The sequence below is a fragment of the Cognataquiflexum aquatile genome, from assembly GCF_003316845.1.
Lineage (GTDB): Bacteria > Bacteroidota > Bacteroidia > Cytophagales > Cyclobacteriaceae > Cognataquiflexum > Cognataquiflexum aquatile.
In genome coordinates, this window is the sequence record NZ_QMIK01000001.1 from 288,358 (window position 1) to 346,028 (window position 57,671).

Genomic DNA, 57,671 nt, shown 5'->3' on the forward strand with positions numbered 1-57,671 from the left:
GTCTCCATTTGATATTGTCCCATTCGCTGGTGATGACAAGATGAAGCCCCACATCGATTCCGGTATGTTTTCTGAGCATTTGGGCAGCTTCCGGAAACCATGGAGTGACAACCATCAGCTCTATGGAAGTCTCAATGCCATTTTCATAAGTTTCAATACTCGCCAGGTTGGCCGATCGAGACGAACCCATGTCATCTCCCCTCACAATCAACTTTGTTCCCTGGATTTGCTGTGCTGAAATGGATAGGGAAAAAAGCAGCAGCAGGCCTAGGGCCGAGAGTTTTTTGAAAGTATTCATATCTGAAATCTGTTTTTGGGTAAAATAGATTAATTGCTTGTTAATTCTTGGTTCAACTTTTTTGAACACATTCTATATAGAATTCGAAAATAAAGCCAAAAGCAATTAGTATTACTACCGCTCAAAGCATTTGCAAGAACAAGCTTATCCTGAAGAGGCAGTCAGGAATCTAGTGGTTGAACTTTCCAAATCTGAAGTAAGAATCATAAAAAACTGATCTATTAATAAATCCACAACAGATTTTCTTCATATTTTAATAATTAAGTTTTCTTTTCAACTTCAAACTAATATATTTAAGAATCCATTTACTCATTTATTTTTTTCCCAATGCATAAAAAAAGCTTTACTGAACGCGACATATGTACCAAATTTATCACTCCTGCACTTATTAAAGCAGGTTGGGATATTCAAAAGCAGGTCCGCGAAGAAGTGTTTTTTACTGATGGTAGAATCATCGTTCAAGGCTCTCTCCACACCCGAGGAAAAAGAAAGCGTGCCGACTACATCCTTTACTATAAAAATAACATTCCCATTGCCATCATAGAGGCGAAGGATAATAATAAAGGCGTGGGATCCGGAATGCAACAAGCCCTGGAATATTCCGAAATACTTCAGCTTCCATTTGTCTTTACCTCAAATGGGGATTCATTTGTCTTTCATGACAAAACCAATCATGAAATAAGGGAGAATGAAATTCCTATGGATGAGTTCCCCTCTCCTATTACTCTTTGGGAAAAGTATCTTGATTTTAAAGAAATAACCTCTCCAAAAGAGAGGGAAATTGTAGCGCAAGACTATTATACTGACGACTCCGGCATGAACCTGAGATATTACCAGGCAAATGCAGTGAATAGGACGATTGAGGCCATCGCCAAAGGACAAAATAGAATCCTGTTGGTCATGGCTACAGGAACAGGAAAAACATACACTGCCTTTAACCTGATCTGGAGACTTTGGAAAACAGGGATCAAAAAGCGGATTCTTTTTCTAGCAGACAGAAATGCACTTCTCACCCAGACGAAAAATGGAGACTTCTCCCCTTTTGGAAATGATATCATGCATATCATCAAAAACCGCAAAATTGACAAATCTTACCAAATCTACTTTGCACTGTACCAAGGGTTGACAAGCAATGAAGAGGAAAAAAATGCCTACAAGGAATTCAGCAGGGACTTTTTTGATTTGATTGTAGTGGATGAGTGTCACCGAGGTTCTGCCTCTGAAGCCTCAGCTTGGCGGGAAATTTTGGACTATTTTCAGGGAGCCACACAAGTCGGAATGACTGCCACTCCGAAGGAAACCAAAGACATCTCCAATATGGACTATTATGGAGAACCAGTCTATACTTATTCCCTCAAACAGGGAATTATGGATGGTTTTTTGGCTCCCTACAAGGTAGTAAGAATCACCACCAATCTTGACGAAGGTTGGAGGCCTGCCTATGGTATGTTGGATAAATTTGGCAATGAAATCAAAGACAGGATCTATAACCTGAAAGATTATGACCGCAAAATGGTCATCGACCAGCGAACCCAGCTAATTGCTGAAAAAATCACAGAGTTTTTAAAAGCAACCGATAGGTTTGCCAAAACAATTGTCTTTTGTATTGATATAGAACACGCCCAGCGAATGCGACAGGCACTGATCAATGCGAATGCAGATCTTGTTTCCCAACACCCCTACTATGTTGTCAAAATCACCGGTGACGATGAAGTAGGCAAACGGGAGTTAGACAACTTTACAGACGTAGAAGAACGCTTTCCCGTCATTGCTACCACATCCAAAATGCTGACTACAGGTATTGACACCAAAATGGTCAAACTGATTGTACTTGAAGCCAACATTGCTTCGATGACTGAATTCAAGCAGATTGTAGGAAGAGGCACGCGAATTCGGGAAGCCGAAGGAAAGCTTTATTTTACTATTATGGATTTCCGAAAAGCCACCAATCTCTTTGCGGATCCGGATTTTGATGGGGAACCTGTTCAGATCTACGAACCTGAACTGGATGAATCTCCAGTACCTCCGACTTATCCAGAAATGGGAGATGATGAAAATGACAATCAGGTCAGGGAATCTGATCCCCCTGAATATGAAACTCCTCAAAATGATATCCTGATTCATGAACCCGATCCTGATCTCGAGCCCAAAAAATACTATGTCAATGATGTAGAAGTCAAAGTCATCAATCAACGAATCCAATACTTTGGAGCTGATGGCAGGTTGATCACGGAATCTTTGAAAGATTATACCCGAAAAAATATAGATCAGAATTTCGGTTCACTGGATTCATTTATTCTGCGATGGACCAAGGCTGATAAAAAAGAAGTCCTTTTGGCAGAATTGGCGGAGCAAGGGATTTTATTGGAAGCTCTTCGAGAGGAAGTGGGTAAAGAAATGGATGATTTTGATCTGATCTGTCATATTGCTTTTGACCAACCGGCACTCACCAGAAAAGAACGTGCCGACCAAGTGCGCAAACGGAATTACTTTGCCAAATACAGTGAAAAAGCACAGGCGGTACTCAATGCGCTCTTAGACAAATATGAAAAAGAAGGAATCACGACCATTGAACAAGGTTCAATCCTTAAAATACAACCTATCAATCAATTGGGATCCCCTGTGGAATTGGTAAGGGCATTTGGAAAAGGGAAGGATTTTGAGAATGCAATAAAGGAATTGGAAAAGGAAATATATTTTAGCGCTTCATGAATGAATCTCCGACTGAAAAAGATTTCCTGAATCTTTTGAATGATGCTTCTTTTGAACGGATTGAATTGGAACTTCAATCAGCAAACTTCTTTGATATATTAAATGCTACCAAAAGTGAGGTAAGGCACTCTAATTTTTTGGCTTGGATATTAGACCCAAATGCCAATCATGGATTAGGAGAAATGGTACTCTTGAGATTTCTAAGAGATATTTTCTCTAGTGAGCGTGTGGTTGGATTATACGGTCCTGAAGCAGATACCCTTGATTTTAGATCTGCGGAACTAAGACGGGAATGGCAAAATATTGATTTGTTAATTGTACTCGACAAGATTGTCGTCGTTGTGGAGAATAAATGGGATTCATCAGAACACTCTCTTCAATTAACCAAGTATAGAAAAGTAATTGAAACTCATTTTCCAAATCACAAAAAGGCATTTGTGCTTTTGACAAAAGAAGGAACTGAAGCTAAAAATGAAGAGGACAAAAATTATTATATCGAATACAACTATATCCAAATTGCCCAGATTCTGGAAAGAATCATGGCAGTTTACAAGCCCCAAATCAACAACCGCACCTTTTTGTATTTGGAAGATTACCTCAAAGTTTTAAAACGAAACATCATGCAAGAAGACCATCTGAATGAATTGGCTGTCAAACTTTATCAGACCCACAGAAGGGCATTGAACTTTATTTTTGAAAACAAACCTGATCTTCAAAAAGAAATTCAGAAGCTTTTAATTGAGGTTTTAAAGGACTTTTCATTTGTTCTTGGCAGTACAAGTAAATCTTATGTCCGTTTTCTAACAGAAGATCTTCGTAAAGTCATTCAATCACACAATCAATCTAATGGTTGGCTTAATCGGGAAGTTTTTCTTTTTGAATTAGTCATTAATGCAACTGATAAAGATGTCAGGATTGTCTTTAAACCGGTGATTTCTCCTGGTGATAATCCTATCCGAGATGAATTTGCCAAGAGCATCAGCATGGTAGAAGGCGCTTCCATACCTTATGGTAAACTATGGCTCGTCCATTTTATTCAGGACAAAAAGATTTCAAGAGCAAAATTTGACGAGTTGGGCGACGAGGAAAGAAAAGAAGAATTAAAAAAATTCATTGGGAATTGCATTCCCACCATCGAAAAAGTAGAAAAGGCATTATTAGCCAATCCAGAAATTAATAAACCTAAATGACAACAATCACAACCAATATCAAAGGCATCCGCGATATCATGCGGAAAGACACAGGAGTAGATGGAGATGCACAGCGCATCTCGCAGATGGTCTGGATGCTCTTTATGAAGATTTTTGCAGATAAGGAAGAAGAATGGGAAATCACCATTGAAGACTATAAAAGTCCCATCCCAGACCGATTCAAATGGCAAAATTGGGCCGGAAATGAAGAAGGTCTGACCGGAGATGCCCTGATGGAGTTTATCAACAATGAGTTGTTTCCTGCCTTGAAAGAACTTGATTTCACCATCAGTCCTCAGGCCAAGATTATCCGTTCGGTCTTCGAGGATACTTACAATTACATGAAAAACGGAACGCTCTTCCGTCAGGTCATCAATCAGATCAACAGGATCGACTTCAACAGTTCCAAAGACCGTCACTTATTCAATGACCTTTATGAAACGATTCTGAAGGAATTGCAGTCGGCGGGTTCATCGGGAGAGTATTACACTCCTCGGGCAGTGACACAGTTTATGGTGGACATCATCAATCCACAACTCAAAGAAACCGTTCTTGACCCTGCTTCCGGTACGGGGGGATTCCTGACCTGTACCATAGACCATAAAAAACAACTGGTCCAAAACGACCAAGACGAGCGGGACCTTCAGGCAACTATCAGAGGAATCGAGAAAAAGCCTCTACCCCATTTGCTTTGTACAACCAACCTGATGCTGCATGGCTTTGATGTGCCTGCGGTGCGGAGGGACAATCTGCTCAGTAAACCCTATGCAGACTGGGGAGCGGGTGACAAGGTGGATATCATCCTCACCAACCCGCCTTTTGGTGGTGTGGAAGAAGACGGAACTGAAACCAATTTCCCTCAGAAGTTCCGAACCAAGGAAACAGCCGATCTATTCTTGGCCTTGATTATCCGGTTGCTGAAAGATGGCGGTCGAAGTGCAGTGGTCTTGCCTGATGGGACGCTTTTTGGTGAAGGTGTGAAAACGCGGATCAAAGAAGAACTGATGGAGCGCTGCAACCTGCACACCATCGTGCGTCTTCCCAATGGCGTATTCAATCCCTATACAGGGATCAAGACCAATTTGCTGTTCTTCGAAAAAGGAACGCCAACCAAAGACATCTGGTATTTTGAGCATCCCTATCCGGATGGAGTGAAAAGCTACAACAAAGGCAAACCCATCCATATCAAGGAATTTGATCTGGAAAAAGCCTGGTGGAATAACAGGGAAAATGAAGCCTACAGCCAATTTGCTTGGAAGGTCTCTGCCGAGGAAATTAAAAACCGTGGATATAACCTGGATATCAAAAATCCCCATCAGGAGGCCGATAATCTGGCTAGCCCGGAAATCCTGCTGAAGAAATTTCAGGCAAGCGAAAAGATGATCGCAGAGATTCAGGACGAGATTATAAAAGTACTAACAGAAGCACTCCGATAGATGATGCAGTTATTAGAACATTTTAAGGAACTGACCCTTCATCCCAAAAACGCCCAAGAGCTGAAAGGATTGATTTTGCAATTGGCAGTACAAGGGAAACTGACAAAGAAATGGCGTGAGGAAAATCCTGGTGTGGAGCCTGCTTCGGTTTTGTTGGAAAGGATTAATGATGAAAAAGAAATACTTATAAAGGAAAAGAAAATCAAAAAGGAAAAACTTTTTCCTGAGATTTCTGAAGAAGATATTCCTTATAAATTACCTGAGGGGTGGATTTGGTCTAGATTAGAGGAAATTGTTACACTTAAAAGTGGTACTTCATTTAATAGTACATTAGAATTAACAAATGGAGATTTTATGTATGTAAAAGTAGGAGCAATGAATCTACCAGGAAATGAAATTGAAATAACTACCTCAAATTTGTATATTAATTCAGACCCAAAATTGAACAAGGCATTGATTCCAACTAGAAGTATCATCTTCCCTAAGCGAGGGGGTGCTATAGCTACAAATAAAAAACGCCTAGTATTTCAACCAATTCATGTAGATCTTAATACAATGGCAATTACCTGCCTAGAGAATTTTAATTTCATGTATTTGAAACATTGGTTTAACTCTATTGATTTATGGACTCTCAACAATGGGACTAGTGTTCCTCAAATAAATAATAAAGATATAGCTCCATTGTTAGTTTCAATCCCTCCCTTAGAAGAACAAAAAGCCATAGTAGAAGTAGTCAACCAACTCTTTGCCGAAGTCGAGCAATTGGAAGCCTTGACCCAGGAGCGGATTCAGTTGAAGTCAGATTTTGTGACTTCCGCCTTGAATCAGTTGACCCAAGCTGCAGAACAGGATACCGCTAGTCAGTGGGCATTTTTACAGGAATATTTTGGCACCTTCTTTAACGAAAAAGAAAACATCAAAAAACTTCGGGAAGGCATTTTGCAATTGGCTGTTCAGGGGAAGTTGACTAGGGATTGGCGAGTGATCCGACAAGCACTAGGAACCCCTACAGAACCTGTTTCTACCCTACTTGAAAATATTAAAAAAGAAAAATCAATTACAGAAATTTCAATTGATAAAATCCCTTATCAATTGCCCAAAAGTTGGGAATGGAGTAGGTTTTATGTGGTCGCTGCTTTAAAGCATGGACATCAATTTCGACAGTTTGATTTTGTAGAAAAAGGCATACCTGTCGTTAAAATCGGTCAGTGTAAACCTGATGGCACACTCGATTTATCTAAGGCTGATTATATTGATATTTCGAGAAAAAGCGAGTTTAAAGATGTATTAATTGAAAAAGGTGATCTATTAATGGCGCTAACCGGTGGAACGCTTGGAAAAGTAACAAGAGTTGATAAAGATTATGGTGTAATAGTTCAAAACTATCGAGTTGGTAATTTCTATGCAGATAGTCGAATATTAAGTCTTGATTTTTTAAATGTAATTCTTGAATCGGAGCTTTTCCAAGGATTGGTAAGAGATAGAATCAATCAAAATGCGCAGCCAAATATTGGTAAAGACAATATTGAAAAAATATTATTGCCTATTCCGCCCAAAGAAGAGCAAAAAGCCATTGTAGAAAAAGTCAATTCATTAATGGCTTTATGCGATAATCTTGAACAAGAAATAGAAACCCATCAAACCACCCTAGAACAATGGATGCAGAGTTGTTTGAGGGAGGTGGTAGGATTTTTTCCTTCGGAAGATAAATCTATTGAGAAGGAGGTCTTTAATGCTTGATAATTTAAGAATTCCAGATTTAAGTGGATTAACGCATATGGAAACACCTCAAATTGATTACTCAATTTTTGATAAGTATAAAGAAGTAAATAGGCTTATCATTATTGGAAATGGATTTGACCTAGCCCATGGGTTGAAGACTAGTTTTAAGGATTTTATAGAAGATTACACTCTTAAAATTTTGAATGAATTAAAAAGAAATTATCATTTTGAAGACGGATTATTATCAATTACCTCAAAAGCAAATTTTGAAGAATTAAGAAGTAATTTGAATACTCTTGATAAATCTGAGGTGTATAAAATCTTTATTTACTTATTAAAAGGAAATCAGAGGATCGAAATTGAGCATCAATCAGAATTCTTAAAAAACATTATATTGTCAATTCAAAATAAATCATGGGTTGATATTGAATTGGTGTTTTTCGAGCTATTGAAAGACGCAAGTAAGAATAACGATTCAAAAAATATTGAGCAAATTAACAATGATCTAAATTCCTTAAAACAACTATTAAAGGAGTATTTAAAGGAAGAGGTAAGTAAACAAAGGATTAAACCTTCCAGAAAGTTACTAAGCCAATTTTTAATGGAAATAGCAAAACATGAAACTATTCCAAATACAATTGAACATGACGAACAGCCAAATTCAATATGTGTTTTAAACTTTAATTACACGTCCCTTGCACTTGACTATTTGGAGCATATGAAATCTTTTCCAACCACATATATTCCAATTCATGGAGAATTAGAAGGAGACGATATAAACAAGCAAGGTTTAGTATTTGGTTATGGAGATGAATTAGATAAGGATTATTTAGAGTTTGAAAATATGAACAATGACTTATTATTTGAGCACATAAAATCTTTTAAATATTTACATTTTGATCATTATAGGAGTCTTTTAGAATTTATCAATAGTAAACCTTTTCAAGTTCATCTATATGGTCATTCTTGCGGTTTATCAGATCGGACATTACTTAATACAATTTTTGAAAATGAAAATTGTATTTCAATAAAGAACTTTTATTATTCCAATAGTGGTAAAGACGATTACGAGCAAAAAAGTTATGCAATAGCAAGACACTTCAAAAGTAAAGCAGATTTACGAGCGAAAGTCGTCAACAAAACGAAATGTGAACCGATGATACAACCTAAGGATGAAATCTAGTAAAATTAAATATATCTCTCCAACTCCACATCCGACATCTCATAGTATGTTTGCCCATTGAGTTCCCTACCAGCTTTTTTCTTGTTCTTACAACCCATCGTCTGATTTTTCATTTTTTCTGCCTCCATCTTCGTCATCAGCGGTAGTTTTCTTTGCGTTATTTGAGTTAATTATAAAGAACATTTAATATAGTTTAACCCCATTTCCCCTTGATTCAAAGTTATACCAGTCCTAAGTCTCTCCTAAACCATAGTAGACTCCCATCTGCCCATCAGTTACCTGTTGACCAATCATTGACCAATCCAACTCCAATCAAACACCAGTCCCTAAGCAATTTATTTTTGGTAAGTGGAGCATAAAGCATGTTGTGTTTAAGTAAAAATACTACCCCTTATTTGGTAGTTTCAATTAATTATTTATAAATTAAGTTTTAACTTTTAAACACCACCCAAATGGCAAGTGTAAATGATTCATCCGGAGGAACATTCAATGGTAAAGTTGGCGGATTGGTATATTACCAGGTTGGAGGAAAAACCTATGTCCGACAAGCACCACCCAAGCAGACAAAAGCAAAAAAGGAAAAGACATCTGAGCTCAAAATGCTATACCAGAGTAAAATGACTTTAACCCAAAGACATTTGAAATCGCTTAAAGGAGCCATAGCTTTTGGGTTTCAGAATGAGGCAGTTGGAGCCAGAAGGCCATTCCATGCCTGTGTTTCCTACACTTTAAACAATTCCTTCATTGCAGATGGCAAATACTTTGCCTTAGACCCTTCACTTCTTAAGATCAGCAGAGGGAATCTTTTACCACCCCAAAATCCAAAAGCAGAAAAAACAAACGATGGTATTTTGGTCACCTGGGATAACAATTCATATGTATCCAATTCAAAACCTTGGGACAAGGCTTTTATAGTCCTGCATAATCCTGAAAATATGATATCGGAACTTGTCATATTTGGCAATGACAGGTCATCTGAAAGTGAAATTTTTCCGCTATCAGTTAACAGGCTAAAAGACAAATGGCATGTATATCTTGCTTTTAGCCAGGAGCAGACCAAAAGTGCAGAAATGCTACTCTCCGATTCGGCTTATTTGGGGTGCTTATAGATGAATAAAATTATTATAACTCGGAACTCTTTGCGAATTCTCCGGCTACCAATGACGATTTGTCGGGGGACGTCACTCTGAGTCTCAAACATTTAGAAAATGTTGAGAATAGGAATGACGGTTGGTCTTGCGTCATCTTGAATACGAGGTCCGAGGATGAAAGATCTCAGAAAAATGAGACCCTTCGCTTCACTCAGGGTGACGACCAAGAGATTCACGTCATTGGTAGAGTAGCGAAGAGTCTCCCCTAAAATAAAGGGATCCTTCAGTCGTACCTCCTTCAGGATGACGCGACCCTAATAGTCATCACCTTTCTGAAAATAACATTTTTAAGGACTCTGGATGACAAATGCTTGAAACAGAATGATCTAGCATATCCATTGGATATTTGTCGACACCAAATCAATCAGCTGGCGAAAGGGCCGAATTGTTTTAAACTTTCTTCAATTAACCAACCGGCAAATTCAAAAACTCCAAAAACCTGTACTCCGCCCATGTAAATTCCTGACCGGGAACCAAAAATCCGGTGTGTCCTCCCCTATTTGGCATTTCAAGAAAAATATGGGGATGTGTTTCGGCAAGCTTGACGGGAAAGCAGCGGTCCATGATCAGCGGATCATTGAGTGCATTGATGATCAGAGTCGGGATCTGGATATGTTCCATCCAATTGTCGGCACTGACGCTTCGGTAAAAATCCTGCGCATCCCTGAATCCATGAACTTTGGCGGTAAAGTGGGTATCGAATGTGTCAAAGTCTTTGACTGATTTGAGCAAATCCAAATCTACCAACCCAGGAAACTGTTCCCCTTTCACCTGCATTTTAGCTTTCAGCTTGCTGAGAAACCTGTTTTTATAAAATGCATTTCTCTTTTCTCTCAATGTTGCTGCCGAATCAGGCAGGTTGCAGGGAGTGGAATAAACGGCGGCTCTTTTGATTTTTGAATTAAGGTCAAGGCCATTTTCTCCCAAATATTTCAAAGTCTGTGCCCCTCCCATACTGATTCCTGCCAGATAATAGGATTCGTAAGTATGGGATTTTTCGACATGGTCGATGACAGTTTTAAGATCGTAAGATGCACCATGATGGTACAAGATAGGTCCCTTGTTCATCTCTCCGCCACAGGACCTATTGTTCCAGGCCAAAGCATCAAAACCGTGTTGGTTGAATAATTTGGCCAATCCCATGGCATAGTGCCTGTCCGAACTTCCTTCGAGGCCATGTGAAATGATGAGTAGTTTTTTGCTTCCGATTATGGACCAATCAATGTTTAAAAAATCCCCATCAGGAGTATTGATCTTTTCCCTCGAATATTGGATCCCTTGAATTATTCTAAAAATACTGGGTATGATCGTTTCCAAATGCCCGTTGAAAAGGAATTTGGGAGGCTTACCATAGGTGGACTTTCCAATCAAAGGCATAAAAAAGGAGAAATCAGTTTGGCGAAAATAAAAACATATCCACAAAACAGGGAATTATTTGTTTTATTTGGTTTACAAAAATAAATCAATCACAATGAAATTGATCAAAAATACCTTATTCCTTCTGATTATGTCCTTCTTCATTACTGATATTTTGCCGGCACAGTCTGTTGATGCTTACATTGACGGGATCTATCCCGAACTCGATGGGCTTTATAAACACCTGCACCAAAACCCTGAACTTTCCCTTCAGGAAAAAGAAACTTCTGCACGCATTGCAAAGGAACTCAAAGCCATTGGCTATGAAGTAACCGAAAATATTGGCGGGTATGGCGTTGTCGGGGTGTTCAAGAACGGTCCCGGACCTGTATTGCTTATCCGTTCGGATATGGATGCTTTGCCTATGGAAGAAAAAACCGGGCTGCCTTATGCCTCGGTAAAAAAAGGGATCAGCAATGACGGAAAGGATACTTTCATCGCCCATTCCTGTGGACACGATATCCACATGACGGTATTTATCGGGACAGCCAAGATGATGATGGAATACAAAAACTCCTGGAGAGGAACCTTGCTGATGGTCGGGCAACCTTCAGAAGAAAACGGAATGGGTGCCTGGAATATGATGAATGACGGGCTCTACAAAAAATTTCCCCATCCCGATTTTGCCATCGCATTGCATGATGACCCATTTCTTCCCGCTGGAAAACTTGGCTATAAGGAAGGTGCGCTGATGGCAGGTGTCGACATGATGAATGTGACAGTAAACGGAGTCGGTGCACATGGGGCTGCGCCCCATACAGGAATTGATCCAATCGTATTGAGTGCGCAAATGATTCAGGCTTATCAAACCATCGTCAGCAGGAGAATCGCACCGATGGAACCTGCGGTGGTTACAGTAGGGTCTATTCATGGCGGTTCGGTCCATAACATTATTCCTGACCAAGTGATCATGCAACTTACCTTGAGGTCATATTCCATGGATGTCAGGGAAGAAATGATTTCGGGTGTGAAAAGAATCAGTGAGAACCTGGCAAGGGCTGCAGGAGTGCCTGAAAACAAAATGCCGACTTATTGGATCAGAAACCCACATACACCGGCACTAATCAATGACGCAAATCTGACCAAACAAATGGTGGAGGTTTTCAAAAAGAATATCGGTGAGGACAACGTAAAAGAAGTCAAAGCACAAATGATCGGTGAAGATTTCAGCAGGTTTGGTATGCAGGAAAGGAACATTCCGATCACCATGTTTTACTTGGGAGCAAGTGATCCAAAATTCCTTGAGGAAGCAAAAGAAAAGGGATTGGAAATTCCGGGATTGCACAGCCCCTATTTTGCACCACTACCCGAACCCACCATCAAGACCGGAATCAAAGCCATGAGTTTGTTTGCGATGGATATCCTGAAAAATCAGGACCTGATGATGGAGAAAAAGTAAGCTGATTCTAAGTTTGGTTTGTGAAGACACAAACCATGGCGTCAAATGAGCTAAGTTTGGTTGGTAAAGGCACAAACCATGGCGTAAAAGGAGCTTTAAAGAAATAAGTTAACATACAGATACCATAAGTTCATATTACCTTAACCAAGCTGAATTTTTGATGGCATAACTTTGTGAAGATAAGTTCTCTTCATAGGTATTGATGATATTTTAAACGGAACGGCACTGCTGTTCCGTTTTTTTATTTCAATAGTCTGGAATAGAGAGCTTTCAATTTTGTTGGGGGATGATCGAGAAAAAAAAGCCCGAAAACTATCAAATTGGCAATTTGTACCCTCAGCCATGAATTGTTTTCGTATTTGCGTGCAGAGACCAAAATCCTTTTTGGGATAACCTTTAACCCGTACTTCTTTTTGATCCGCCGCACCAATTCGAAGTCTTCCATCAGGCAAAACTTCTCATCAAACCCTCCCAATTCCCAAAAAACATTTTTTCGAATGAACAATGTCTGATCTCCTCCCCCTGAGAGCAAACCGTCAAATTGGGTAAACCAGGAATTGATCCGAAGCATTTTGTCAGATGAATCGAAATTATAAGCAAAACAACCTGCCTGAAAACCCTCATTCAAACTTGACATGATATCTTCATAAAAGGATGGCAAGACCCTCACATCTGCATGGACAAAGTATAAAATATCCCCTGTTGCCATCTTTGCTCCCAGATTCATTTGGACAGCCCTACTTTTGATAGCACTTTCGGTAAGTATGAGTCCGGTAGCTTTTACCACTTCTTCGGTCGCATCCGTGCTTCCTCCATCGACAATGATAACCTCTATTAAGCTTGTATGATTTCCATTTTGGAACAAAGGCAACAGTTCTTTTAGATTTTCTGCTTCATTAAAAACAGGAATGATGATACTGATTTTCATAGGGGCATTATGGAGTTTTCCTTTTCACCACAAAGTTCTTGATCGGAAACTCCATCACCGCTTTGTCAAGCTTCCCATTGACATAGTAAAATCTGTTTTTGTTGCCGTTGACATTGACTTCATAGTGGTCTTTGTGCTTTGTCACAGGACACACCAATCCATATCCTTCAGCAAAAAATTCCTTCACGTTTTTAGGTTCTTCAAAATAAAAGGAGGCAGAACTGAAAAACACTTTCCTTTTGACTTCTGTATCCAATTCATATTTATAATTCCTCGATTTGACGTTGTAGTGGTCCTTTTCCCATATGATGAGGGATCGGAAATCTCCTTTATTGGATTTTGTCTTTGTATCACTTTTGATAAAATGGTTTCCATTGAAAACCGAAATGGTTTGGAAATCAAGTTCTATTTTCCCAAAAAACCAGAATCCAACTTTGCTTTTAATATCGATTTGGGAATTTTCTCCTGAGATTTTTCGGGTAGCTGTCATCTCTCCGATGGAAATTCCTGCAATTGAAATGTCATACTCTTGGAAGTCTTGGGCAAGCAAACCCAAGGGAAGAAAAAATACCAAAAAGCATATTTTGTAAAGGTTTTTCATTTTCATTTAGCTTCTGACCATGCCAAATTCCAAAATTAAAACGACATCTAGAAATGGTTTATTTGGGGAAAATTGCAATCAGATCCTCTTCGGTATCAATGTCACGGAGCATTTTCATCAATTCGTAACTTATTTGGTCACGGTTTAGTATTTCTAAGGTCTTTTTTGACACTTCTGATGAACTCCATGGGATATTCTGAAAAAGTTCTCCATAAAATTGGCACATTCCGAGTAAATAATATCCTCCATCCAAAGCAGGTCCAATACAGACTTCTTTCTTTTCCAAAGCCTGGAAAGCATCCTTTATATCAGCGGTTTTGATTTCGGGACAGTCCGTACCTATGATAATTACTTTTTTGTAGCCTTTCTGAAAGAGAGACAGGAAGGCATTTGACATTCTTTCTCCCAAGTCCACGCCTAATTGTACTTCTTCAAAATCAGGCTTGAATTGGCCAAATGAATTTTCTTCAATAAAATCCGAATACAAAATGGAAATATCTACGTCTTCCAGTTTTTCGATTTGCCTGTATGTATGCAAAAGCAATGACTGGTATATTTCCAAGGCTTTTTTTTCTCCGATGGTTGCGGCAAGTCTTGATTTCACTTTTCCCAGAACTGCATTTTTTTGAAAAACAATCAGGGCATTTTCATTTTTCATACTTTTTTGAATTCGAGGCAAACTATCAAGATAAACCGAATTTCTTTCCTTTTTTTTTTCTGAAGTGCTTTACATGATGGGCTCAAACAAACAGAATACTTTTTCCAAACCTTGAACTTTAAATGGAAGTATAAAGTTATTTACCTATTATTTCTATAGACTTTAAATAAAAATAACCATGTCACTAAGATTAGGAGATTTAGCACCGAATTTTGTCGCCGAGACGACTGAAGGAAAAATTGATTTTTATGAATATTTAGGCGATGGATGGGGAGTTTTATTCTCACATCCGGCTGATTACACGCCTGTCTGTACCACAGAATTGGGTGCTGTTGCGAAGTTAAAATCTGAATTTGAAAAAAGAAATGTCAAAGTAATGGCACTCAGTGTGGATGGATTGGTTGACCATGCAGCATGGATCAAAGACATCAATGAAACCCAACATACGACAGTTAATTTTCCTTTGATCGCGGATAAAGACAGACATGTATCCGAATTGTATGACATGATCCATCCCAATGCGAATGAAAATTTTACAGTAAGGTCGGTATTTGTGGTCGGACCAGACAAAAAAATAAAACTGATCATCACCTATCCGGCCAGTACGGGAAGAAATTTTGATGAATTGCTCAGGGTAATTGATTCATTACAATTGACAGCCAAGTATTCTGTAGCCACCCCGGCCAACTGGAAAAACGGCGAAGATGTGGTCATCGCACCTGCTATCAAAGATGAAGACATCCCGGCAAAATTTCCGAAAGGCCATACAAGAATAAAATCTTATTTAAGAACTACTCCACAACCAAGTATTTAAGCTCAGATAAAAAAAGCTCCGTCGATACGGAGCTTTTTCTTTGTCCGATTTTGGTTGATTTAATTTTTTTATTGCTTAATTGGAACTTGAATCCAATAGCCAAACATCGCCACCATGTCAATCTATACTGTCATTATTGGTTCAGGTTCTTACCTGCCGGAAATCATTGTAAAGAACGAGGATTTTTTAAAAAATGAATTTCTGGATGCCTCAGGAAAGAAAATTCCTAAAGACAATGCCGCCATCATCCAAAAGTTTCAGGATATCACCGAAATTGAGGAAAGAAGGTACCTGACACCTGAAATGAATACTTCAGACATGGCTTTTATCGCCTCTCAAAGGGCCATCGAAGCAGCAGGAATTGATCCTGAGACTTTGGATTACATCATCGTTGCCCAAAATTTTGGTGAAATCAGGCACGACAATAAAAAAACAGACATGGTCCCGACCATTGCGACCAGGGTCAAACATTTGCTTCAGATTCAAAACCCGGATTGCGTGGCGTACGATTTGCCTTTTGGTTGTCCGGGATGGGTACAGGGCGTGATCCAAGCGGATTATTTTTTCAAGTCAGGTGATGCCAAGCGTGCTTTGATCATCGGGGCAGAGAATTTGTCAAGGATTATAGATCCCCATGACATCGATACCATGATCTATTCAGATGGTGCCGGCGCAGTGGTTATCGAGGGAATTGAAAGTGAAAAACCTGTCGGAATCATTGCCCATAAGACTAGAACAGATACCCTCACACAAGCTCACTTCTTAAAGATGGATGTGTCATACAATCCTGATTTTAAGGATGATACACTATTTCTTAAAATGAATGGTCGAAAGCTTTATGAATATGCATTGAATACAGTTCCTGTATTGGTCAAACAGGTAATCGAAAAAGCAGGATTGGGAATTGACAATATTGACAAAGTTTTGATCCATCAGGCCAATGCAAAAATGGACCACGCCATTCTGGAAAGGACTTTTAAGCTATTTGGAAAAGAGGAAATGCCTGAGGAGATCATGCCCATGATCATTTCAAAAATGGGAAACAATTCAGTGGCAACCGTGCCGGTCTTGTACGATATGATTGTTAGAAATCAACTGCCTGAACACCAATTCCATCCCGGCGACATTATGGTTTTTGCTTCTGTGGGGGCAGGGATGAATGTCAACGCATTTGTTTACATCCAACCATGAGCCTTTTTCGGTCTCAGATGAATATCCTTCCGATCAGGTAAGTAACTGCATTTCCTGTCAGAATCACCCTCTCTCCTAGCAACCTACAGCCGATTTTCCCTTGTCTAGGCGAAACCTGAACGGCGGTCAATTCCTCTTTTCCTAGCTTCTGTGACCAAATCGGTGTCAGACTGGTATGGGCAGAACCTGTGACGGGATCTTCGGGAACACCAACCTGTGGCCCAAAAAAACGGGAAACAAAATCCACCTCATTTCCTTTGGCCGTGACGATCACACCCCTGACAGGCAATTCAGCAATACGAGAAAGATCAAAATTTAGGTTCCTGATTTGGCTTTCATTTTCAAAAATTAAGATGTAATCCGTTTTCCCCTTAAATGCCTGAATGGGTTTTGGATTAAAGGGTATTTTCAATTGCTCTGTCAGTTCAATCTCTTGGATCTGATCAAGAGGAAAGTCCATCACGAGTTGGCTTCCCTCCTTTTTCACCTTCAAAATCCCTGACCTCGGAGAAAAAAAGGAGATTTCTGATCCCTCAAATCCCTCATGTTCGAAAAGCACATGTGCTGTAGCCAATGTGGCGTGACCGCAGAGGTCTACTTCTGTGCCCGGAGTAAACCACCTCAAAACAATATTTTTCTCCTCTCGGACATAGAAAGCGGTTTCCGAAAGGTTATTTTCCAAAGCGATTTTTTGAAGGATTTCATCCTCCAACCATCCGGTCAAAGGAACGACTGCAGCGGGATTTCCTCCAAAAACTTTTTCTGAAAATGCGTCAACTTGGTAGATTATAAGTTCCATGGGGTAGAATGGTTGAAGCTGTTGTAATGGTTGTGGTTGTTGTAATGGTTGTAAGGGTTGTAGTTGTTGTATTGGTTGTCGGGTTGTATTGGTTGTCGGGTTGTCAGGTTTTCAAAGTTGTCTAGGTTTAAGGTTTAAAGATTACTGAGACTGATTACTGCGACTGAAAACTGATTACTGCGCCTGATCACTGAAAACTGATCACTGAAAACTGACCACTGAGACTGACCACTGCGACTGAAAACTGCCTACTGAGACTGATTACTGCTCTTGACATCACCCAACTTTTGAGCTATAGCTGAACCGACCATCAGCTGCAGCGCGTGGTAGACCATCAGCGGCAATAACATCACGCCAAACACCACAGGGTCAGGAAACATCACCCTTCCCATCACGGCTCCCTGAACCAATGACTTTTTGCTTCCGCAGAAAATCACGGTAATCATATCTTCTCTTGAAAATTTCAAAGCTTTGGACAAAAGGTACATCAATCCCATCATCAGAAGGAAAAAAACCAACATCAAAACACCAAGCAAAATCAATTCTGACGCAGAATGACCGTCAAACATATTTTCTGAAAATGACTCCGCAAAAGCTGTAAAGATGATAAGTAGAATGATCGCCTGATCAAAATTCTTCAAAGCTGTTTGGTGCTTATTGACATACTTCACCAGATACTTGTGTACAAATAAGCCCAGGATCACAGGAACCAACACCTGAAAACTCAATTTTATGATGGTATCCGTCAGGTCAAAATCCACCGCAGTTTCCGGTAACATCAGGTCCATCCAAAGCGGCGTGATAAAAATTCCCACCATACTTGAGATACTCGCATTGAATATTGCTGCAGGAAGGTTACCACCTGCAATCGATACCATCACAACGGAGGAAGAAACAGTGGAAGGTAAAGCAGCTAGGTAGAATGTCCCGATCCAGAAAAGGTTTGCTTCGTCACCCCAGACAGCATAAAGTAACAACACAACCATTGGGAAGATCAGGAACGTCGTTGATTGGACGAGAATATGGAGCTTCCAGTTGGACAATCCTTGTTTGAGTTTCTCGGGACTTAACTTGACTCCGTAAAAAAAGAAGATGACCGATATACCGATTCCTGTTATGGCTTTCAAAGGCAAAGGACTTTCCTCAGAGCCCCATTCAGGAAAGGCTTTGGCCAGAAAAATCATACCCACAAGTAAGAAAAAGAAAGTATTCAGTCCTACACGGTTAAGGGTTTCCCTAAGTTTGGCCATTGGAATGATAAGTTTGATGCTATTGGGTGCTCCTTTTGATATTGTCACAAATAATGGCTGTGGCCACCGATACATTCAATGATTCTGCATGGCCAAATCTCGGGATGGTGATTTTGCGGCTTACCAAGGGCTCAAGTTCTTTGGAGATTCCATTGGATTCATTGCCCATGAGGATAATCCCCCCGCTACCAAATTTGGTTTCATAAATAGAATCTCCATTTAGAAATGCCCCATAAACCGGAAGTCCTATTTTTTTCAAAACACTGTGCAAATCTGTATAGTAAATCTTGACCCTTGTAAAACTCCCCATGCTTGCATGTAGGACTTTAGGATTATAAAATTCTGCAGATTCATCGCTTAAGAAGAGTTTTTGTATGCCATACCAATCAGCTATCCTGATGATGGTTCCGAGGTTTCCCGGATCTTTGACATCATCTAAGGCGATTGCCCATTCTTCTGAAGACAAACCGATCGGAGTATTGGGTTTGATTTTGGCCACTGCAAGTGCTGCATCATTGCTTTGGAATGAACCTACTGATTCGAGGGTAGATTGGCTGACTTCAAAAACAGCTGCATTTATTCCTTTGAGAAGTTTAGCATGTTCATTTCCAAATTGTTGGGTGCACAAAACATGGCTCACTTCATAATCTGAAAGAAGCAATTCCGTTACATTTTTACTTCCTTCTACAAAAAATGATTGCTCCTCTTTTCGGAATTTTTTCTGTTGCAAGGATTTAATAAACTTAAGCGTATTTTTGCTCAACATTCGGTCAATTGCCTAATTGTGAATAAAGCCAAATATATAAACTTTCTTTTTCTGCTTTTTTTAATTTCTTCCTGTTCTTTGACCAAAGGACTCAAGGAAGGTCAATATTTGGTATATGATGTAAAAGTGACCGGAGCAAAAAAAAGCTCCAAATCGGACCTTTCAGACCTGATCCAACAAGAGCCTAATACCAGAATCCCGATTTTGAATACCTCAGTCGGGATTTCAATTTACAGATTTGGAGAATGGATATATGACAGTTCTAGACATCTCAACAAGAAAGCCGAGTTCCTTGCTGAAAGAGATGAACTCAGAAAATTAAGTGATGAAAAGCCGCTCACAAAAAAACAGGTAAAAAGAATAAATAAGGTCAATGATAACCTCGCCTCCTTGGAAAAAAAGCTCGAATACGGCAATTTTTTCATGCGCACAGGAAATCCAAGGGTCATTTTTGACAGTACTTTGACGGAGGAAACAAGCCGGCAAATGAAGTTCTATTTGATTAACAATGGCTTTTTTGACGCTGAAACCCATTTTGAAACTTCTTTTAACAAGAAAAAAGCCCGGATATCCTATCTCATCACAGAACACGAACCTTATGTGGTAGATTCTTTTTTCATCAAATCGGAGGATGTTGGGATTTTAGCTCTTTTGGAGCAAAATCAAAAAGAAAATCAGATCAAGGTTGGCGAGAATTACAACCAAAATTCAATTTCGCGAGAAAGACAAAGGGTGGAAGACTTGCTGAAAGACAACGGTTATTACACTTTTTCAAGGTCATATCTGGAATACAACGTCTTCAAAGATACCGTCAAGCATAAAGTCAGAATAGAGGAAGTCATCAGAAACCCTTCCTTTTCGGAAAGTCATAAGGTCTATACTCTGGATTCTATTTTCTTTTTTATTGATCCACCGTCCGAAGCATTTGTGGATTACGAATTCCATAACTCCTACCGGGATATTGTTTTTGAAGTCTATGAAGACAGGTATTCTGAAAAAATCATTTCTTCAAGGATTTTTCTCGAGAAAGGAAATTTATACAACAGGACAAATGTCATCGAAACCCAACGACAACTCGCCAATCTTGACCTGTTCAGATTTGTAAACATTGCCTTTGATACCTTGGGAAATGTCCTGCGGCCGAGGATTTATACCCAATCCAATCAAAAATATTTGATCACCAACCAACTCGGCGCCACCATTACCGAACAGGTTCCCGGTCCATTTTTTAGCCATTCACTGAGAAACAGAAACCTTTTTAGGGGAGCTGAAATCTTTGAATTTTTCTTCAGGGCAGGTTTGGAAGGGGTCGTATCCGCCACAGGCGAAGGTGGGGTTTTCAGAAGCCGGGAGTTGAATACCTCAGCTTCGGTTATTTTTCCCCAGTTTTTACTTCCGCTGAATGTCAATTCCCTTGAAAAATTTGGCAGGTATAATCCAAGAACCAGGACTCTGGTCGGATATAATTATATCAACCGGCCGGAATACATCCGTGAAAGCGTCAATGGAATTATCGCCTACAATTGGAATACCCGGAATCTCAGGCAGCAATACACAGTCAATGCGTTGGATGCGAATTTTATCCGTTCCAATTTGAGTGATGATTTCAGGTTATTATTGGAAGACCTTCAAAACCAGGGAAATAACCTTATCAATTCATTTTTACCTTCTTATGTCAGCAGTATTTCGGGACAGGTTATTTTCAACTTCAACCAATACGGCGCATTTCAAAAAAACAAAGCATCACTTTGGAGGCTTTTCTTTGAAAGCGGCGGAACGACCCTGAATTTTGTCAGCAGCAGTTTTGTAGAGGAAAGAACATTGGCCTATTTTCAGTTTTTGAAATTTCAGTCAGATTACAGAAAGTATGTCCCAATCACCAAAGACCAAACTTTTGCCTATCGCTTAAATCTCGGATTAGCCAAGCCTTACGGCGTGAGCAATGGCGTACTTCCTTATGAAAAATACTTTTTTGCAGGAGGAAGTACAGGGATTCGTGCATGGCAACCAAGACGATTGGGGCCTGGATCTTTTAGTCCGAATACCTTGGAGGATGGTTCTTTTGATTATAGGTTTGAGCAGCCGGGTGAAATATTGTTTGAAGGCATGTTTGAGTTTCGGTCCAAAATATATGGTTACTTTGACGGAGCTTTTTTCATCGACGTGGGTAACACCTGGACATTCAATGTTGACCCTGCCCGTCCGGGTGCAAATTTCGAATTCAATAGATTTTACAAAGAAATTGCGGTGGGTACAGGTGTGGGTTTGAGGATGGATTTTGACTTTTTGGTGGTCAGGTTGGATATGGGTATTAAAGCCTTCGATCCTGCGCGGCCACTTGGTCAACGCTATATTTTAGACAGCTTCTTTAGAAGTTTCCCCGGTCAGCGTGGTCAGACTGTTTTCAACATAGGTATAGGTTATCCTTTCTAATAATTAAACTAAAAGGAAATGACAATATCAGAATTCAAATCTTCTCTCCTGAAAAATAATCCTCCTGCAGGTTTGAGCACCCAATTGGAGGCCTTATGGTATGACGGAAAAGGTGATTGGAAGAGTGCCCATGACAGGGCCGACGGTCCTGCTGACAAGCTTTCTGCGAGGGTTCATGCTTATCTCCACCGGAAGGAAGGAGATATTTGGAATGCTGATTATTGGTACCGCCGAGCCGGTGAAACCCGACCTGACATCAGCTTGGAACAAGAATGGGAATTATTGGTCTTGAGGATTTTAAAAAACAGCTGAAAAAAAAGCCATTTTACCTGAGACATTCAGCAGGTAAAATGGCCGTTTATATTTATTCTTTTTCCCAAAGATCAGTCAACTTATAAGGGCTTTGGGCTCCTGTAAAAAAGGAACCATCGATAAACCGATATGCTGTTCCAATGTTGGCAAGTTTTTCCATGTCAGCCTCATCCAGATTCACTTCAATAGAAGCTAGATTTTGACTGATTCTATCTTGGTTTACAGATTTTGGGATGACTGCAATATCCCTGTGGACAGAATAGGACACCAAAACCTGCGCTGCTGTGACGCCATGTTTCGAAGCCAGTTCTTTTACAGTTTCATTTTCAAGTAGACTAGGTTCATTTGCTTTTTTGGAAGATGCAGCCCGATCACCCGAACCCAATGGGGAATAAGCAGTCAGTAGTATCCCCTTTTCTTTGCAGAAATTGACCAATTTGTTCTGTGGAAGGAAAGGGTGCAATTCAACCTGAAGCATTTCGGGGGCTATTGTACCGGAATTGATTATCTCCTGAAGTTTGGAGATATTGAAGTTGGAAACCCCTATATGTTTTGTCAGACCCAGATTTTTAGCCTCTTCCATACCTTCCCATGTTTGGGCCAAAGGCACATCACCATAAGTATAAAATTCTTCTCTTGTCTGGGCAAAGGATACACCTTTTTTGAAACTTACAGGCCAATGGATAAGATAAAGGTCAAGGTAGTCAAGTTGAAGGTCTTTCAGCGTTTTTTTCAAAGCGGGGACGACATCATCAAGCCGGTGATTGCTGTTCCATAATTTGGAAGTGATAAAAAGGTCTTCTCTTTTGACAAGACCATCTTTAAATGCTTTGTCGAGGGCGTTGCCAACCTCTTTCTCATTGTCATAGATTGCGGCGCAATCAATATGCCGATATCCGGCTTCAATTGCCCAAAGGACAGCCTGATATACTTCTCCCGGTTTGGATTTCCATGTGCCAAGGCCAATAATTGGCATTTGGTCGCCATTGCTAAAAGTGATAGATTTCATGGTTTTGATTTGGTTTTTTGAACTACACGAAGTTATTAGCTAAATACTGCATTCGGAATCAAAACCTCATTTTTTTGATAGATGTTTTGGAATTCATTTTATTGATTTGAAAAAGAATCAGTATTCCTCACTTGGTTCTCAATAATACTGCCATTAAAGTTGGAAGCAGGAAATTCCGATTGAAAGCCACATTTAATTCTTAATCTTCTACTTTTGGTCAATGGACAGGCAAATATTGATTGATCTGGTTACGAAGACCATGCCTTTTGGCAAGTATAAAGGAAAGCTGCTCTGCGATGTTCCGGAAGACTATTTGATTTGGATGCATAGGAAAGGCTTCCCGGAAGGTAAACTTGGAATGTGGCTGAATACGCTATATGAAATCCGCCTCAATGGTTTAGAAGAAATCCTTTGGGAATTGAAAAAAATAAACCGCCAACTGTGAAGAAGGCGGTTTAGGATTAAAATTTTTAAGCTACAATTATCTTGAAATGATTGGGTCAGCAGTGCTGTCTTTGTCTCCGGTCACAAATCCTGATGTTCTTGCTGCTCCCAAAAGCAATACGCCCGCTGCATGTGGGGATGCCATAGAAGTTCCGCTTATGGTATTGTATCCGCCAGCAAGCCAAGTTGACTTAATGCTGACTCCAGGAGCGCAATAGTCGATTGGAGGATTTCCAAAATTGGAAAAAGTAGCAAACCTATTGTTAATATCAGAAGCTGAAATGGTAAAGATATTGGCACCATTTACCCTTGCAGGAGAATAGTTGTTTGCATTTGCAGCACTGTTTCCGGCCGCAATCACAAACTTGATGCCTTTACCTGCTGCTGCTACAATTGCATCATCCAATGCCTGAGAAACCGGACCGCCCAAACTCATATTGGCCACGTCTCCCTGTCTTCCTTTCGCAGCTACCCAATCAACTCCGGCAATTACTCCGGTATAGGAACCTGAACCTCTTGAATCCAAAACTTTAACAGGCACCACAGTAGCACCGGCTGCAACACCAACCACACCAATCGAGTTATTGATAGCCGCGATAGTTCCTGCAACGTGTGTTCCGTGTCCATCTCCATCGCTAAGATTGGCATCTCTTCCGGAAGTAAATGCAGTAAACCCATTTGTTGTACTGACATTTAAGTCGGGGTGAGTCAAGTCAATACCTGTATCAATTACCCATGCAACGTTTGTACCGGTGTAATTAACTGCACCACCGACTCTGGTGATTCCCCACGGAGTTTCTTGGGCTGTACTTCCTCCGCCTCCACCTGGCTTGCCTTTTTGGGCGATAGACATCACCCTGTCAGGCTCTATATAGCTTACAGATGGGTCATTTTTTAACAGTTCAAGTTGGCTCTCATCCAACTTCACCCCAAAACCATCCAAAGCTGCCGCATAGACTGCTCCTATATTTTGGTCTGAAATCCTGTATTTAGCCAAGATACTTGAAGCACTTTTTCTCATAGAAGCCTGATTGTCTTGGTAGCTCCCATCTTTTCTAAATCCCAAAGATTGAGGCTTAAGAACTACAATATAGCTTCCTGGAATGATATCACCATTTTGATACCTCATAACTTGGTCTTGGGAATCCATGATTGGAGATTCTGCATTTTCCTGGCAGGAGAATGTCACCAAAACAAGTGCTAATGCTGCGAATCCGGCAGGTTTTCCAACAAATCGGTAGAATTTTTTGAACATGATAGAATAATTTTTGAGTGATAGATAATACCAAATACCATTTGGCTTTGATAAATTAAGTCAAAATATAATTTAGATTCAATAGAGTTTCAAAAAATAAAAGAAATGAGAAACCTTTGATAAATTACATTTCAAGTCGGTTGTGGTATACTATTGGTTCCGAATAAGTATAAATCAAAAGTAATTGACGGAAAAATTTTTTTTATTGGCAAAAAGCCCTCAAATATTTTTTTGCAGTTACAAATTGAAACAAAGTTGCATTAACATTAGGTCAAATTAGATTGGATGACTATTTTTGCAACACAGTTACATTTATGTCCAAGTCAGTTACCCTTTTTCTTTCTTTCCTTATTATGGCTTTCAATGCTTTGGGGCAAGAATCCTGTGAGTTGACTATCCGTGGAAAGGTGGTTCATGAAGAAAACAATGAACCGATCGTCGGGGCTTATATTTGGCTCATTGAATCAGAAATCGGTGCGGTGACGGACATGCAGGGTAATTTCAGGATTTCAAAAATTTGCCCTGGAAACCATACTCTCAGGGTTCAATATCTCGGTCACAAAGAGCATTTAGAAAAACTCAACATCAAGTCCAATTTAAACATAACCATCAGGTTGTTGGCAGAAGATGTCCAATTGGAAGGAGTGGAAATCCATGGGCACGAGGAAGCGCTTCTGACTACCAATACTGTTTCGGGTATTTATGGGGAAGAATTGAGAACTTCCAGAGGTCAAAACCTAGGAGAAACTTTGAGAAGAATCCCGGGGGTAACCTCATTTTCTTCAGGATCAAGTATTCAAAAACCTGTTATACACGGACTGCACAGCAACAGGATTTTGATCCTCAACAACGGTGTCAGATTAGAGGGGCAACAATGGGGAGCTGACCATGCACCCGAGATTGATCCGTTTATTGCAAGGGAAATATCCGTAGTCAAAGGAGCAGAAACAGTCCGGTTTGGTCCTGATGCAATGGGGGGAGTGATTTTGGTAAATCCGGCACCACTCCCGGTCAAAGGTGGACAAAGTGGGGAAATAGACTTGATAGGATTTTCTAACGGAAGAGGAATCAACGGTTCAGTTGGTTTATTGGGGGGTTCAAACAAAATAAAAGGCTTGGGCTATTGGGTCCAGGCATCTTCTAAAATCGCCGGAAACCTTCAGACTCCTGACTATATGCTTGACAATACAGGCGTTAGGGAGTTGAATTTTTCCGGGGCTTTGGGATTCAGCAACTCTAGGTTGGGAACAGAGGTTTATTTCAGTCATTTTCAGACCTCAATCGGTATTTTGACAGATTCGCATACCGGTAATCTTTCAGATCTGGAAAGTATCATTGAAAACGGACGCCCGTTCCGAAGTCCTGATTTCACCTATGATATCCAAAACCCAAGGCAAAATGTAGACCATCAGTTATTGAAGCTGAAGGGACATTACCACATGGCCGGTGGGGCCAAATTGAATATTCAATATGCATTTCAGAGAAATCACAGACAGGAATTTGACAGAAGAAGAGGCGAATTGAACAGCAGGCCTTCTCTGGATTTGGTGCTTTTTACCAATACACTTGATCTCAGTTATAACCATCAAACAAGAAAAAACTGGAACGGTTCTGTCGGCGTGCAACTCATTCAGCAGGCAAACTCAAATATTCCAGGAACAGGTGTTGTGCCTTTGATACCAAATTATGACATGCTCAATGTTGGATTCTTTGCCATTGAAAAATTCACCAGTGGGCCGTTGGAAATTGAGGGAGGGCTGAGATATGATTTTAGACATGTGGAGGCTGCAAGGGTCAACCGTGGCGGCGTATTGCAGGAGGATTCCTTTGATTTTAATAATTTTTCAGCGTTTATCGGCGCCATGTACCCAATTTCCCGCAACCTGACTTTCAACACCAATTTTGGCACAGCTTGGAGACCTCCGAGTATCAATGAGCAGTTCAGTCAGGGATTGCACCACGGATTGGCGGCTATCGAAATCGGAAATCCTGATTTTGTCAGTGAGCAGTCCTTCAAATGGATGAATACCCTCAATTATTCTGACAGCAAGCTCAACATTGAACTAACGGGCTATGCCAATAGAATCAATAATTATATCTATCTCAATCCAACTGAGGAACGGTTTGTGTCTTTGCGGGGAACATTCAATGTCTTTGAATACCTCCAGACGGATGCTTTCTTTTTTGGTACAGACCTGAGTGCCATTTGGACCATGTCTTCCCATTGGGAGTTATTCTCAAGAGGGTCAATTGTGCGGGCAAAAAACACAACAGAGAATTCCTTTCTGCCATTTATCCCGGCTGACCGGTTAGAAACAGGATTGAGCTATCAATTTCTGACAGGTGTGTCAAAAAACGAATCGAAGATTTCCTTCAGCAATATGGCCGTAGCCAAACAAACCCGTGAACCGGATTTTGACCTCGCTCCTGCACCACCTGCTTACATGCTTTGGAACCTTGGGGCTCAAAAATCTTTCAAAATGGGAAAAGACAAGCTAAATGTGGGTTTGCAGATCACCAATCTCTTTAATGAAGCCTACAAAGATTATATGAACCGGTTCAGGTATTTTTCCCATGAATTGGGAAGAAATGTAATGGTCAAGCTTAACTATGAATTTTAATCAATACTTTATAAACCAATTACTAAAATGAAAAATTACAGATTCAATTACCTTGTATTAGCATTTTCCGCTATTTCGGTTTTATTCTCTTCTTGCAAAAGTGATGATCCAGAACCGGAAAACGAAGGTGAAGTTATCACAGAAGTTACCCTAAAGTTTACCGAGCTTAATTCAGCGGGAGCGCCTGTTGGAACGCCTGTTGAATTTAAAGCCACCGATCCTGACGGTCTTGAGCTTGGCAATGGCCCCACAATCCAAACAATCGCTTTAAGCAGGGGAAAAACCTATTTGATGGAAATTTTTCTTTTTAATGGTATAGAAAATGAGGACATCACAGAAGAAATCCGCGAGGAAAAAGAGGATCATCAATTCTTCTTTTTGGGCTCAGCATTTAGTGGAACTCCACTGCTGAGCTATACCTACGGTGATGAAGACATTGATGGCAATCCTGTGGGACTAAGAGGGAATGTTCAGACCCTTGGATTTAATGCCGCTCAGATGAGAGTTGTACTAAGACATGACCTTAACAAGAATTTTGCAGGTGCAAATAATCCAAACTGGGAGAACTTTGTACAGGCAGGCGGCGAAACAGACCTTGATATTACCTTTCCAGTTGTTTTAAATTGATAAATTCTGAAAGGCTGCTTTTATTGAAGCAGCCTTTTTTGTTTATATTGGCATAAAAAAACAACCTTATGAAAAAATATTCCCACCTTCTAATCTTTGGATTCGTTCTATTCATGGCAATTTCCTGTTCAGGAAAAAAGGAAGTTGAAGGAGACCCAAAGATCTATGCTGAGGCAAATGACTACCTTCAAAAATCACTGGATCTAAGGGAAGAAATCAGCGGTTTTGAGAAGCAGATCAAAGAATCAAACATTGACTACACTGCTTTGAAAGAAGAACTCAAAATCTGGGACAAGGACATCATTGAAGTTCCGGGATTTGAGCATTCACATGATGATGAGCATGGAAGAGAATACCATGTACATAATCCAATGAAACCTTTCAAGGACAGCGAGCACCTCGATTACCAAAAAGTAATGCATGCAGAAATCTCCCAACTCCACGAAAAATTTAAAATGCTTACCGTTCCAAAAGTAATGGAAGAGGTAAAATAACCCAAACAAAAAAGGTCATCTCACGATGACCTTTTTTTATTCGAGGTATGGAGAGCAGATTGACATTTCCTCCCTCTTAAATGCCTGTGGGCTGTTGTCATTGGCACCAATATTACCGACAGACAAGATTACCTGGTAGTCAGGTCCTGAATCAGCCAAATGTATTTTTATATGCCCATCAAAAGTATCCATGTCAGCAAATTTCAGTTTGGTACCATCCGAAAGCTGACCAAGGATTGTTACGCTTTTTAGTGTTCTGATATCTATAGGATCAAGTTGGAATGCAATCGGAGAATCTGCGGTTTCATAGGATCCAAAATGTAAGTGGGCTGGAAAAAAATAAGGATCATTATCCTTGTTTCCATTGAGTTCCAATGTCAGTTCTAAGTCACCGCTCAGTAATTCTTTTATCTTAACATTTCCTGAGTAATTGAAGTCGGAACCTTGGTAAAGGTTGTAAGTCAGTTCATTGGTGGTGTAAATAGTTTCTTTCTCTTGCTCACAAGAAATCAAGACAAGGGCTGAAAGAAAGATAAATGCCAACTTTTTCATATCGGTATGGTTTTATTGCTAATTACGCTGAATATGGGGTTAAGTTCCATAAACGGTCAAAGATACAATTTTAAGCTTTTTTATGATGTGAACCTTGTCACATTATATGAAGTTTGAACGGAGTAGAAACACCATTCCATGAGACATTTTGCAGGTTTGTTCATGCGCCTTGACCAAAGTAACAAAACGACGGATAAAATCGAGGCGCTGAAGGAGTATTTTTTGTCTGCGCCGGACGAAGACAGGCTTTGGACAATTGCGCTTTTTACACATCGCAGGCCAAAGCGTCAGGTCAACACAAGGTTGCTGCGTCAATGGTGTTGCGAATGGTCAGGAATTCCCGATTGGCTTTTTGAAGAATCCTATCAGACCGTTGGGGACCTGGCCGAAACCATTTCGTTACTTTTACCCATCACTGACGGACAGCAGGATTATTCTTTGAGTTATTGGATACGCTATTTGATGGATCTTGAAAACCTTGAGGAAAGCGCAAAAAAAGATCAAATCCTGCAGGCTTGGCAAATGATGTCTAAAGAAGAACGCTTTATATTCATCAAACTGATGACAGGCGGATTTCGGATCGGTGTTAGTCAAAATTTGGTCACACAGGCTGTCGCAGATGCTTTTGAACTCGAAAAAACTGAAGTCGCCCATCGCATCATGGGTGATTGGAATCCTCAAAGTGTATCATTTCAGGACTTGATTCTGGCAAAAAAACAAAGTGATGACCTTTCAAGACCCTATCCATTTTTCCTGGCTTATCCATTGGAAAAGGAATTGCCTGCTTACGGAGATATTAAAGATTGGCAGGTTGAATGGAAATGGGACGGAATCAGGGGTCAAATCATACAAAGGGAAGGTCAGGTATATATCTGGTCAAGGGGAGAAGAATTGGTCACTGAAAAATTTCCCGAACTTGCTTCTATGGCTTTGGAATTGCCATCAGGGACTGTCTTGGATGGAGAAATACTCACCTTTTCAGAAGGTAAACCCCTACCCTTTTCATTGCTTCAAACCAGAATCGGGAGAAAAACCCTGAGCAAAAAAATCCTTCAGGAAGCTCCGGTAAGTTTTATTGCATACGACATTTTGGAACAATCAGGAATTGATCTTAGGCAGAATCCTATCAAAGAGCGAAGGATGGCGCTTGATGACCTTGTCAAAAATACCAATCATGACAGGTTAATTATTTCCCCTTTGGTCGAAGCGAATAATTGGGATGATTTGCTTACGCTACAGGGCGAATCAAGAATCCGAATGGCAGAAGGTTTTATGCTAAAAAAATCAGATTCATTTTACGAGGTTGGACGCAAAAAAGGCTCTTGGTGGAAATGGAAAATAGAACCGCTTACCATTGATGGTGTGCTTCTTTATGCCCAAAAAGGGCATGGAAGGCGGGCGGATTTATATACCGATTATACTTTGGCTGTTTGGGAGGGAGAAAAACTCATTCCTTTTGCAAAAGCTTATTCAGGACTGACGGATGAGGAAATCCGGGAGGTAGATAAATATGTAAAGCAAAATACACTTGAAAAATTTGGTCCTGTACGGACTGTCAAGCCTGCTATGGTATTTGAAATCGCCTTTGAGGGGATACAGGAAAGCCCAAGACACAAATCAGGAATTGCCTTGCGTTTTCCCAGAATCCAAAGATGGAGAAATGACAAGCCAATCGAAGAAGCCAATACTTTGGAAGATTTAAAATCACTACTTTCAGTCTATGGCAAATAATCCCCTTTCGGTTGCATTTCAATATTTCCAGAAAAAGGGTTGGATTCCATTTGAATTTCAGGTGGAAACCTGGCAGGATTTTTTGGATGGCAAATCCGGTTTGCTCAATGCCCCGACAGGAAGTGGGAAGACATTTGCATTGTTTTTCCCTGTCATATTGGAATACATCCGCAATCACCCTGATGATTGGCAAAAACCTAGAAAAAACGGCATCCAGCTGATCTGGATTACTCCTTTGAGGGCATTGGCTCAGGATATCCAAAAAGCCATGCAGGAAGTGTGTGAAGCAATCGGACTGCCTTGGAAAGTTGCCGTGCGCAACGGAGACACGGAAAATAAAGAAAGGCTAAGCCAAAAAAAGAATCCTCCTGAGATTTTGATCACCACTCCGGAGACCCTGCATATCCTTTTGGCCCAAAAAGACAATCATGCTCTGTTTCAAAACATGCAGGCAATAGTGATCGATGAGTGGCATGAATTGATGGGAAATAAAAGAGGCGTACAGGTCCAATTGGCCTTGGCTTACATCCGGCACCAGAGTCCCCAAGCAATTAAGCTTTGGGCGATTTCGGCCACTATCGGCAATTTGGAAGAAGCCTGTCAGATTCTTTTGGGTGAAAGACATCCGGTACATATTGTAAAAGCCAAAATTGAAAAAACCATCAAACTCCAAACTGTCTATCCTGATGAACTTGAAAAATACCCTTGGTCAGGACATATGGGGGTAAGACTTATTGACAAGGTCATTCCGATTATTGAGAAACATAATTCCGTTCTGCTTTTTACCAATACTCGTGCACAAACAGAAATATGGTACCATCAGATTATGGAAAAGAGACCTGATTGGGCAGGATTGGCGGCTATACATCACGGTTCTTTGGATCAGGCAGTAAGGACTTGGGTGGAAGAATCTCTCCATTTTGGCAAGCTCAAATTGGTAGTATGTACCTCGAGCTTGGACCTTGGCGTGGATTTCAGACCCGTGGATGCCGTGATCCAAGTAGGTAGTCCAAAAGGGGTAGCAAGGTTTATACAAAGGGCCGGCCGATCGGGCCACCAACCGGGTCTGCCAAGTTTAATCTATTTTGTACCTACCCATTCATTGGAGCTGGTCGAAGCGGCCGCTTTGAGGAGTGCAATGGAAAACAATGAATCTGAAAACATCATTTGTCCCACTTTGACTTTTGATGTTTTGATCCAGTTTTTGGTAACACTTGCTGTCGGTGAAGGCTTTTTTGAGGAAGAATTGTATCCGATACTCAAAAGCACCTATTCATTCAAAAATCTGACAGAGGAAGAGTATCGATGGACAATGTCTTTTATTACCCAAGGTGGAGAATCGCTGCAGGGTTATGAAGAATTCTCTAAAGTGGAGAAAGATGAAACCGGAAAATACTGCATCAAAAACAAAAGGGCTGCCATGGTCCACAGGCTTTCCATGGGAACAATTGTAAGTGAACCTATGCTGAAAGTAAGGTTCAAAAACGGGACTTTTCTGGGAATGATTGAGGAGTACTTCTTTTCAAAACTCAGGTTAGGTGACCGTTTTTTCTTTGCAGGCAGAAACCTGGAATTTGTGGCAATCAAAGAAATGAGCGCCATAGTCCAGCTTTCAAACAGGAAAAGTACCAATACACCCTCCTATATGGGTGGAAGGATTTCCCTCACTTCCAAACTTGCATTTAAAATCCGTGAGATATTGGAAAAGTCGACCCTTGGGATTTTTGACTCAGATGAAATTGCCTATGTCGCACCGCTGTTGGATTTACAAAACAGAATATCTCTCGTTCCGGATAAAAAGACGCTTTTGATTGAAAAAATCATATCCCGTGAAGGGTACCATATTTTCATCTTTCCTTTTGAAGGGAGGATGGTCCATGAAATCCTCGGCGCACTGATAGCATATAGAATCAGCGTCAGCTACCCGATAAGCTTGAGTATTGCCATGAATGATTATGGTTTTGAGATGCTTTCGGATATACCGATTCCGATCGAAGATATTTTGGAAGAGGATGTTTTTTCTGAAAATAATCTGGCAGAGGATATCAAGTCATGTATCAATGAAAGTGAAATGGCGAAAAGGAAATTTAGAGACGTGGCGACCATTTCAGGGCTGGTTTTTCAAGGATTCCCGGGAAAGCCAATAAAATTCAAACATCTCCAATCCAATTCCGGGATCCTGTATGGTGTATTTGAAGATTATGATCAAGACAATTTACTCCTCAAGCAGGCACACCGCGAGGTGTTGGATATACAGATGGAAAAAGACAATGTTCTCGAGGCAATACGCCGAATCAACTCCCATCAAATTGTTTTAAAAACTCCGGGACAATTCACTCCCTTTTCCTTCCCGATAATGGTAGACCGCCTCTCCAGGTCTACAATTTCTTCCGAATCTATGGAAGACAGGGTTGCAAAAATGAAAGCCTATTTGATAGAATAGCCAAATTTAGAATAAATCAGCACCGATGATTTATTCTTATATGCAAAAATTGAAAATTGATGTTCTGTCATTTTTTTTGTCAATTTTTTTTAGCATTTTCTAAATTAAACATTTTGTTATCAGAGGTTTTAAGCCTATTTTCGAACGATTTTTATTATTAGAGCAGAAAAATATTACATGTTGAAATCTTACCCACTTTCCTTTTTTCTTTTCATCCTGTTTTTTACGCCGACCATTTCATTCGGGAGTTATTTTGAGGAGTTTGGCACCAAAGCAGACAGTTTACTTTACCGCTATCAGAACGCAGATTCAGACAGGGAAAAACTCGATTTACTCTCAGAGTTGGTCAAAGTCATCCATTATTCTGATTCTGCCCAAAAGTATTATCCGGAGGCTATAAGACTAGCAAACAAGCTGGGGGACCATGAACTTGAAGCCCAAAATCTAAATAGATTGGGGGTTTATTACAGGAACATGAACCTTCAGGAAGAGGCCTTGAAGCTGTATGAGGAGGCTTTGGTGATCAGTCAAAAAAACAATAACCCTGTCCAGATTGGACACTCCCTGAATAACATCGGGCAGATCTATTTTTACAAGGACCTTTTTGAGGAGTCATTGGAGTATTACAAAACAGCCGAGGCAAACTTTCTAAAAGTAGACAACAAAGAAGGTCTGGCTTATAACTACACAGGTATGAGCCCGGTTTTGGGAGCATTGGGGAAAAATAAGGAAGCCTTAGAGGTCATCAACAAGGCCATAGCCATCCGTCAGGAACAGGGGAATGAAAGGCAGTTACTTGTTTCGAAATTCAACAGGTCAGTTCTTTTGATGTCCATGGGGGAATATAACAACGTGGAAGAAGACATTCTGAACCTTTACCATTATGGCATCACCTATGACAAAATAAGAGCCATCCATGCCTTGGAAAAACTTGTAGAATTGAACCTGGCGACAGGGAAAATTTCCCAAGCTGTCCAATTCGCTGAGGAAGCAAAAGCCCTTCACGGACAAAGACCCAACTCAGAATCGATTATCGAGATTTATGAGATGATGTACGAGTTGTATTTTGACAGGGGAAACACTGCTGAATCAAAAAATTACCTTGCCCTTCTTGAAGAAGAAAAGGAGATTTTAAGTGCCGAAAGGATCAAAAATTACCTTGCAGGTCTTACGATCAAAAAGCAAAAAGATGAAATAGCTGCTTTAAGCAGAGAAAATGAACTGATGCAGTCCAATCAGAAGTTCAAGATGTACATCACTTTTGCCCTGCTGATGTTGGCATTTTCATTATTTGTAGCTCTTTCCATTTATTATAGATCCTATAAAAAAGAAATATTTAATATCAGGAGACTTAAGGAAAAGCAATTAAAAATCGAAAGTCAGGCAGCAGAATTAAATAGGCTGAATATTGAAAAGGATAAAATATTTTCTATTCTCGCCCACGATTTAAAAGCCCCTTTGGATTCACTTTGGGGTATGGTAAAACTGATCAATGAGGATAATCTAAGTCAGGAAGAATTTGAATCCTATCTCCCTATCCTATCCCAAAATCTCGGAAATAATTCCATGCTGCTGGAAAATATCCTGATTTGGTCAAGGAGTCAGATGAGGGGTATGAATTCCCAATTTTCGACATTCAATCTTTATCAATTGGTTGAACAAAATATATCATTCCTCTCAGGATCAGGATATTATAAAGATCAGATTCTCGAAAATTACATACCAAAATCTATTGAAATCGAAGCTGATAAAACCATGCTTGAAATCGTAATCCGCAACCTTCTGACCAACGCAATGAAATTTACTAGTGCCCATGACAAGATCACCGTTGCTTTAGAGGAAGAAGATAGATTCTACACAGTATCGGTATCAGACCAGGGAATCGGCATGACTGAAGCCGGGTTGAGTAAATTGTTTGGGCATGATTTTTACACCACTTCAGGTACCCATCATGAAAAAGGTACTGGATTGGGTTTATTGCTCTCCAAGGAGCTTGTAGAAAAAAACAGGGGAGAAATCTGGGCAAAAAGCCAGATCGGTTCCGGTTCCACTTTTTGTTTTACCCTTCCAAAATCCTAATTGGCTCGCCAAAAATATGGAGTAAACAGGACCAGGATCGTAAATAACTCGAGCCTGCCAAGAAGCATTAGAAAGCTGAGAAATACTTTTGAAAAAGGGTCGAAAAAGGCGAAATTATCGACAGGACCAACCTTGCCAATTCCTGGACCGACATTTCCTAAACAAGTGGCAACAGCCCCAAAAGAAGTCAGGATGTCATAACCCATCAAAGAGATAATAACCGATCCGGTCACAAAGATCATCAGGTAAATCAGCAGGAAGTTCATGATATGTGTGATGATTTTTCCTGTGACCCTGTCTCCGTTAATTTTTAAAGGCACGACAGCACGAGGGTGGACGATTCTTTTGAATTCAAGCCAGCTATTTTTAAAAAAAGCCAGGTGTCTGACAAATTTGATCCCGCCTGCTGTAGATCCTGCACATGCTCCTAGAAACAACAGCATGAAAAACACCAAGGTCAATCCCGAACTGTATTGAGTGTAATCGGCCGTAATAAATCCCGTCGTGGTGATCAAAGACACCACCTGAAACAATGTGTCTCTAAAAGCTTTTTCAAGGTCATGCCCTGAATAAAAATAAATTGGAACAGTCAGGAAAAATGCAAAAGCTAGGATTGCACCTGTATATGCCTTAAACTCATCAGATTTCCACACCCGGTCAAATTTTCCAGTGAGGCCAAAATAGATTACTGTAAAATTTGTGCCTGCCAGAAACATAAACAAAATCGCAGTATAATCAATGAATGCGGAATCGTAAAAAGCTAAACTTGTGTTTTTGGTAGAAAATCCGCCTGTAGCCATCGCAGCCATGGCATGGTTGATGGCATCAAAAAATGTCATTCCTCCCAATTCAAACAGAATGGTACAAACCACCGTAAGACCCAGATAAATATACCAAAGTCTTTTAGCTGTTTCCCTGATCCTTGGGTGAAGTTTGTCAGAGGTGGGACCGGGAGATTCTGCGACAAACAATTCAATCCCACCGATTCCCAAGAGAGGAAAAATAGCCACTGTCAAAACTATTATTCCCAGGCCACCTATCCAATGTGTCATGCTTCTCCAAAAAAGAATTCCCTTAGGCAAAGATTCCACATCAGGAAAAATGCTCGCTCCGGTTGTCGTCAGACCTGATACCGTTTCAAATATTGCGTCACTGATGCTTGTGGCCGTTCCGCTTAGAAGGTAAGGCAACATTCCGAAAAATGACATCAAAAGCCAGCTCGTGGTGACAATGAGGTAACCTTCCCTTTTTCTGATATTCTTGTCTTGCTTGGCAAAGGAAAAAAACAAAATAACTCCGATTAAAAAGGAAGCAGAACCAGAGATTATCAAAGGAATATGGTCACCGCTTCCATAGTAAAATGAAAAACCAACTCCCGGCAACATCAAGAGGGAAAAAAGCATTAACAATGCTCCCATGATTTTACCAATGGCTTTGTAATGAATCATCTCAGTTAAGAAGTTTTTCGAGCAATGATTTTGCCGCAGGCAATGCCAATACGATTGCCTTGTCGTCTACTTGTAAAGTAAAATCTCCATCAGGGATGAATACTTCCTCTCCCCTGATAACACCGGCCACAATCGCTGTATTAGGAAAATGGAGTTCTTTTAAGGGTTTTTTTGTAAGTCGGTTGCCCTTGGTAATGACATATTGGATAATCTCTGCATCTACCCCGTAAATCCCTGAAACAGCCTCTACTTTCCCTTTTTTCAAAAATCTGGTAATCTGATTGGCAGCTACCAGTTTTTTATTGATCAATGAATCTACGCCGATACTGTGTGAAATGTGGATATACTCCCTTGTATCCACATGGGCAATGGTCTTGTAAACCCCGTGGTTTTTAGCACTTAGGGAGGTGATGATATTGGTTTCGGAAGATTCAGTAAGTGAAATAAATGCCTCCATCTGTTCCAAACCTTCTTCTATCAAAAGTTCGATATTTTTGTAGTCTCCATTGATAATCAGGGTGTTATTCAATCTTTCAGAGAGCCATTTGCAGCGCTCTTTGTCTCTATGAACCAGTGTCACTCTAAATTCTTCCTCTAACTTCAATGCTGTGGCATACGCCATGTCATCTCCGCCAATGATCATGATATTTTTGATAGTGACTTTTTTCTCTCCCAATAACTCAATGATGGATTCAACAGCTTTCTTGTTAGAAATAAAAAATACGTGGTCATTGTTGCGGATAACTGTATTTCCTCTCGGGATTATCGTGATCTGATCCCTCACTATTGCCACGATCCTAATATCCCCAAACAACGGGATGTCCTTCATATCAGAAATCTTTTTATTAAAAAGTGGGCTATATTGATCCAAAGATATCCCGACAATGTTAAGTTTTCCGCCTTCAAATTCAAATACCTCCGTAAAAGTCGAATTTTTGATCATCCGGTATATTTCACCGCTGCAAAGCATCGTGGGTGAAATGATATTGTCAATCCCGATATTTTTAAAGTAAATCTCATGCTCAGGTTCTAGGTAGTCATGGTTACGAACCCGGGCAATGACTCTTTTTGCTCCCAATTGCTTTGCTAAGGTAGCTGCTACAATATTGGTTTTCTCTGAGGTCGTCACAGCCATAAACATATGGGTATCCTTCAGATTTGCGCTGTTAAGAATTTCTAGGGAGGTAGCATCTCCCATGATGGTCATGACGTCGAGATGCGAAGCAGCATTGTCCAATGCATCTTTATCAACATCAATAAGGGTAATATCCTTGTTTTCATAACTTAGTTGCTCGGCTAGATGGTAACCCATATCTCCGGCTCCTGCAATGACAATGTTCATTCCCATTTGATAATTTCAATAAAAGTCAGGGGTGTGAAAGCTTTTCCTGTCCAAATCGGGCAAAAGGTATGATGTTTTGTATCTAAGCGCAATAAGAAATAGTTTTTTTATTTACAAAAGGATTGGAGGTACTTATCGGTTTGTTTGTTTCCAAGTCTTTTGGCCTCATTCCAATCCTCACAGGCTGTTTTTGTATTGTCAAGCTTATAATGAGAGAAACCCCTGTTTGTCAATACGTCTGCATTTAATGGGCTCAATTTCAAAGCATAATCGTAATCAGGGATAGCTTTGGCATGTTGGTTGGTTTTCAGGTAGCAATTGCCCCTGTTGAAATGGTAGGCCCAAACGAGTTCAAATTCCTCACCATTGATTTTGCTATATTTGATGGCTTCAGAATATGCCTGAATTGCCTCTGAAAAGCGGTTTTCTTTCTGCAGAATATTGCCCAAATAATACGCCATTTCATCGTCCTCTTCAAATATCAAAAGCCCTTCACGAAGTGTCTTGATTACTTTTTCCTTTTTGGATTCCAATTGACTTCCTGCTCTGTAGAAGTTTAAATAGGCCGCATGGTAGGAAGGGTCATTCACAATGACCTGCTCCAAAATCCTTGCTGCACTTTCATAATTTCCCTTGGAAATCATGTCTACAGCAGTATTGTTGATTTCAATAGAATTTCCCCTGACTTCCGCATCTACCTCAAATATTTGCTGCGCAAATGAAACCTGCGTAACAAATAGAAAAATTATCAAACTCCAATACTTCATTTTAATCGTGTTTATTCAAAGGTAAAATGTATGTACGCAATGATGCCTGTAGATAGGATATCCATTTTAATTCTTGTCAACGGACTTATTTGCCGGGAACTTCGGTCTTCGGTCTTCCGTCCAGACTGAAGAAGAATATAGGGTTACAGGCAAAGAAGCGTATATCCAATAAAATCCGTGAAATTAACAATCAATTCATTCCAATAGTTTTCTTCCCTCCTCCTCGGGTATTATTTCCACATCCTTTAGCTTTCTCTGAATTACCCTCGTCCTTGTCCCGACCAATTCATCCAAATCAGTATGTGCTTCAAAAATTTTCTTTTGGGCTTTGCTGATCAGGTCTCCAAATTTGGAAAATTCGGATTTGACTGCACCCAATACTTTCCATACTTCACTGCTTCTTTCCTGAATTGCCAAAGTCCTGAAACCCATCTGAAGGCTGTTCAGCATAGCAGCCAATGTAGTCGGTCCGGTGATGATGATTTTGAAGTCTTTTTGCAGGGATTGGGCAAGATTGGGTTCACGGAGAACTTCTGCATACAGACTTTCCATCGGAAGGAAAAGCATGGCAAAATCGGTGGTAAAGGGTGGATGAAGATACTTTTGGCTTATATCCTGGGCGGCTTTCCGGATGGCTTTGAAGAGTTCGGCCCTTGCCAAATCTATGATAAGCTTGTCTCCGGTATCATAGGCATCCTGAAGCCTGTAAAAAGTCTCTTGCGGAAATTTGGCATCAATCGGAAGGTAAACCGGCCCGTCTTCCTTGCTTCCGGGCATTTTGATGGCAAACTCCACGCGCTCCGGATTCCCCTTTTTGACCGAAACATTACTTGCATACTGTTCGGGGGAAAGGATATTTTCCAAAATCCCATGCAATTGGTATTCTCCCAACACTCCCCTGCTTTTGACATTACTCAGCACCCGCTTGAGGTCACCCACTCCGGTTGCGAGGTTCTGCATTTCCCCAAGTCCTTTTTGCACAGCCAATAGTTGATTGGTCACCAACTCGAATGATTGGCCCAATCTGGCCTCCAAGGTCTTCTGCAATTTTTCATCGACAGTTTCCCTCATTTTGTCAAGCCGCTCTTCAGTAGATGCCAACATCCTTTCCTGTTTGAAGATCAGGTCTTGGAATTTTTCTCTTTGCAGTTCATTGAATTCTTTGACATTCTCTCTGAAAATCCTTCCAAAATCCTTCAAAACCTCAGATTGTTCTTTCGAATTTGCCCGAAGAGAGTCGAACACCAATCCAAACTGACGCAGCAATCCTTCTTGTATTTCGGTTCTATTGGCTGACATCTGCTGTGCGAATTCCTGCTTTAATTGATTCAAAGCCAATTGATTGGAATCCTTGTCTGAATTTTGGGTTTGGGTTTTGATGACTAAAAAAATAATCAGTAAAAACTGACCTATAGAAAGAGAAATCAATAAGGTTTCAATGGACATGGCTTAAGAATTTTGGGGTGGAAAAGTAATGCCTTTCTACCTGAATCCCCAAGAAAGACAAGTATTCCGAGACAGTCTCTGTCGGTATTTCTTCCATAGGAACATGCCCTGCATTTTCAAAAACCTTCAATTTGGAACCGGGAATGGCTTCCGCGAGCAATTCTCCGTTTTGTAAGGGAATCCAATTGTCATGTTTTCCCCACATAATCAGCACAGGCATAGTCAGCTTTTCAAAATCCACGTCGTAAGGTTTCCTTGTGGTCAACCTGTCCAAAGTAGCCTGACGGTTTCCTTCCATTCTCAAAAGTTCGTAATACCTGGTCAACATCTCATCTGTGATTTTGGAATGGTCATAAAAGACCTGCTTGAGGTTAAGTCCAAAAATGAATTTTGGAGTGCATTTGAGCAAAAGTTTATTGAAAATAGGATTTTGGGCTACTTTAAATATCATAGCTCCTGAGTTGTAGGATTTGCTTTGGGCGGTGTCAGTTTTAGTTTTGATCCTTGCACCGGATGAATCGATCAAGTTCAGTGTCAAAATCCTGTCAGGTTGGTCTGAAGCCATTTTTAGCGCTACTCCTCCGCCCATACTGTTGCCTGCTACATGGAATTCATCCAAACCCAATTGATCAGCAATGCCAAAAACCAGGTTGGAATAATCTTCAATACTATATCTTTTTTGGATATCCGGACCGGTAAGACCATGACCCGGCAGGTCCATGGAGATGGTCATGAAAAACGGGCTTAACTCATTTTCCCAAGCCTCCCAAGTATGGAGAGATGAAAAACTCCCATGGATCAAAAAGATCGGTTCTCCTTCTCCCCTGACCTTCACGTGAACGTTTACACCATCCACCATCAAGAAAACGGAGTTTTCATCGCTGTATTTTCCTATCAGTTCCTCGGGAGCAATGTCACCTCTGTAGGAGGCCAATAAAACAAGGATTACAGCCAAAACAAGGAATAAAATGACCTTAAGCAACTTGAGAATAAATCTTTTCATGAATTTTTGCTGGGATAATCTTCAGGCAAAATATCAAAAATCAAGCTATTTATAACCCGAGAAAGCCAAATAAATGAGCCAATCTGAAAAAATCACCTTTATCCATTATATTCAAAATCCAAAACCATCGACATGATCAGATCTTTGTTCTTATTGCTTTTCCTGGCAGGCTTTCTTTTGTCCTGTCAGCCAAAAAAGGAAACCCCCGAAATCCCCGACCCCATACGCCTGACAGAAGCTGAAGCCAACAGACTTTCAAAACTTCCGCTGCATTGTATGCAAACCGAATATCCCAATAAACTCAATCAAACTTTGGGAAATGAATCTGAACTGAAAGGCCCAAAAGCACTTCATCCCGCATTTTATGGCTGCTTTGACTGGCATTCAAGTATGCATGGTCATTGGATGTTGGTGAGTCTTCTGAGACAATTCCCCGACTTAGAAAATGGAGAAGAAATCAGAAGGAAATTATTGGAAAATATCAGCGCAGAAAACATTGCTGTAGAAGTCGCCTACTTTAAAGGCCCTTCTGATCCGGGTTTTTCTAGGACTTACGGTTGGGCTTGGATGCTGAAACTCGCAGAGGAAATCCATCTTTGGGATGATCCTTTGGCAAGGGAACTGGAAAAAAACCTACAGCCATTGACAGACCTCATGGTGGAAAAGTACCTTGAGTTTTTGCCAAAACTCATTTATCCCATCAGAGTTGGTGAGCATACCAATATTGCCTTTGGATCGTCATTGGCTTATGATTATGCCAAAACATTGAATCACGTTGGCCTGCAGGAATTGATTAAATCCAGGGCTTTGGACTGGTTTTCTAAAGATGAAAATTGCCCTTTGGTATATGAACCAAGCGGTTTTGACTTTTTGTCTCCATGCTTTCAGGAATTGGATATCATGAGGAAAGTGATGCCCAAAGAAGATTTTCGACCTTGGGTCAAACAATTTTTACCCCAATTGTCGAATACTGATTTTGCTTTGGAACCAGGAAAAGTCAGTGACCGAACAGATGGTAAATTGGTTCACCTTGACGGACTTAACTTCAGCAGGGCTTGGGTGCTGTATGGTTTGATCAAAGATTATCCTGAGGAATATGGCCACCTGATGCAGGTAGCCAACATGCACATCAATTATTCCCTTCCTTCTATTGTCGATGACAATTATGAAGGAACGCATTGGTTGGGCAGTTATGCAATATATGCTTTGCAGCAGGCGCCATGAGTTGGAGGAAATACATAGGTCCCGGGCCGGTTGTTGCAGCCGCTTTCATCGGGCCGGGTACGGTTACAGTCTGCACCCTCGCCGGAGTCGACTTTGGTTTTGACCTTCTTTGGGCCATGGCCTTGTCTGTGATCGCGACAATTGTTCTTCAGGAAATGGCAGCAAGGATAGGATTGGTTACCCAAAAAGGATTGGCTTCGGTCATTTCAGAAACCCTTCAAAAAGGAATCCTCCGTTACTTCTCCATTTTCCTTGTGATGACTGCCATTGTTTTGGGGAATGCCGCTTACGAAGCCGGAAATATCAGTGGTGGGGCGTTAGGTATCGAGTTATTCGTCCAAGCTCCGGTCTTGAATTTGGGAAATTTTCAGGTAAACATTTTAAACATGCTTATCGGGTCACTCGCTTTAATTCTTTTGCTGACAGGCAGTTATAGTACTATCAGCAATTATTTGACCGGTTTGGTGATTTTGATGAGCATTGCGTTTTTGGGAACGGCAATTTGGTCCAAGCCCAACTTTCTGGAATTGCTTTCGGGCTTCCAACCCGCAATAAATCCTGAAAACATCTTTACCATAGTCGCCTTGATAGGAACGACTGTCGTGCCTTATAACTTTTTTTTGCATTCTTCCCTGATTTCCCAAAAATGGAAAACCATCCAAGATCTCAAATATATCAGGGTTGACACCCTGATTGCTGTCATTATGGGCGGATTGGTTTCTATGGCGATTATTGTTACTGCCAAAGCCGGATCTGCTACCGAAGTCAATTCAGCAGTTGATTTGGCCATTGGGTTGGAACCTTTGATGGGCAAAATGGCCAAATACTTTATGGCTTTTGGATTGTTTGCTGCAGGAATCACCTCTGCGATCACAGCACCGTTGGCAGGTTCCTTGGTTATTGCCGGAAGCTTTGGCTTATCCACTGACCTCAAAAGTTTTCCTATGCGGATCAGTATTGTAGGGATTTTGGGTTTGGGTTTGGTATTTTCTTCATTTGGGATCAAACCGATCCAACTGATTCTCTTTGCGCAACTGGCAAATGGCGTTTTGCTTCCCTTATTGAGTGGATACATCCTCTGGTTGGTCAATAAAAAATCTGTAATGGGAACTCACACCAACGGAGTATGGATGAATATTTTGGCCTTCGCAATCTGGCTGATCACGTTATTGCTGGGTGGTATGAGTGTTTGGAAGGTGCTAGGAGGTTGAAAGGTTGGAAAATTGAAAGATTGGAAGATTGCAAAATTTCCCCTGCAAACTGTCACTCTTTACTAAAATCTGATACTGTTAACTGAAAACTGCGACTGACCACTGCCAACCTAGACTGGCAACTGCATTTCCACCCCAAATTCAAACGGCTTCATCACATTTTTTTGTGGTGCTTTATTTTCAGGCTTATCCTTGTCAAAGAATCGACAACCTAAACCATGAAATCAAAAACTCCCTATTTCATTTTATTGATAGCAGCCATATTATATAACATTTGGCTGATTGGAAAAGCGGAAGAAGAAAAACAAAAACTCAAAGCCACAAATGGGATTTCGGTCCCGAAAAAAAACCTACCCAATCAAAATAATTAAGAAAACTAATCCCATGAAAGAAAAACCTCTACCCTTTAGACAAATAGAATGGTGGGTTATGACAATATTGTTTGTCACCATTATTTTAGCAAACATTTTCCAAACCAACTTCTACTATTTTGAACCGAATGGACCGGAACTTACAAGGTATTTTGCCAAAATCCTGATACCTGTAATACTTTTCCTTTCCTTCTTCCTGCACCATCAGATCTTGATTCCGGGCAAAGAAACCAGAAAACGGAAATCGGTCTACTACCTTTACTCTTTCTTAATCCTTTTGATGTCCTTCCTTTTTGTGGGCGGATTTTCAATGATGGGCGACCTTGCCCAAAACTTCGCTGCACCCTATTATTTCAGTTCGGTGGGTCTATATATTGGATACATTTTGCTGTGTGACGTGATTGAACAGATTTTTCCTGCAGGAGAAACGAAGGACTTCAAGCCCTATAACATTGTGCGGATGGTGACGATTTTTGCTTTTGCGATGTTGTTTCTGTTTGGCATGCAGGAAATCATCGAGGGCTGGATTCCGCTTAGCTACACCATTGCGATCCCTGTGATGCTTGGCATTGTGCTCTATAATTACTTCTTCATATACCGAAACAGAAAGAAAGAAAGGAACAAGCTTGCCAATTCTCTATTTGTTTTGTTGATTTTGGCCTTGGGATTATTCTTTTTCATCTTAGCGATTGAAAACCGGAATATAGGCATTTTGATCATCGGTCTTGCGGTGGTAATATTTGTAGCCGGCCTGCTTATCCCCTTTTCCAACCTGCTCTTCAAAAAATATGACCACCTTTTAGGTCAGATAAATACGCTTAGCTACAGGGTTGACGAAGGTTCAGCCAAACTCTCCTTACTCAGGATGCAGATCAATCCCCATTTCCTATTTAATATCCTGAACACACTTTATGGAACAGCCTTGCAGGAAAACGCAGAAAGGACTTCTGAGGGAATCCAAAAGCTCGGAGACATGATGCGCTTTATGCTTCATGAAAACAGCTTGGACAAAATCCCGCTTGCAAAAGAAAAGGAATACCTGATCAATTATGTTGATTTGCAGGTATTACGCATCAAATCCCATGACAATGTGGACATTGATTTTAGGCATAATCCTGAAAACTGTACAGGGGATATCGCGCCGATGTTACTTATCCCTTTTGTGGAAAATGCATTTAAGCACGGAATCAGTTTCCAAAAGAAATCATGGGTCAAAATCAGCCTGCGTTGTACGGATGGAACCATCCATTTGGACGTCAACAACAGTATCCACCGTAGCCATGAAGATGACCCTGAATCCAAGTCGAACGGTATAGGCTTAGACAATGTCAAACAGCGTCTCCAACTCCTGTATCCGGGGAAACATGAACTTGTCATTCGGGAAAACGAAGTGGAATATTTTGTACATTTAACCATAAAACGCTCCTGATATGCTTCATGCTATAGCCATAGACGATGAACCGATGGCCCTCGAGGTAATCAAAGCCCATGCAGCCAAAGTGCCTTTCTTGGATTTGCGCAAGGTATTCACAGATGCAATCCTTGCCTTGGATTATATCAGAAGCGAGCAAGTGGATCTGATTTTCCTTGATATCAAAATGCCGGATATCTCTGGGCTGGAACTCGCCGCTTTGATTCCGAAAGACACCATGGTCATTTTCACTACAGCTTACTCAGAGCACGCTGTGATCAGTTTCGAATTGGATGCGAAGGATTACCTGCTCAAACCTTTCAACCTCGGGAGGTTTTTAAAAGCCTGCCAAAAAGCACAGGAATGGCATGAACTGAAAAAAGGAAATGCCGCGGGGACCATGTTTGTCAAAACAGGATATGAGCAGATAAAGGTCAATTTCGACGAATTACTCTTTTGTGAAGCAAATGGCAACTATGTGAATTTCCAACTCCCAAAAGATAAGATCCTCAGTAGAATGACCCTGGCAGAAGTCGAAAAAATCCTGCCTTCCAATTTTGTCAAATCCCACCGTTCTTTTTTGGTGAACATCCAACATGTTCAAAAAATCGAAAGGCACCAATTGACTGTAGGTGATAAGCTCGTCCCTATCAGTGTCAGTTACCAAGAAGGATTGATGGATAGGTTGAAGTAGGTGGGAAGATGGGAAGTTGGGAAGAAAAAGACCGATGACCGATGACCGATGTTTGGGATGAGAGAAAGAATAAAAAGCATTTGATATTTGAAGGTATTGTTGGAAGAATGGCAAGAAAACAGAAAACCTATCCTTGTCACTTCGACCAGAGGGAGAAGTCTTTTAAATATGAGAAGTTGGAATTAGGAGTAATGAAGTCGTAAAAAAAAGTCGGATGACAGATGACCGATGCTGTGGATTTTCATCGGTCATCGATCATCGGTCATCCGACACTTTTACAACTTCCTCACCCATATATTCCTGTAGCTAACCAAATCTCCATGATCCTGGAGTTCAAGCGGCATTTCAGTAGCATGGGCTTTGTAATTAGGAATTCCGATATATTCTGTTGGACCTTTGATTTCTACATTATTCTGTACCAAAATCCCGTTGTGAAGCACAGTCACTCGTGCAGGAGAGACCAACATGCCATCCGCATTAAACTTTGGAGCGGTAAAAATTACATCATAACTGTTCCATTCTCCCGGCGCTTTCATCGCATTGACCAAAGGAGGATGTTGCTTGTATATACTTCCTGCCTGACCGTTGGAATAGGTTCTGCTTTCATATGAATCCAAAACCTGCAATTCATACAAAGACATCAAGAAGATTCCGGAATTTCCTCTACCCTGACCTTCACCTTTGATTACAGTAGGTGCCGACCATTCGATATGAAGCTGCATGTCACCAAAACCTTGCTTGGTTTTAATTGCACCTGTTCTGGGAGTTACTATAAATGCACCGTTTTCGACTTTCCATTGTGGGACACTTCCATCCTTTGAACTGACAAAGTTATCAAGGCTCTTGCCATCAAAAATGACAATCGCATCAGAAGGTGCTTGACCCATTTGGGCAGCAGCCGTCACTTTTCTCGGAACAGGTTCCCAAAATTCAGTGGCTTCTGGTGGAAGTTTGATGTCTTTTTGTTGGGCAAAAAGAGGCATTGAAGCCATCAGGGCAATCATTGTCAGAGAGGCTTGGAAAAGCTTTTTCATAGGTTATTTGGTTTAATTGTTGTTTTTGATTTCAGGAATCCAAGAATGGATTCAATTTTGAATTTCTTTCAAGTTCCAAATTAAGCCAATTCGCAAGCTTTCAAAAGCCGTTGATGGATTTTTGGTTTGGCTTGTGCTAGCTTACAGGTAATTTCCTCCAAATTTAAACCTATGCAAAAGAAACTGCTACTGATAACTTTGCTCTTGCTCCATATATATTCTGCAAAAGCCCAAAAGGAATATTATTTTCCAGGAGAAACTTTCTCCAATGATATTCCAAGTCCATACTCCTATTTGGGTTACCACGTTGGGGAATGGCATACCCGATACGACCGCCTTGTGGGATATTTTCAGTTGTTGGCTGACAAATCGGATATGGCAGAGCTTGTCACCATCGGCTATACCAATCAGCTGAGGCCATTGGTCGTCTTGGTGATCAGCAAAAAAGAGAATATTTCAAACTTGGAATCTATCCGGACTAACCACCTCAAATTGGTTGACCCAACCTTGCCCATGCCTGATGTCAGTGGCATGCCGGCCATCGTCAACCTTGCCTACAGCGTCCATGGAAACGAACCTTCTGGTGGAGAAGCTTCCATCTTGACAGCTTATTGGCTTTTGGCTTCGCAAAGTGACCTTGCCAAAGAAATCAGAAACAATGCCGTGGTCATGATAGATCCCGCCATCAATCCTGACGGAAGGGACAGACATACCAATTGGGCAAACATGCACAAAGGTTCGCCGCCTGTTGCAGATCCTTTAGACAGAGAACATAATGAAATATGGCCTTCAGGACGCGTTAACCATTATTGGTTCGATTTGAATAGGGATTGGTTGCCTTTGGCACAGGTGGAATTACAAACCAAAATCGCTTGGTACCATACCTGGTATCCAAACGTGGTGGGGGATTTTCACGAAATGGGAACCAATGCCACCTACTTCTTCGAGCCTACCAAACCTTTTGGCAGTGAAAATCCTGTGATTCCAAGAAAGAATTATGATGAAATCAATAACAAGTTTGCGGCCTATTTTGCAAAGGCTTTGGATGATATCGGTAGTTTGTATTGGACCAAGGAAGTTTTTGACAACAGCTATCCAGGATATGGATCTACCTATCCGGATATTCAGGGAGGATTAGGGTTGGTATTTGAACAAGCGAGTTCGCGAGGTCATATCCAAAGCTCTCAGCGTGGCGATATTACCTTTCAATTTACGATACGGAACCAACTCAAAACTTCCATTGCCACCATGGAAGCCGGTGTCAAGGAAAGGGAATACATGCACAAATACTTGCGCGAATATTTCCAAACTGCGATCACTGAAGCAGGAAAAGACAAAGCCAAAGGGTATATTTTTGGAGATGAGTCAGACGATTCCCGAAATAGACTTTTCTTAAAGTTATTGTTAGATCATAAAATCAAAGTACTTGAAAATGATAAAGATATAAGCTCAGAAGGAAAGTCATTTAAGAAAGGAAAATCCTGGATTGTTCCTACATCCCAACCACAATACAGGATGGTAAGATCGATGTTTGAAAAGGTGACGACATTTTCAGATTCGGTATTTTATGACGCTTCCTCCTGGACCATGGCCTTGGCCTATGGCATGCCTTACGCCACGCAAACAGTTGTTAGCGGAAAAGAAATGAAAGAATTGCCAAGCCAAAACTTGACCTTCCCGGCCGATGGGAAGTACGTTGCTTACTTGGTGGATTGGTCTGATTATTTTGCTGCCAAATTCCTGCACCTTATACAGGCAGCAGGAGTCCATGTCGAAGTCACGGCACAAACTTTTACTTCAAATACAGATCAAGGTTCAAAGGAATTCTCCTCAGGTTCATTGGTCATTCCAACGGCTTTCCAAAAACTTTCTCCGGAAGAATTGAGAAAAGCATTGAAAGAAGCAGCAGACTTGGCAGGCCAAAATGTGTTTGCGAGTACGACAGGATTCAGTCTGAAAGGCATTGACTTGGGTAGCGGCAGTATTTCAGCCATCCAAAAACCAAAAGTTCTCATGCTTGTCGGTCAGGGAACATCCCAATATGAGGCTGGGGAAATATGGCACCTGATGGATACCAAAGTTGGAATGCCAATTACAAAAGTGGATTTGGGATTGTTTGGCAGGGTGAATCTGTTTGATTACAACACTTTGATCCTTCCTTCAGGAAAATATGCTAGTCTTTCAGCACCGCAAGTTGCACATTTGAAAGATTGGCTTTCAAGAGGAGGAACCATCATTTCCATGCGGACAACAAGTCAATGGCTCCAAAGTCAGGGAATTGTTCAGGAAGAATTTGTTGCAGCCGAAGAAGCAAAAGGACCTGAATCCGTTCCATTTGCAGATTCGAGGAACTTATCCGGAGCGCAGGAAATCGGCGGAAGCATTTATTTGGGGAAATTGGACATTACCCATCCTTTGGGTTTTGGGTACAAAAACTCAGAAATTCCTGTTTATAGAAATACAACTCTTTTCTTCAAACCATCCAAAAACAAGTCCCAAACACCGGTCAGGTATACTGCAAATCCATTATTGGGAGGATATGTTTCTCCGACAAACCTTGAAAAAATCAAGCAGAGCTCCAGTGTCTTGGTTTCTTCGGTTGGACAAGGAAGGGTAATTCACTTTTTCGACAACCCGAATTTCCGCGGTACATGGTTTGGGACAAACAAGCTGTTCTTCAATGCCATCTTCTTTGGGGATAAGATTTAGGAAGTCCATGGCTATCAGTCCATAGTCCACAGCCACTTCAATTAAACTTCAATCCGAGTATTATTTGGTGGCGTGATAAATAACATACTTGTTAGGATTGAGGAGGAAAAAGCATAAAGGCAAAAGTGAGATTATTTCTTGCTTTTGCCTTTTTTATTCCCATTTCGCATGGTGTGAATCTGATATAATTTAGGCTGTTTTTGATATTAGTGATTTTAAGGTTTTGTCTTACAATGGCCTTTAAAGCAGCGGATTATTAATTTTATTCAATAAAAAAGCCCTTAAATAAGGTAATGGTTATACAACTTATACTTAAATTAAGCGTTGTTTGAGCAAGAACGGTGACCATGAAAAATATTTTGTACTCACTTCTTTCTATTTTGGTATTGGCTTCTTGCGAAAAAGAAGACCCCAACAGTCCAGATAACATCCTTAATGGTACTTGGGAAAAAATCGAAATTGTTACCCCTCATCTTGGAACAAAGCTTTCCAAAGATGAAATAGGGTACAGTGAGGAATATGAATTTTTCAGGAATGGCACTTTTACGAAATTTAATTCCAAAACGGGAGTCACTTTTTCAGGAAGTTTTAAGTTTAAAGCTCCGGGGGAAAATCAGGTAGACGAAATCCGTACTTATATCTATCTGTATTTTCCTCTAACCTATTCACAAACACAAGATTTAGCCGAGGAGGTTCCTTGTTGGACTTGTGTTAACCTGGGACCGTATTTTTATGGTTGGGGTCCTACAGAAAGAATGATCCTTTACACCAACAACAGTTTGGTCAATCCAGGCCCATGTTGTTTCAAGGATTTGCCGATTTACTATTACAGCAAAAAATAATTCATTAATTATACTTTTGCCTTTTTACTATTGCATTCATTTTTTCCTCTTCTCTATAAAAAAATCACCAAATTTGTATCAAATTCAAATTCAGTGTCCAAATCAATTCTCCTTCTTACGCCTCCCTTTACCCAACTCAATACCCCCTACCCGGCGACTGCTTATATCAAAGGGTATCTGAATACGATAGGGAAAAAATCTTTTCAAAGTGATTTGGGCATCAAAGTTATCCTGAAAATTTTTTCAAAAGAAGGTTTAACCAAAGTATTTCAATCTATTGAAAATAAAGGAGTTAAAAATTATTCCACTAACATCCAAAGGATAGTCAAATTACAGAAAGACTACCTGCATACCATTGATCCTGTCATCCGATTCCTGCAGTTTGACAATCCCACATTGGCCTATAACATCTGTGACGGCGACTTCCTGCCACAGGCCTCCCGCTTTGACCAATTGGATGATTTGGATTGGGCATTTGGGACTATGGGCATCCAAGACAAAGCAAGGCATTTCGCCACTTTGTACCTCGAAGATATTGGGGATTTGATCAGCGAAGCCTTGGATCCGCACTTTGGTTTCAGCCGGTATGCTGAGCGCTTGGGAAGGTCGGCGACTTCATTTGATGCTTTGAATGAGGCATTGGAAGGTCCCGAATCTTTTACCGATCAGTTTTTAATGGAGGAATTGGAAAAACTGATCCAAGAAACCGATCCTTATTTTGTATGCCTTTCTGTTCCTTTCCCCGGAAATCTTTACGGCGCTTTGCGATGTGGGAAATTCATCAAGACCAATTATCCCCATATCAAAGTTGCTATGGGAGGCGGTTATCCCAATACTGAACTCCGGTCAATCAATGAGCCTCGGGTATTTAACTTTGTGGACTTCATCACTTTAGATGATGGAGAAAGGCCCCTCACCTGTCTTTTGGAGCATTTGGATGGAGAAAGAAGCCTTGACCAACTCAAAAGAACCTTTGCCTTGGTCGATGGAAAAGTCACCTACCTCAATGGCGCTAAAAATACTGACATCCCTTTTAGCCAAACAGGGACGCCTGATTATTCGGGTTTACCTCTAAACAAATACCTTTCAGTCATCGAAATTGCCAATCCGATGCACCGCCTTTGGTCGGATGGCCGGTGGAACAAGCTGACGATGGCACATGGCTGCTATTGGAAGAAATGCTCCTTCTGTGATGTGACCTTGGATTATATCAAAAATTACGAACCGATCAGTGCCAACATCATCTGTGACCGGATTGAGGAATTGATTGCACAGACAGGAGAAACGGGCTTTCACTTTGTGGATGAAGCAGCCCCTCCTGCCCTGATGCGGGAATTGGCGATCGAAATCCTGAAGAGAAACCTCAAAATCACCTGGTGGACCAATATCCGCTTTGAAGAAAGATTTACTTACGACCTTTGCCGGTTGCTGAAAGCATCGGGCTGTATTGCCGTATCTGGAGGTTTGGAAGTGGCGTCAGACAGGTTGCTGCAGATGATGCAAAAAGGCGTCACTGTATCCCAAGTAGCACGTGTGGCAAGGAATTTCACAGAATCAGGTGTAATGGTCCATGCTTACCTGATGTACGGTTTTCCGACACAGACTGCCCAAGAAACCATTGACAGCCTGGAGATGGTCAGACAACTCTTCATGAACAATATCCTGCAATCCGGATTTTGGCATTTGTTTGGGATGACATCCCATGCACCGATAGGTATTGATCCGGGCGCATTTAAGGTTGTCCGTACCGGACCTGAAAAAGGCCTTTTCGCCGACAACGACCTGAGTCATGAGGATCCCAATGGTGCTGACCATGAACTTTTTAGCGAAGGCCTTAAAAAAGCCCTTTTCAATTACATGCATGGGATTTGTTTTGATTTTCCGCTTCAGGAGTGGTTTGATTTCAAAATCCCAAAAACATCCGTTTCTCCCAATTTCATCTTCAATGCCATTCAGATCGAGACAGGCAATGTCCTGAAGCCCAATGCCAAATTGATTTGGTTGGGAAATGAACCGGAACTGGAAAGAACTGCTTTTGTGAAAAAAGGCAAGAAAACAGAATTGTGGCCTTTGGTGATTGAAAACAAGAATGGAACCGATGAAATTTTGGTTAGGCAGGAAGAAGGAGAATGGCTGGAAACAATTCTTCGGGATATCACACCCAAACTTGGGAAAAAAGAGATGACCTTTGCCGAATTTGAAGAGAAATACGTGGCAGCAAACTTGGGAGATTTTGACCGCTTCTTAGGTTCCAAGGTTTGGAGATCGCTGTTGGAATATGGATTGGTGTTGGTTTGATTAAATTTTTCAAGTTCCCTTTATTTATATCTACCAAAAAAATTGTTGGAAATAAAAGCATTTAAAAATTCTTAGGTTCTCGTTTTACATGCCGAACTCGTAAAATATTGATTTCTAGGGGTGTGACTTTGTAAGTTATTCGTAAAGAAAATTTTTCAAAAGCCCTGTAGCTACCATCGTTGTTGATCTTAAATACGTCCTTAGGGAACTTTTCAGGATGGTCAATCAAACTATCCACAACTTTCATTATTCCAGTTTTTACCTCTTCAGCGTTTTGAAGGGAATCTTCTTTAATTCGGTCAATTGCTTTCTTAAAGTATTTGATAGCATTATTGTTCCAAACTACTATTGGAGTAAGGTTTTTCACCACTGTTTCATTTGGCTTTTAAGTTCTTCATGAGTGGTAAAATCCCCCGAATCGATTTCCTTTTCGGCTTCAAGAAGTTCATGATTGTATTGCTCAATGCTAATTCGCCCTTCATTTTTCATCCCGTAGTGCAGGACAGCTTTAATCGCTTTTAGCAATGAAATGTCTTCAACCTCCTGAAGTTCCCTTATAATTAATTCACGTTCAGCTTTAATGTCCATGTCTTTTTATTTAAAACTAAATTAGGAAAATTATTCCTTTTTGTCATAAACAATTTAACCCCACCATGACGGAAAAGAAAACAAAAGATAGAAAAAGAAAAACCCGGCCTAGAAGACCGGGTTTTCATTCACTTTAACCACTAACAACCATAAAACAAATTCTTCATGCATACTCTCATATGCAATCCGAAAGATGAAAAACATCAATTTGTTGTAGTCGATACGGGAATCGAACCCGTGTTTTATCCGTGAAAGGGATACGTCCTAACCCCTAGACGAATCGACCATGCAGTCAAAAAGAAAACACTGGATTTTTCCAGTGTTTTGGTAGTCGATACGGGAATCGAACCCGTGTTTTATCCGTGAAAGGGATACGTCCTAACCCCTAGACGAATCGACCATTTTTGTGGGTTTTGACCTCTTTTTTGAAAGGTGTTGCAAATATAGCGGGTTAAAACAAGAATGCAAAACAAGACAGAAAAATATTTGGTTTTGGAAGTCAAAACATTGATAACTAACCTGAAAAAATATTGGAAGCCTTTCCCCGCAAATCCTTACTTTCGCCTTTGATTTATAGTCCCAATTAGCTGACATGAAAAAAACGAGAGTGGCAATCAATGGCTTTGGCCGTATCGGAAGGTTGACTTTCAAGCTTTTACTTGAAAAAGAAGACATCGAACTCATCGCTGTCAATGACCTTACGGACCCTGTTACCCTTGCCCACCTGCTTCAGTATGATTCTGTTCACGGAAAATACCCCTTTGCTGTCAAAGCGGTAGATGGAAATATTGTTGTGAAAGGAAAAACCATCCGGATATTTGCCGAAAGAAATCCGGAAAATATTCCATGGGGCGATCTTGACATCGATATTGTGTTGGAGTCCACGGGCAAATTCACTGAAAAATCACTTGCCGAAGGCCACCTCAAAGCAGGCGCAAAAAAAGTAATCATCACTGCCCCCTCTCCCTCAAAAGATGTCCCCACAATTGTCCTTGGAGTCAATGACCATATTTTAACCGGAAAGGAAACCATCATATCGAATGCCTCTTGCACGACCAATTGCCTTGCTCCAATGGTCAAAGTATTGGAGGAAAACTTTGGTATTGAAAAGGGATTTGTTTCCACCGTGCATTCCTATACCAATGACCAAAATTTACACGATGCCCCGCATAGGGACTTGAGAAGGGCCCGTGCCGCCGCCTACTCCATCATTCCAACTACGACCAATGCTGCCAAAGCCATGGAGATCGTATTGCCTGCACTGAAAGGGAAAATTGAGGCTTCTGCAATGCGTGTACCTGTTCCGGATGGGTCCCTGACGGATTTAGTGGTGTTGTTGCAAAAAGAAACCACGACAGAGGAATTGAATACTGTCTTCAAAAAAGCATCAGAAGGTTCTATGAAAGGAATCATTGAATATGAAATTGCTCCGATCGTCTCTATTGACATCATCGGTAATCCTCATTCCTGTATTTTTGATTCCGCCCTGACTTCGGCAAAGGGAAATCTTGTGAAAATTGTGGGATGGTATGACAATGAATCGGGTTATTCCAACCGCTTGGTGGATCTGATTCAAAAAATCGGGTGATTCTAACTGTTTTCTCCTTGATCCAAATGGGAACCTACCTGGTCAATCGCTTCCTGCACAGCGTCCAAAAACTGACCTAAATGAACCATAAAGTCTTCATTGAACCCTTTTTCGGAAATGATTTCTTTGCCTTCCTGAATAATCGCATTCAACATGTCGATCTCAAACAAAGCCAAGGCGGGTTTTACCTTGTGGCGGATTTGGGAAATGATTTCCAGATCCTGCAATTCCGAACCTTCCAGGTATTTTTCCTTGAGCTCAGAAAGTGATTTATACAAAGCGCTTACCAGCTCAGCCTTGAACTCGGCATCGCCTTCTGACATTTCTTCGATCCTGTCAAAATTGACGGGCAATTGGTTTTCGAGCATCATTATTTTGGTTGTCTTGCGCTTACTCCTGCTACATATCCGGTACTCCAAGCTGCCTGAAAATTGAATCCTCCGGTAATTCCATCCATATTCAAAACTTCTCCGGCAAAATACAAACCCTCTACGAGCTTGCTTTCCGTCGTTTCCGGATTGACTTCATCCAACACTACCCCACCTGCTGTCACGAACTCCTCTTTGAATGTGGTCTTTCCCTCTACACTTACAATATAACAAAAAAGATTTTGAACCAATTTATTGAATTGCTTTTTTGGTAAATTTTGCCAAAGATTATCAGCTACAATTTCTGATTTTTCACAAAGGTGTTCCCATAGCCTTGCCGGAATTCCCAACAATGCATTGGTATTGATTTTCTTTTTGGGATGCTCATGTTGGAAGGAAAGCAGCTGACGGACAAGTCCTTCCTCCGTCCAGTCATTGCCCCAACGGATATGGGCTTTGGCCTTATATTGTTGGTCAAAAAGCCATTTGGCTCCAAAAGCGGAAAGTTTAAGCACCGCAGGACCACTCAAGCCCCAATGGGTTATCAACAAAGGTCCCCGGTAGGCCATTTTCGTTCCCTCAAGCCTTACATACGCATCGGGAACAGAAATCCCCATCAGCTTTTTGATCGGTTCCTGAGGAGTATTGAAAGTAAACAGGGATGGAATGGGAGGTTCAATCTGGTGCTTGAAATTGGAGAGAAAATGAAAACCGTCAATTTTTGGGTTCCCCCCGGTACAGACGATCAACCTGTCAAATTCCAAAACTTTATCTTCGGAATGAACCTTGAAACCGGATTGATCTTTTGAAATTTCCTTCACCCAAAAGTTGAAGATAACCTTAATAACTGATTGATTGGCTGCAGATTGTAAAGCATCTATTATGGATTGGGAATCATCGGAAACAGGAAACATCCTGCCATCAGACTCGGTTTTCAACGCCACTCCCCGGGATTCAAACCATTGGATGGTGTCTTTTACTGCAAAATGGCGGAATACTTTCTTGAGGAATTTTTCTCCCCGAGGGTAGTTTTTGGAAAGATGGGATATCTCAAAGGCAGCATGGGTGACATTGCACCTACCGCCTCCCGATATCTTCACTTTAGCGAGTGACTTGGAAGTCTTCTCGATGATAGTCACTTCAGCATCCCCTTGGGCGGCATGAATGGCAGCAAAATACCCTGCCGCACCGGCTCCAATGACACCGATTTTTAGCCTGCCCACCCTTATCTTCTTTTGCTTCCCGAAAATGAACCCAATATTCCCCTGGTCAATTCTCTGAAGATACTTCTTCCGATTTGTCTTACCATGGTGTTTTTGCTGAGTTCTTCGATGATGGAGGTTTCCTGAACGGGTTTTCCTTTTGATTTTGCACTTGGAATAGGTTGGTTTTTGGAAGCTTCTGCCGCAGCTTCTGCCCTGCTGATCTTTTGATCCAAAAGTTCAAAAGCACTTTCCCTGTCAATTTCAATATTGTATTTTTTGACAAGAGAAGATGACCTGACCAAACTGTCGATTTCACCTTCTGTCAAAATATCCATTCGTGATACCGGAGGCCGCAATAAGGTATGTGCCAAAGGCGTAGGAATGCCCTTTTCATTCAACACCGTCACCAAAGCCTCCCCAATTCCCATAGAAGTCAGTACCTCATCTGTTTTATAAAAGGTGGAAATGGGATAATTCTCTGCCGTTTTTGAGATGGCTTTACGGTCCTTGGCAGTAAAAGCCCTTAATGAATGCTGGATCTTTAAACCCAACTGTCCCAATACATTATCCGGAACATCTGTAGGTGTCTGGGTGCAGAAAAATACCCC

General features: G+C 40.8%; 50 protein-coding genes and 2 tRNA genes (2 of these 52 only partly in view). 27 read left to right on the plus strand and 25 right to left on the minus strand.

From position 1 onward, the window contains the following. Nucleotides 1–298 carry the 5' end (the start) of a ChbG/HpnK family deacetylase gene (locus DQW11_RS01270; RefSeq protein ID WP_113923155.1) on the minus strand. 1,553 nt of this gene lie to the left of the window's left edge, so only the first 298 of its 1,851 coding nucleotides appear in the window; the start codon lies at nucleotides 296–298; its stop codon lies off the left edge, out of view. Nucleotides 299–625: 327 nt separating this feature from the next. On the opposite strand from DQW11_RS01270, the gene hsdR reads away from it, so the two are divergent. Genes hsdR through DQW11_RS01295 form a run of 5 tightly spaced genes read left to right on the plus strand, consistent with a single transcriptional unit; the run spans nucleotide 626 to nucleotide 8,541 of the window. Next, the gene (gene hsdR / locus DQW11_RS01275; protein ID WP_113922173.1) at nucleotides 626–3,010 is read left to right on the plus strand and encodes an EcoAI/FtnUII family type I restriction enzme subunit R; all 2,385 of its coding nucleotides are present in this window, start codon (nucleotides 626–628) and stop codon (nucleotides 3,008–3,010) included. 35 nt (nucleotides 3,011–3,045) lie between these two features. After that, complete coding sequence (locus DQW11_RS01280) at nucleotides 3,046–4,200, plus strand: PDDEXK-like family protein (protein WP_157965992.1); 1,155 nt, start codon at nucleotides 3,046–3,048, stop codon at nucleotides 4,198–4,200. Further along, nucleotides 4,197–5,636: a class I SAM-dependent DNA methyltransferase gene (locus DQW11_RS01285; protein WP_113922175.1), complete on the plus strand. Its 1,440-nt coding sequence runs from the start codon at nucleotides 4,197–4,199 to the stop codon at nucleotides 5,634–5,636. The genes DQW11_RS01280 and DQW11_RS01285 overlap by 4 nt, the downstream gene beginning before the upstream one ends. Continuing rightward, nucleotides 5,637–7,376, plus strand: a complete 1,740-nt coding sequence (locus DQW11_RS01290) for a restriction endonuclease subunit S (RefSeq protein WP_113922176.1) — start codon at nucleotides 5,637–5,639, stop codon at nucleotides 7,374–7,376. It begins immediately after the preceding gene. Continuing rightward, a complete protein-coding gene (locus tag DQW11_RS01295; protein WP_113922177.1) occupies nucleotides 7,369–8,541 on the plus strand; it encodes an AbiH family protein in 1,173 nt (390 codons plus the stop codon). Before DQW11_RS01290 ends, DQW11_RS01295 begins: the two co-directional genes overlap by 8 nt. Before the next feature lie 5 nt (nucleotides 8,542–8,546). Here DQW11_RS01295 and DQW11_RS22525 read toward each other — a convergent pair whose 3' ends face one another. Beyond that, a complete protein-coding gene (locus DQW11_RS22525) occupies nucleotides 8,547–8,678 on the minus strand; it encodes a hypothetical protein (protein WP_262511044.1) in 132 nt (43 codons plus the stop codon). A gap of 315 nt (nucleotides 8,679–8,993) precedes the next feature. Here DQW11_RS22525 and DQW11_RS01300 point away from each other — a divergent pair, with 315 nt between their 5' ends. Continuing rightward, nucleotides 8,994–9,650, plus strand: a complete 657-nt coding sequence (locus DQW11_RS01300; protein ID WP_113922178.1) for a DUF6266 family protein — start codon at nucleotides 8,994–8,996, stop codon at nucleotides 9,648–9,650. A gap of 447 nt (nucleotides 9,651–10,097) precedes the next feature. Here the strand turns inward: DQW11_RS01300 and DQW11_RS01305 are convergent, their stop codons facing one another. Next, on the minus strand, nucleotides 10,098–11,069 hold the full coding sequence (locus tag DQW11_RS01305; protein WP_113922179.1) for a YheT family hydrolase: 972 nt from the start codon (nucleotides 11,067–11,069) through the stop codon (nucleotides 10,098–10,100). Nucleotides 11,070–11,163: 94 nt separating this feature from the next. On the opposite strand from DQW11_RS01305, the gene DQW11_RS01310 reads away from it, so the two are divergent. Next, the gene (locus DQW11_RS01310) at nucleotides 11,164–12,507 is read left to right on the plus strand and encodes an amidohydrolase (protein ID WP_113922180.1); all 1,344 of its coding nucleotides are present in this window, start codon (nucleotides 11,164–11,166) and stop codon (nucleotides 12,505–12,507) included. A 241-nt stretch (nucleotides 12,508–12,748) separates the two neighbouring features. Here DQW11_RS01310 and DQW11_RS01315 read toward each other — a convergent pair whose 3' ends face one another. The 3 genes from DQW11_RS01315 to DQW11_RS01325 are packed head-to-tail and all read right to left on the minus strand — an operon-like array spanning nucleotide 12,749 to nucleotide 14,694. After that, nucleotides 12,749–13,435: a TIGR04283 family arsenosugar biosynthesis glycosyltransferase gene (locus tag DQW11_RS01315; protein ID WP_113922181.1), complete on the minus strand. Its 687-nt coding sequence runs from the start codon at nucleotides 13,433–13,435 to the stop codon at nucleotides 12,749–12,751. 7 nt (nucleotides 13,436–13,442) lie between these two features. Next, on the minus strand, nucleotides 13,443–14,036 hold the full coding sequence (locus DQW11_RS01320; RefSeq protein ID WP_113923156.1) for a DUF6134 family protein: 594 nt from the start codon (nucleotides 14,034–14,036) through the stop codon (nucleotides 13,443–13,445). Between the two features lie 58 nt (nucleotides 14,037–14,094). Next, complete coding sequence (locus DQW11_RS01325) at nucleotides 14,095–14,694, minus strand: TIGR04282 family arsenosugar biosynthesis glycosyltransferase (protein ID WP_113922182.1); 600 nt, start codon at nucleotides 14,692–14,694, stop codon at nucleotides 14,095–14,097. Between the two features lie 178 nt (nucleotides 14,695–14,872). Between DQW11_RS01325 and DQW11_RS01330 the strand changes: the two genes are divergently transcribed. Together DQW11_RS01330 and DQW11_RS01335 are read left to right on the plus strand one after the other, a co-directional pair. Further along, nucleotides 14,873–15,508: a peroxiredoxin gene (locus DQW11_RS01330; protein ID WP_113922183.1), complete on the plus strand. Its 636-nt coding sequence runs from the start codon at nucleotides 14,873–14,875 to the stop codon at nucleotides 15,506–15,508. Nucleotides 15,509–15,622: 114 nt separating this feature from the next. After that, the gene (locus tag DQW11_RS01335) at nucleotides 15,623–16,699 is read left to right on the plus strand and encodes a 3-oxoacyl-ACP synthase III family protein (RefSeq protein ID WP_113922184.1); all 1,077 of its coding nucleotides are present in this window, start codon (nucleotides 15,623–15,625) and stop codon (nucleotides 16,697–16,699) included. Between the two features lie 13 nt (nucleotides 16,700–16,712). Here DQW11_RS01335 and DQW11_RS01340 read toward each other — a convergent pair whose 3' ends face one another. The 3 genes from DQW11_RS01340 to DQW11_RS01350 form a co-directional block, all read right to left on the minus strand. Continuing rightward, a complete protein-coding gene (locus tag DQW11_RS01340; protein ID WP_113922185.1) occupies nucleotides 16,713–17,498 on the minus strand; it encodes a PhzF family phenazine biosynthesis protein in 786 nt (261 codons plus the stop codon). Between the two features lie 248 nt (nucleotides 17,499–17,746). Beyond that, nucleotides 17,747–18,748, minus strand: a complete 1,002-nt coding sequence (locus DQW11_RS01345; protein ID WP_113923157.1) for a bile acid:sodium symporter family protein — start codon at nucleotides 18,746–18,748, stop codon at nucleotides 17,747–17,749. Between the two features lie 19 nt (nucleotides 18,749–18,767). Continuing rightward, nucleotides 18,768–19,514: an RNA methyltransferase gene (locus DQW11_RS01350; RefSeq protein ID WP_113922186.1), complete on the minus strand. Its 747-nt coding sequence runs from the start codon at nucleotides 19,512–19,514 to the stop codon at nucleotides 18,768–18,770. 78 nt (nucleotides 19,515–19,592) lie between these two features. On the opposite strand from DQW11_RS01350, the gene tamL reads away from it, so the two are divergent. Together tamL and DQW11_RS01360 are read left to right on the plus strand one after the other, a co-directional pair. Beyond that, on the plus strand, nucleotides 19,593–21,947 hold the full coding sequence (tamL, locus tag DQW11_RS01355; protein WP_232826645.1) for a translocation and assembly module lipoprotein TamL: 2,355 nt from the start codon (nucleotides 19,593–19,595) through the stop codon (nucleotides 21,945–21,947). Between the two features lie 18 nt (nucleotides 21,948–21,965). Next, nucleotides 21,966–22,259 (plus strand): hypothetical protein, encoded by a 294-nt coding sequence (locus tag DQW11_RS01360; RefSeq protein ID WP_113922188.1) that lies wholly within the window; start codon nucleotides 21,966–21,968, stop codon nucleotides 22,257–22,259. A gap of 52 nt (nucleotides 22,260–22,311) precedes the next feature. On the opposite strand, the gene DQW11_RS01365 is transcribed toward DQW11_RS01360, so the two are convergent. Then, on the minus strand, nucleotides 22,312–23,268 hold the full coding sequence (locus DQW11_RS01365) for an aldo/keto reductase (RefSeq protein ID WP_113922189.1): 957 nt from the start codon (nucleotides 23,266–23,268) through the stop codon (nucleotides 22,312–22,314). A 220-nt stretch (nucleotides 23,269–23,488) separates the two neighbouring features. On the opposite strand from DQW11_RS01365, the gene DQW11_RS01370 reads away from it, so the two are divergent. Continuing rightward, complete coding sequence (locus DQW11_RS01370; protein ID WP_113922190.1) at nucleotides 23,489–23,713, plus strand: DUF3820 family protein; 225 nt, start codon at nucleotides 23,489–23,491, stop codon at nucleotides 23,711–23,713. Between the two features lie 36 nt (nucleotides 23,714–23,749). On the opposite strand, the gene DQW11_RS01375 is transcribed toward DQW11_RS01370, so the two are convergent. Further along, the gene (locus tag DQW11_RS01375) at nucleotides 23,750–24,967 is read right to left on the minus strand and encodes a S8 family serine peptidase (RefSeq protein ID WP_113922191.1); all 1,218 of its coding nucleotides are present in this window, start codon (nucleotides 24,965–24,967) and stop codon (nucleotides 23,750–23,752) included. A gap of 314 nt (nucleotides 24,968–25,281) precedes the next feature. On the opposite strand from DQW11_RS01375, the gene DQW11_RS01380 reads away from it, so the two are divergent. From DQW11_RS01380 to DQW11_RS01390, 3 genes are all read left to right on the plus strand, one after another. After that, entirely contained in the window at nucleotides 25,282–27,588 is a 2,307-nt protein-coding gene (locus tag DQW11_RS01380; RefSeq protein WP_113922192.1) for a TonB-dependent receptor, read from the plus strand. Nucleotides 27,589–27,615: 27 nt separating this feature from the next. Then, nucleotides 27,616–28,215, plus strand: a complete 600-nt coding sequence (locus tag DQW11_RS01385; protein ID WP_113922193.1) for a hypothetical protein — start codon at nucleotides 27,616–27,618, stop codon at nucleotides 28,213–28,215. Between the two features lie 68 nt (nucleotides 28,216–28,283). Beyond that, complete coding sequence (locus tag DQW11_RS01390) at nucleotides 28,284–28,709, plus strand: hypothetical protein (protein WP_113922194.1); 426 nt, start codon at nucleotides 28,284–28,286, stop codon at nucleotides 28,707–28,709. Between the two features lie 36 nt (nucleotides 28,710–28,745). Here the strand turns inward: DQW11_RS01390 and DQW11_RS01395 are convergent, their stop codons facing one another. After that, nucleotides 28,746–29,261, minus strand: coding sequence for a hypothetical protein (locus tag DQW11_RS01395; protein WP_113922195.1), 516 nt, complete (start codon nucleotides 29,259–29,261; stop codon nucleotides 28,746–28,748). A gap of 138 nt (nucleotides 29,262–29,399) precedes the next feature. On the opposite strand from DQW11_RS01395, the gene DQW11_RS01400 reads away from it, so the two are divergent. From DQW11_RS01400 to DQW11_RS01410, 3 genes are all read left to right on the plus strand, one after another. Then, nucleotides 29,400–30,992, plus strand: a complete 1,593-nt coding sequence (locus tag DQW11_RS01400) for an ATP-dependent DNA ligase (RefSeq protein WP_113922196.1) — start codon at nucleotides 29,400–29,402, stop codon at nucleotides 30,990–30,992. After that, the gene (locus DQW11_RS01405; protein ID WP_113922197.1) at nucleotides 30,982–33,435 is read left to right on the plus strand and encodes a ligase-associated DNA damage response DEXH box helicase; all 2,454 of its coding nucleotides are present in this window, start codon (nucleotides 30,982–30,984) and stop codon (nucleotides 33,433–33,435) included. The genes DQW11_RS01400 and DQW11_RS01405 overlap by 11 nt, the downstream gene beginning before the upstream one ends. Before the next feature lie 177 nt (nucleotides 33,436–33,612). Further along, a complete protein-coding gene (locus DQW11_RS01410; protein ID WP_113922198.1) occupies nucleotides 33,613–35,514 on the plus strand; it encodes a tetratricopeptide repeat-containing sensor histidine kinase in 1,902 nt (633 codons plus the stop codon). Here the strand turns inward: DQW11_RS01410 and DQW11_RS01415 are convergent. From DQW11_RS01415 to DQW11_RS01435, 5 genes are all read right to left on the minus strand, one after another. Beyond that, the gene (locus DQW11_RS01415; RefSeq protein ID WP_113922199.1) at nucleotides 35,511–36,962 is read right to left on the minus strand and encodes a TrkH family potassium uptake protein; all 1,452 of its coding nucleotides are present in this window, start codon (nucleotides 36,960–36,962) and stop codon (nucleotides 35,511–35,513) included. The genes DQW11_RS01410 and DQW11_RS01415 overlap by 4 nt on opposite strands. A gap of 1 nt (nucleotide 36,963) precedes the next feature. After that, the gene (gene trkA / locus DQW11_RS01420) at nucleotides 36,964–38,310 is read right to left on the minus strand and encodes a Trk system potassium transporter TrkA (RefSeq protein ID WP_113922200.1); all 1,347 of its coding nucleotides are present in this window, start codon (nucleotides 38,308–38,310) and stop codon (nucleotides 36,964–36,966) included. 101 nt (nucleotides 38,311–38,411) lie between these two features. Beyond that, complete coding sequence (locus DQW11_RS01425; RefSeq protein ID WP_113922201.1) at nucleotides 38,412–39,071, minus strand: tetratricopeptide repeat protein; 660 nt, start codon at nucleotides 39,069–39,071, stop codon at nucleotides 38,412–38,414. A 195-nt stretch (nucleotides 39,072–39,266) separates the two neighbouring features. Beyond that, complete coding sequence (locus DQW11_RS01430) at nucleotides 39,267–40,517, minus strand: DNA recombination protein RmuC (protein WP_113922202.1); 1,251 nt, start codon at nucleotides 40,515–40,517, stop codon at nucleotides 39,267–39,269. Next, a complete protein-coding gene (locus DQW11_RS01435; protein ID WP_113922203.1) occupies nucleotides 40,507–41,520 on the minus strand; it encodes an alpha/beta fold hydrolase in 1,014 nt (337 codons plus the stop codon). Before DQW11_RS01435 ends, DQW11_RS01430 begins: the two co-directional genes overlap by 11 nt. A gap of 132 nt (nucleotides 41,521–41,652) precedes the next feature. Between DQW11_RS01435 and DQW11_RS01440 the strand changes: the two genes are divergently transcribed. The 5 genes from DQW11_RS01440 (at nucleotide 41,653) to DQW11_RS01455 (ending at nucleotide 46,431) form a co-directional block, all read left to right on the plus strand. Further along, the gene (locus DQW11_RS01440) at nucleotides 41,653–42,744 is read left to right on the plus strand and encodes a DUF2891 domain-containing protein (protein ID WP_113922204.1); all 1,092 of its coding nucleotides are present in this window, start codon (nucleotides 41,653–41,655) and stop codon (nucleotides 42,742–42,744) included. After that, nucleotides 42,741–43,955 carry an Nramp family divalent metal transporter gene (locus DQW11_RS01445; RefSeq protein ID WP_113922205.1) on the plus strand — a complete coding sequence of 405 codons (1,215 nt, stop codon included), beginning with the start codon at nucleotides 42,741–42,743 and terminating at the stop codon, nucleotides 43,953–43,955. Before DQW11_RS01440 ends, DQW11_RS01445 begins: the two co-directional genes overlap by 4 nt. 218 nt (nucleotides 43,956–44,173) lie before the next feature. Then, complete coding sequence (locus DQW11_RS22160) at nucleotides 44,174–44,326, plus strand: hypothetical protein (RefSeq protein WP_157965993.1); 153 nt, start codon at nucleotides 44,174–44,176, stop codon at nucleotides 44,324–44,326. Between the two features lie 13 nt (nucleotides 44,327–44,339). Beyond that, complete coding sequence (locus DQW11_RS01450) at nucleotides 44,340–45,755, plus strand: sensor histidine kinase (protein WP_113922206.1); 1,416 nt, start codon at nucleotides 44,340–44,342, stop codon at nucleotides 45,753–45,755. A gap of 1 nt (nucleotide 45,756) precedes the next feature. Beyond that, nucleotides 45,757–46,431 (plus strand): LytR/AlgR family response regulator transcription factor, encoded by a 675-nt coding sequence (locus DQW11_RS01455; protein WP_113922207.1) that lies wholly within the window; start codon nucleotides 45,757–45,759, stop codon nucleotides 46,429–46,431. Nucleotides 46,432–46,706: 275 nt separating this feature from the next. Here DQW11_RS01455 and DQW11_RS01460 read toward each other — a convergent pair whose 3' ends face one another. Continuing rightward, nucleotides 46,707–47,465: a 3-keto-disaccharide hydrolase gene (locus tag DQW11_RS01460; protein ID WP_113922208.1), complete on the minus strand. Its 759-nt coding sequence runs from the start codon at nucleotides 47,463–47,465 to the stop codon at nucleotides 46,707–46,709. A 171-nt stretch (nucleotides 47,466–47,636) separates the two neighbouring features. On the opposite strand from DQW11_RS01460, the gene DQW11_RS01465 reads away from it, so the two are divergent. The 3 genes from DQW11_RS01465 (at nucleotide 47,637) to DQW11_RS01475 (ending at nucleotide 53,314) form a co-directional block, all read left to right on the plus strand. Next, entirely contained in the window at nucleotides 47,637–50,174 is a 2,538-nt protein-coding gene (locus DQW11_RS01465) for a M14 family zinc carboxypeptidase (RefSeq protein ID WP_113922209.1), read from the plus strand. A gap of 347 nt (nucleotides 50,175–50,521) precedes the next feature. Next, complete coding sequence (locus DQW11_RS01470; RefSeq protein ID WP_113922210.1) at nucleotides 50,522–51,016, plus strand: hypothetical protein; 495 nt, start codon at nucleotides 50,522–50,524, stop codon at nucleotides 51,014–51,016. Between the two features lie 93 nt (nucleotides 51,017–51,109). Further along, on the plus strand, nucleotides 51,110–53,314 hold the full coding sequence (locus DQW11_RS01475; protein WP_113923158.1) for a B12-binding domain-containing radical SAM protein: 2,205 nt from the start codon (nucleotides 51,110–51,112) through the stop codon (nucleotides 53,312–53,314). A 61-nt stretch (nucleotides 53,315–53,375) separates the two neighbouring features. On the opposite strand, the gene DQW11_RS01480 is transcribed toward DQW11_RS01475, so the two are convergent. The 4 genes from DQW11_RS01480 to DQW11_RS01495 form a co-directional block, all read right to left on the minus strand. Further along, complete coding sequence (locus DQW11_RS01480) at nucleotides 53,376–53,681, minus strand: type II toxin-antitoxin system RelE/ParE family toxin (protein ID WP_232826646.1); 306 nt, start codon at nucleotides 53,679–53,681, stop codon at nucleotides 53,376–53,378. Further along, nucleotides 53,678–53,902, minus strand: a complete 225-nt coding sequence (locus DQW11_RS01485; RefSeq protein ID WP_113922211.1) for a hypothetical protein — start codon at nucleotides 53,900–53,902, stop codon at nucleotides 53,678–53,680. The genes DQW11_RS01480 and DQW11_RS01485 overlap by 4 nt, the downstream gene beginning before the upstream one ends. A gap of 214 nt (nucleotides 53,903–54,116) precedes the next feature. After that, nucleotides 54,117–54,188, minus strand: a tRNA-Glu gene (locus DQW11_RS01490). A 39-nt stretch (nucleotides 54,189–54,227) separates the two neighbouring features. Beyond that, nucleotides 54,228–54,302 (minus strand) — tRNA-Glu (locus DQW11_RS01495). Between the two features lie 192 nt (nucleotides 54,303–54,494). Between DQW11_RS01495 and gap the strand changes: the two genes are divergently transcribed. Further along, nucleotides 54,495–55,490, plus strand: coding sequence for a type I glyceraldehyde-3-phosphate dehydrogenase (gap, locus tag DQW11_RS01500; protein WP_113922212.1), 996 nt, complete (start codon nucleotides 54,495–54,497; stop codon nucleotides 55,488–55,490). A gap of 2 nt (nucleotides 55,491–55,492) precedes the next feature. Here the strand turns inward: gap and DQW11_RS01505 are convergent, their stop codons facing one another. The 3 genes in view from DQW11_RS01505 to DQW11_RS01515 are tightly spaced (at most 2 nt apart) and all read right to left on the minus strand, a layout consistent with a single transcriptional unit that may run on beyond the window. Further along, a complete protein-coding gene (locus DQW11_RS01505; RefSeq protein WP_113922213.1) occupies nucleotides 55,493–55,861 on the minus strand; it encodes a hypothetical protein in 369 nt (122 codons plus the stop codon). Further along, complete coding sequence (locus tag DQW11_RS01510) at nucleotides 55,861–57,081, minus strand: BaiN/RdsA family NAD(P)/FAD-dependent oxidoreductase (protein WP_113922214.1); 1,221 nt, start codon at nucleotides 57,079–57,081, stop codon at nucleotides 55,861–55,863. The genes DQW11_RS01505 and DQW11_RS01510 overlap by 1 nt, the downstream gene beginning before the upstream one ends. Before the next feature lie 2 nt (nucleotides 57,082–57,083). Next, nucleotides 57,084–57,671 carry the 3' end of a helicase HerA-like domain-containing protein gene (locus tag DQW11_RS01515; RefSeq protein WP_113922215.1) on the minus strand. Its footprint extends 954 nt past the window's final position, so only the last 588 of its 1,542 coding nucleotides appear in the window; its start codon lies off the right edge, out of view; it ends in the stop codon at nucleotides 57,084–57,086.

What these genes read in the sequence shown, in the direction of transcription:
- gap (WP_113922212.1), top strand. Translation starts at nt 54,495, where the DNA reads ATGAAAAAAACGAGAGTGGCAATCAATGGCTTTGGCCGTATCGGAAGG.
- DQW11_RS01435 (WP_113922203.1), bottom strand. Translation starts at nt 41,520, where the DNA reads ATGAAAAGATTTATTCTCAAGTTGCTTAAGGTCATTTTATTCCTTGTT.
- DQW11_RS01415 (WP_113922199.1), bottom strand. Translation starts at nt 36,962, where the DNA reads ATGATTCATTACAAAGCCATTGGTAAAATCATGGGAGCATTGTTAATG.
- DQW11_RS01485 (WP_113922211.1), bottom strand. Translation starts at nt 53,902, where the DNA reads ATGGACATTAAAGCTGAACGTGAATTAATTATAAGGGAACTTCAGGAG.
- DQW11_RS01470 (WP_113922210.1), top strand. Translation starts at nt 50,522, where the DNA reads ATGAAAAATATTTTGTACTCACTTCTTTCTATTTTGGTATTGGCTTCT.
- DQW11_RS01300 (WP_113922178.1), top strand. Translation starts at nt 8,994, where the DNA reads ATGGCAAGTGTAAATGATTCATCCGGAGGAACATTCAATGGTAAAGTT.
- DQW11_RS01285 (WP_113922175.1), top strand. Translation starts at nt 4,197, where the DNA reads ATGACAACAATCACAACCAATATCAAAGGCATCCGCGATATCATGCGG.
- DQW11_RS01400 (WP_113922196.1), top strand. Translation starts at nt 29,400, where the DNA reads ATGAGACATTTTGCAGGTTTGTTCATGCGCCTTGACCAAAGTAACAAA.
- DQW11_RS01465 (WP_113922209.1), top strand. Translation starts at nt 47,637, where the DNA reads ATGCAAAAGAAACTGCTACTGATAACTTTGCTCTTGCTCCATATATAT.
- DQW11_RS01320 (WP_113923156.1), bottom strand. Translation starts at nt 14,036, where the DNA reads ATGAAAAACCTTTACAAAATATGCTTTTTGGTATTTTTTCTTCCCTTG.
- DQW11_RS01360 (WP_113922188.1), top strand. Translation starts at nt 21,966, where the DNA reads ATGACAATATCAGAATTCAAATCTTCTCTCCTGAAAAATAATCCTCCT.
- DQW11_RS01340 (WP_113922185.1), bottom strand. Translation starts at nt 17,498, where the DNA reads ATGGAACTTATAATCTACCAAGTTGACGCATTTTCAGAAAAAGTTTTT.
- DQW11_RS01505 (WP_113922213.1), bottom strand. Translation starts at nt 55,861, where the DNA reads ATGATGCTCGAAAACCAATTGCCCGTCAATTTTGACAGGATCGAAGAA.
- DQW11_RS01305 (WP_113922179.1), bottom strand. Translation starts at nt 11,069, where the DNA reads ATGCCTTTGATTGGAAAGTCCACCTATGGTAAGCCTCCCAAATTCCTT.
- DQW11_RS22160 (WP_157965993.1), top strand. Translation starts at nt 44,174, where the DNA reads ATGAAATCAAAAACTCCCTATTTCATTTTATTGATAGCAGCCATATTA.
- DQW11_RS01390 (WP_113922194.1), top strand. Translation starts at nt 28,284, where the DNA reads ATGAAAAAATATTCCCACCTTCTAATCTTTGGATTCGTTCTATTCATG.
- DQW11_RS01440 (WP_113922204.1), top strand. Translation starts at nt 41,653, where the DNA reads ATGATCAGATCTTTGTTCTTATTGCTTTTCCTGGCAGGCTTTCTTTTG.
- DQW11_RS01315 (WP_113922181.1), bottom strand. Translation starts at nt 13,435, where the DNA reads ATGAAAATCAGTATCATCATTCCTGTTTTTAATGAAGCAGAAAATCTA.
- trkA (WP_113922200.1), bottom strand. Translation starts at nt 38,310, where the DNA reads ATGGGAATGAACATTGTCATTGCAGGAGCCGGAGATATGGGTTACCAT.
- DQW11_RS01425 (WP_113922201.1), bottom strand. Translation starts at nt 39,071, where the DNA reads ATGAAGTATTGGAGTTTGATAATTTTTCTATTTGTTACGCAGGTTTCA.
- DQW11_RS01310 (WP_113922180.1), top strand. Translation starts at nt 11,164, where the DNA reads ATGAAATTGATCAAAAATACCTTATTCCTTCTGATTATGTCCTTCTTC.
- DQW11_RS01330 (WP_113922183.1), top strand. Translation starts at nt 14,873, where the DNA reads ATGTCACTAAGATTAGGAGATTTAGCACCGAATTTTGTCGCCGAGACG.
- DQW11_RS01345 (WP_113923157.1), bottom strand. Translation starts at nt 18,748, where the DNA reads ATGGCCAAACTTAGGGAAACCCTTAACCGTGTAGGACTGAATACTTTC.
- DQW11_RS01325 (WP_113922182.1), bottom strand. Translation starts at nt 14,694, where the DNA reads ATGAAAAATGAAAATGCCCTGATTGTTTTTCAAAAAAATGCAGTTCTG.
- DQW11_RS01410 (WP_113922198.1), top strand. Translation starts at nt 33,613, where the DNA reads ATGTTGAAATCTTACCCACTTTCCTTTTTTCTTTTCATCCTGTTTTTT.
- hsdR (WP_113922173.1), top strand. Translation starts at nt 626, where the DNA reads ATGCATAAAAAAAGCTTTACTGAACGCGACATATGTACCAAATTTATC.
- DQW11_RS01405 (WP_113922197.1), top strand. Translation starts at nt 30,982, where the DNA reads ATGGCAAATAATCCCCTTTCGGTTGCATTTCAATATTTCCAGAAAAAG.
- DQW11_RS01375 (WP_113922191.1), bottom strand. Translation starts at nt 24,967, where the DNA reads ATGTTCAAAAAATTCTACCGATTTGTTGGAAAACCTGCCGGATTCGCA.
- DQW11_RS01290 (WP_113922176.1), top strand. Translation starts at nt 5,637, where the DNA reads ATGATGCAGTTATTAGAACATTTTAAGGAACTGACCCTTCATCCCAAA.
- DQW11_RS01365 (WP_113922189.1), bottom strand. Translation starts at nt 23,268, where the DNA reads ATGAAATCTATCACTTTTAGCAATGGCGACCAAATGCCAATTATTGGC.
- DQW11_RS01350 (WP_113922186.1), bottom strand. Translation starts at nt 19,514, where the DNA reads ATGTTGAGCAAAAATACGCTTAAGTTTATTAAATCCTTGCAACAGAAA.
- DQW11_RS01295 (WP_113922177.1), top strand. Translation starts at nt 7,369, where the DNA reads ATGCTTGATAATTTAAGAATTCCAGATTTAAGTGGATTAACGCATATG.
- DQW11_RS01450 (WP_113922206.1), top strand. Translation starts at nt 44,340, where the DNA reads ATGAAAGAAAAACCTCTACCCTTTAGACAAATAGAATGGTGGGTTATG.
- DQW11_RS01395 (WP_113922195.1), bottom strand. Translation starts at nt 29,261, where the DNA reads ATGAAAAAGTTGGCATTTATCTTTCTTTCAGCCCTTGTCTTGATTTCT.
- DQW11_RS01455 (WP_113922207.1), top strand. Translation starts at nt 45,757, where the DNA reads ATGCTTCATGCTATAGCCATAGACGATGAACCGATGGCCCTCGAGGTA.
- DQW11_RS01335 (WP_113922184.1), top strand. Translation starts at nt 15,623, where the DNA reads ATGTCAATCTATACTGTCATTATTGGTTCAGGTTCTTACCTGCCGGAA.
- DQW11_RS01460 (WP_113922208.1), bottom strand. Translation starts at nt 47,465, where the DNA reads ATGAAAAAGCTTTTCCAAGCCTCTCTGACAATGATTGCCCTGATGGCT.
- DQW11_RS01370 (WP_113922190.1), top strand. Translation starts at nt 23,489, where the DNA reads ATGGACAGGCAAATATTGATTGATCTGGTTACGAAGACCATGCCTTTT.
- DQW11_RS01380 (WP_113922192.1), top strand. Translation starts at nt 25,282, where the DNA reads ATGTCCAAGTCAGTTACCCTTTTTCTTTCTTTCCTTATTATGGCTTTC.
- DQW11_RS01445 (WP_113922205.1), top strand. Translation starts at nt 42,741, where the DNA reads ATGAGTTGGAGGAAATACATAGGTCCCGGGCCGGTTGTTGCAGCCGCT.
- DQW11_RS01385 (WP_113922193.1), top strand. Translation starts at nt 27,616, where the DNA reads ATGAAAAATTACAGATTCAATTACCTTGTATTAGCATTTTCCGCTATT.
- DQW11_RS22525 (WP_262511044.1), bottom strand. Translation starts at nt 8,678, where the DNA reads ATGACGAAGATGGAGGCAGAAAAAATGAAAAATCAGACGATGGGTTGT.
- DQW11_RS01430 (WP_113922202.1), bottom strand. Translation starts at nt 40,517, where the DNA reads ATGTCCATTGAAACCTTATTGATTTCTCTTTCTATAGGTCAGTTTTTA.